This window comes from Oribacterium sp. KHPX15 (genome assembly GCF_900107835.1).
In the GTDB taxonomy this organism is placed as follows: domain Bacteria; phylum Bacillota; class Clostridia; order Lachnospirales; family Lachnospiraceae; genus Oribacterium.
Genome location: NZ_FNRG01000013.1, coordinates 57,672 through 104,177, shown reverse-complemented (window position 1 = coordinate 104,177; position 46,506 = coordinate 57,672). Strand labels below are relative to the sequence as shown.

The 46,506-nt window shown below is 41.5% G+C and carries 39 protein-coding genes, 3 tRNA genes, 1 rRNA gene, 1 other RNA gene and 1 pseudogene (1 of these 45 cut by a window edge); 42 read left to right on the top strand and 3 right to left on the bottom strand.

From position 1 onward, the window contains the following. From BLV86_RS09665 to BLV86_RS09560, 22 genes are all read left to right on the top strand, one after another. Nucleotides 1–351: ribosomal RNA gene (locus BLV86_RS09665) — 23S ribosomal RNA — on the top strand; the annotation flags it as partial. A 70-nt stretch (nt 352–421) separates the two neighbouring features. Beyond that, a tRNA-Asn gene (locus BLV86_RS09660) sits at nt 422–494 on the top strand. A 28-nt stretch (nt 495–522) separates the two neighbouring features. Continuing rightward, nucleotides 523–593: transfer RNA gene (locus BLV86_RS09655), tRNA-Cys, on the top strand. A gap of 5 nt (nt 594–598) precedes the next feature. Continuing rightward, nucleotides 599–670, top strand: a tRNA-Glu gene (locus tag BLV86_RS09650). A 667-nt stretch (nt 671–1,337) separates the two neighbouring features. Next, nucleotides 1,338–2,324 (top strand): biotin--[acetyl-CoA-carboxylase] ligase, encoded by a 987-nt coding sequence (locus BLV86_RS09645; protein ID WP_090816549.1) that lies wholly within the window; start codon nt 1,338–1,340, stop codon nt 2,322–2,324. An 81-nt stretch (nt 2,325–2,405) separates the two neighbouring features. Continuing rightward, entirely contained in the window at nt 2,406–3,113 is a 708-nt protein-coding gene (locus BLV86_RS09640; protein WP_090816547.1) for a hypothetical protein, read from the top strand. A gap of 172 nt (nt 3,114–3,285) precedes the next feature. Next, complete coding sequence (locus BLV86_RS09635) at nt 3,286–3,870, top strand: nucleoside/nucleotide kinase family protein (RefSeq protein WP_090816545.1); 585 nt, start codon at nt 3,286–3,288, stop codon at nt 3,868–3,870. Further along, nucleotides 3,833–4,753, top strand: coding sequence for a DNA polymerase III subunit delta' C-terminal domain-containing protein (locus BLV86_RS09630; protein ID WP_031551404.1), 921 nt, complete (start codon nt 3,833–3,835; stop codon nt 4,751–4,753). The genes BLV86_RS09635 and BLV86_RS09630 overlap by 38 nt, the downstream gene beginning before the upstream one ends. A gap of 128 nt (nt 4,754–4,881) precedes the next feature. Next, nucleotides 4,882–5,853: a PSP1 domain-containing protein gene (locus BLV86_RS09625; RefSeq protein WP_031551402.1), complete on the top strand. Its 972-nt coding sequence runs from the start codon at nt 4,882–4,884 to the stop codon at nt 5,851–5,853. Nucleotides 5,854–5,855: 2 nt separating this feature from the next. Further along, nucleotides 5,856–6,578 (top strand): tRNA1(Val) (adenine(37)-N6)-methyltransferase, encoded by a 723-nt coding sequence (locus BLV86_RS09620; protein WP_090816542.1) that lies wholly within the window; start codon nt 5,856–5,858, stop codon nt 6,576–6,578. A gap of 696 nt (nt 6,579–7,274) precedes the next feature. Further along, nucleotides 7,275–7,697, top strand: a complete 423-nt coding sequence (locus BLV86_RS09615; RefSeq protein ID WP_049962363.1) for a signal peptidase I — start codon at nt 7,275–7,277, stop codon at nt 7,695–7,697. A gap of 130 nt (nt 7,698–7,827) precedes the next feature. After that, on the top strand, nt 7,828–8,499 hold the full coding sequence (locus BLV86_RS09610) for a TasA family protein (protein ID WP_031551393.1): 672 nt from the start codon (nt 7,828–7,830) through the stop codon (nt 8,497–8,499). Next, complete coding sequence (locus BLV86_RS09605) at nt 8,499–9,251, top strand: hypothetical protein (protein WP_031551390.1); 753 nt, start codon at nt 8,499–8,501, stop codon at nt 9,249–9,251. The genes BLV86_RS09610 and BLV86_RS09605 overlap by 1 nt, the downstream gene beginning before the upstream one ends. Before the next feature lie 69 nt (nt 9,252–9,320). Further along, nucleotides 9,321–9,518 carry a DUF951 domain-containing protein gene (locus BLV86_RS09600; RefSeq protein ID WP_031551387.1) on the top strand — a complete coding sequence of 66 codons (198 nt, stop codon included), beginning with the start codon at nt 9,321–9,323 and terminating at the stop codon, nt 9,516–9,518. Between the two features lie 124 nt (nt 9,519–9,642). Continuing rightward, nucleotides 9,643–9,981 carry a 30S ribosomal protein S6 gene (gene rpsF, locus BLV86_RS09595; protein WP_031551383.1) on the top strand — a complete coding sequence of 113 codons (339 nt, stop codon included), beginning with the start codon at nt 9,643–9,645 and terminating at the stop codon, nt 9,979–9,981. A 24-nt stretch (nt 9,982–10,005) separates the two neighbouring features. Continuing rightward, entirely contained in the window at nt 10,006–10,491 is a 486-nt protein-coding gene (locus BLV86_RS09590) for a single-stranded DNA-binding protein (RefSeq protein ID WP_090816540.1), read from the top strand. Between the two features lie 42 nt (nt 10,492–10,533). Next, nucleotides 10,534–10,800 (top strand): 30S ribosomal protein S18, encoded by a 267-nt coding sequence (rpsR, locus tag BLV86_RS09585; RefSeq protein WP_031551376.1) that lies wholly within the window; start codon nt 10,534–10,536, stop codon nt 10,798–10,800. Between the two features lie 160 nt (nt 10,801–10,960). Continuing rightward, nucleotides 10,961–13,000: a DHH family phosphoesterase gene (locus BLV86_RS09580; protein ID WP_090816538.1), complete on the top strand. Its 2,040-nt coding sequence runs from the start codon at nt 10,961–10,963 to the stop codon at nt 12,998–13,000. Beyond that, complete coding sequence (gene rplI / locus BLV86_RS09575) at nt 13,000–13,446, top strand: 50S ribosomal protein L9 (protein WP_031551371.1); 447 nt, start codon at nt 13,000–13,002, stop codon at nt 13,444–13,446. Before BLV86_RS09580 ends, rplI begins: the two co-directional genes overlap by 1 nt. Nucleotides 13,447–13,470: 24 nt before the next feature. Beyond that, nucleotides 13,471–14,838 (top strand): replicative DNA helicase, encoded by a 1,368-nt coding sequence (gene dnaB, locus BLV86_RS09570; RefSeq protein WP_031551369.1) that lies wholly within the window; start codon nt 13,471–13,473, stop codon nt 14,836–14,838. A 141-nt stretch (nt 14,839–14,979) separates the two neighbouring features. After that, entirely contained in the window at nt 14,980–15,759 is a 780-nt protein-coding gene (locus tag BLV86_RS09565) for an adaptor protein MecA (protein WP_090816536.1), read from the top strand. A gap of 26 nt (nt 15,760–15,785) precedes the next feature. Continuing rightward, nucleotides 15,786–16,004, top strand: coding sequence for a DUF1858 domain-containing protein (locus BLV86_RS09560; protein WP_029200774.1), 219 nt, complete (start codon nt 15,786–15,788; stop codon nt 16,002–16,004). Nucleotides 16,005–16,479: 475 nt separating this feature from the next. Here the strand turns inward: BLV86_RS09560 and BLV86_RS09555 are convergent, their stop codons facing one another. Next, nucleotides 16,480–17,076 carry a TetR/AcrR family transcriptional regulator gene (locus tag BLV86_RS09555; protein ID WP_031551362.1) on the bottom strand — a complete coding sequence of 199 codons (597 nt, stop codon included), beginning with the start codon at nt 17,074–17,076 and terminating at the stop codon, nt 16,480–16,482. Nucleotides 17,077–17,351: 275 nt separating this feature from the next. Here BLV86_RS09555 and BLV86_RS09550 point away from each other — a divergent pair, with 275 nt between their 5' ends. The 6 genes from BLV86_RS09550 to BLV86_RS09525 all read left to right on the top strand — a co-directional run bounded on the left by BLV86_RS09550 (nt 17,352) and on the right by BLV86_RS09525 (nt 25,936). Beyond that, nucleotides 17,352–19,571 carry an efflux RND transporter permease subunit gene (locus BLV86_RS09550; RefSeq protein WP_090816534.1) on the top strand — a complete coding sequence of 740 codons (2,220 nt, stop codon included), beginning with the start codon at nt 17,352–17,354 and terminating at the stop codon, nt 19,569–19,571. Nucleotides 19,572–19,577: 6 nt separating this feature from the next. After that, the gene (locus BLV86_RS09545) at nt 19,578–22,052 is read left to right on the top strand and encodes a hypothetical protein (protein ID WP_090816532.1); all 2,475 of its coding nucleotides are present in this window, start codon (nt 19,578–19,580) and stop codon (nt 22,050–22,052) included. A 44-nt stretch (nt 22,053–22,096) separates the two neighbouring features. Further along, entirely contained in the window at nt 22,097–23,416 is a 1,320-nt protein-coding gene (locus BLV86_RS09540) for an N-acetylmuramoyl-L-alanine amidase family protein (RefSeq protein WP_175456495.1), read from the top strand. A 240-nt stretch (nt 23,417–23,656) separates the two neighbouring features. Then, on the top strand, nt 23,657–24,424 hold the full coding sequence (locus BLV86_RS09535) for an AzlC family ABC transporter permease (RefSeq protein ID WP_049962362.1): 768 nt from the start codon (nt 23,657–23,659) through the stop codon (nt 24,422–24,424). Next, a complete protein-coding gene (locus BLV86_RS09530) occupies nt 24,414–24,716 on the top strand; it encodes an AzlD domain-containing protein (protein ID WP_031551347.1) in 303 nt (100 codons plus the stop codon). Before BLV86_RS09535 ends, BLV86_RS09530 begins: the two co-directional genes overlap by 11 nt. A gap of 92 nt (nt 24,717–24,808) precedes the next feature. Next, complete coding sequence (locus BLV86_RS09525; RefSeq protein ID WP_090816529.1) at nt 24,809–25,936, top strand: acyltransferase family protein; 1,128 nt, start codon at nt 24,809–24,811, stop codon at nt 25,934–25,936. Between the two features lie 132 nt (nt 25,937–26,068). Here the strand turns inward: BLV86_RS09525 and rsmI are convergent, their stop codons facing one another. Then, nucleotides 26,069–26,923: a 16S rRNA (cytidine(1402)-2'-O)-methyltransferase gene (gene rsmI / locus BLV86_RS09520; protein WP_031551341.1), complete on the bottom strand. Its 855-nt coding sequence runs from the start codon at nt 26,921–26,923 to the stop codon at nt 26,069–26,071. A 251-nt stretch (nt 26,924–27,174) separates the two neighbouring features. On the opposite strand from rsmI, the gene BLV86_RS09515 reads away from it, so the two are divergent. From BLV86_RS09515 to BLV86_RS09495, 5 genes are all read left to right on the top strand, one after another. After that, a complete protein-coding gene (locus tag BLV86_RS09515) occupies nt 27,175–27,738 on the top strand; it encodes a hypothetical protein (RefSeq protein WP_031551338.1) in 564 nt (187 codons plus the stop codon). A 194-nt stretch (nt 27,739–27,932) separates the two neighbouring features. Continuing rightward, nucleotides 27,933–29,198 carry a glycoside hydrolase family 10-like protein gene (locus tag BLV86_RS09510; protein ID WP_044916609.1) on the top strand — a complete coding sequence of 422 codons (1,266 nt, stop codon included), beginning with the start codon at nt 27,933–27,935 and terminating at the stop codon, nt 29,196–29,198. A gap of 154 nt (nt 29,199–29,352) precedes the next feature. Continuing rightward, nucleotides 29,353–31,416 (top strand): methionine--tRNA ligase, encoded by a 2,064-nt coding sequence (gene metG / locus BLV86_RS09505; RefSeq protein ID WP_090816527.1) that lies wholly within the window; start codon nt 29,353–29,355, stop codon nt 31,414–31,416. Between the two features lie 18 nt (nt 31,417–31,434). After that, nucleotides 31,435–32,214 carry a TraX family protein gene (locus BLV86_RS09500; protein WP_090816525.1) on the top strand — a complete coding sequence of 260 codons (780 nt, stop codon included), beginning with the start codon at nt 31,435–31,437 and terminating at the stop codon, nt 32,212–32,214. Further along, entirely contained in the window at nt 32,211–33,104 is an 894-nt protein-coding gene (locus BLV86_RS09495) for a TatD family hydrolase (RefSeq protein WP_242873278.1), read from the top strand. The genes BLV86_RS09500 and BLV86_RS09495 overlap by 4 nt, the downstream gene beginning before the upstream one ends. A 123-nt stretch (nt 33,105–33,227) precedes the next feature. On the opposite strand, the gene ffs is transcribed toward BLV86_RS09495, so the two are convergent. Continuing rightward, nucleotides 33,228–33,326: signal recognition particle sRNA small type (ffs, locus tag BLV86_RS09490), an RNA gene on the bottom strand. Nucleotides 33,327–33,490: 164 nt separating this feature from the next. On the opposite strand from ffs, the gene BLV86_RS09485 reads away from it, so the two are divergent. From BLV86_RS09485 to BLV86_RS09445, 9 genes and pseudogenes are all read left to right on the top strand, one after another. Then, nucleotides 33,491–35,236: an MBOAT family O-acyltransferase gene (locus tag BLV86_RS09485; RefSeq protein ID WP_090816524.1), complete on the top strand. Its 1,746-nt coding sequence runs from the start codon at nt 33,491–33,493 to the stop codon at nt 35,234–35,236. Between the two features lie 77 nt (nt 35,237–35,313). Continuing rightward, nucleotides 35,314–36,744 carry a DHHW family protein gene (locus BLV86_RS09480; protein WP_090816522.1) on the top strand — a complete coding sequence of 477 codons (1,431 nt, stop codon included), beginning with the start codon at nt 35,314–35,316 and terminating at the stop codon, nt 36,742–36,744. A 110-nt stretch (nt 36,745–36,854) separates the two neighbouring features. Then, nucleotides 36,855–38,150 carry a UDP-N-acetylglucosamine 1-carboxyvinyltransferase gene (locus tag BLV86_RS09475; protein WP_029200763.1) on the top strand — a complete coding sequence of 432 codons (1,296 nt, stop codon included), beginning with the start codon at nt 36,855–36,857 and terminating at the stop codon, nt 38,148–38,150. A gap of 130 nt (nt 38,151–38,280) precedes the next feature. Continuing rightward, nucleotides 38,281–39,561, top strand: a complete 1,281-nt coding sequence (locus BLV86_RS09470) for an ArsB/NhaD family transporter (RefSeq protein WP_090816520.1) — start codon at nt 38,281–38,283, stop codon at nt 39,559–39,561. A 230-nt stretch (nt 39,562–39,791) separates the two neighbouring features. Continuing rightward, nucleotides 39,792–42,392, top strand: a pseudogene (gene adhE / locus BLV86_RS09465) (bifunctional acetaldehyde-CoA/alcohol dehydrogenase); the annotation flags it as partial. Between the two features lie 372 nt (nt 42,393–42,764). After that, nucleotides 42,765–44,099: an NADP-specific glutamate dehydrogenase gene (gene gdhA, locus BLV86_RS09460; protein WP_090816518.1), complete on the top strand. Its 1,335-nt coding sequence runs from the start codon at nt 42,765–42,767 to the stop codon at nt 44,097–44,099. 308 nt (nt 44,100–44,407) lie between these two features. Continuing rightward, nucleotides 44,408–45,334, top strand: coding sequence for a DUF3881 family protein (locus BLV86_RS09455; RefSeq protein ID WP_090816516.1), 927 nt, complete (start codon nt 44,408–44,410; stop codon nt 45,332–45,334). A gap of 292 nt (nt 45,335–45,626) precedes the next feature. Further along, on the top strand, nt 45,627–46,277 hold the full coding sequence (locus BLV86_RS09450) for an amino acid ABC transporter permease (protein WP_031551303.1): 651 nt from the start codon (nt 45,627–45,629) through the stop codon (nt 46,275–46,277). A 96-nt stretch (nt 46,278–46,373) separates the two neighbouring features. Continuing rightward, a protein-coding gene (locus tag BLV86_RS09445) for an amino acid ABC transporter ATP-binding protein (protein ID WP_031551300.1) crosses the window boundary here: on the top strand, nt 46,374–46,506 show its 5' end (the start). Its footprint extends 632 nt past the window's final position; only the first 133 of its 765 coding nucleotides appear in the window; its start codon is at nt 46,374–46,376; its stop codon lies beyond the right edge, outside the window.

Below are 46,506 nucleotides of genomic sequence, written 5' to 3'. Positions count from 1 at the left end.
GTTGGGCTGTTCGCCCATTAAAGCGGTACGCGAGCTGGGTTCAGAACGTCGTGAGACAGTTCGGTCCCTATCCGGCGCGGGCGTAGGATATTTGAGAGGAGCTGTCCTTAGTACGAGAGGACCGGGATGGACTGACCTCTGTTGGACCTGTTGGAGATCAACTCCAGTGCAGGGTAGGCATGTCGGGACTGGATAAACGCTGAAGGCATCTAAGCGTGAAGCCACCCTCAAGATGAGATATCCCATCGTTAAGAGTAAGACCCCTTGAAGACTACGAGGTAGATAGGGCTAAGCTGTAAGTGCTGTAAAGCATTCAGGTGATAGTTACTAATAGGTCGAGGGCTTGTCCAAAATGGCTGGAAAGGTTTGATGTTGATATTCAAATTAATAGATGATATTATATAGAGCAGATATTTTGTTTGCCTTCATAGCTCAGTCGGTAGAGCACGCGGCTGTTAACCGCGGTGTCGTTGGTTCGAGTCCATCTGGAGGCGCGATAGCATGAATATGCTTTCTTTATAAGGCGAAATAGCCAAGTGGTAAGGCGTGGGTCTGCAACACCCTGATCACCGGTTCGAATCCGGTTTTCGCCTTTTTTGGCGCCATGGTCAAGTGGTTAAGACACCACCCTTTCACGGTGGTATCACGAGTTCGAATCTCGTTGGCGTCATACTTAAGTCTCAAGTTTTTCTTGAGGCTTTTTTTTTACATCTGAGTAGTCTTTTATTGCATTGATGCCAATTTGATGCCAAGTACTATCATTCAAATGAATTATTGCCTGGATACAGTCTCTGAATATAGTCTGAATTTAGAGTATATGAAAATTTTGAAGTTCATAATATAATCATCTTGCGCTTGAATGAGCGATAATGAGTTAGAGCATTAGCTTTATACTTAAAACATAAAGATATTTCAATTACCGTTCAGAGTTTCTAATAATCTCTTTCAAAAGATTCCATAAATCGATTCACAATAACAAATATCTCATAATAATATGCAGGGATATGTTTATAACCTAAATCTATGTGAATTGAAATTCAGGATAAAGGAGATGAAAAATGTATCATAATATGGTGGATCTTATAATAGAAATTATGTAAAACTCAGAGAAATGTACTTTATGTGGATACAAAAATAATATAATCATCAAGTAAATATCATAAGAAAAGGATCCCGCAGCAAGGATCCTTTTTTATTGCCGTTATAACATTGGATTAAAATAATAAGAAAAACTTCTGTTATATGAAAAAAGCCTGAAAGGTGAGTCTGTTGTATATATTTTTAAATTTTGGTATTATTTACCCGTCAGAAAGGATTCTGCTTTCCGGGAGGTGGATATGACTGTAAAAAAGTCGTTGATAAGTTTATTGGAAGAAAATAAGGGTAAATATATATCCGGGGAGAATCTTGCTGAAAAATTAAAATGTTCAAGAACAGCTGTTTGGAAAGCGATAAATCAATTGAAAGAAGATGGATATCAGATAGATTGCCTTAAAAATAAAGGATACAAATTATCTGAGGATTCAGATGTATTATCTGAAGAGTGTATTTATGGTTACCTTAAAACTGATAAATATCTGGTTGAAGTTTTTCAGGAAATAAGCAGTACCAATGATGTACTAAAGAGATATGCTGTTAATGATCATGCGGAACAAGGTACTACCATAGTATCGGATTATCAGACAGGTGGTAAGGGACGACTGGGAAGAAGCTTTTTTTCGCCTAAAGGTACCGGACTTTATCTAAGTTTATTGTTAAGGCCTAAAGGAACAGTAATTGATAATCTTATCCTTACTGCACAGTCTGCAGTCGCTGTTTACAGAGCAGTAAAAAATGTAACAGGAATAGAGCTTTCAATCAAATGGGTAAATGATCTCTATTATAAGAATAAAAAAATCTGCGGTATATTATCAGAAGGACAAGCCAGTATGGAATCCGGAAGTATGGAATACATAGTGGTTGGAATAGGTGTTAATATTTATGAACCGGAAAATGGTTTTCCTGATGATATAAAGGAGAAAGCAGGTTCACTTCTTGGGAAAAAATCAGAAGGAGTCAGCATTGACAGAAATCGGTTAGCAGCTGAAATAATAAAGGAGTTTTACAATATCGCCAATGATAAAGAACTGGCCGGTGAATATATCGAGAAAAATATCGTCCCGGGTAAAGATATTCTTGTTATAGATGGTCAGAATATCAGAAAGGCGCGAGCGACAGGTATAAGAAAAGATGGAACTTTGGAAATAACTGAAGCAGATGGAAGTGTAAATACATTAGTATTTGGTGAGGTTTCGGTAAGACTGGATGAATCGGTTGTTCTATAATATGGGATGGCTCCTGCAAATACTATGGTTTACCAATATTCTGTCATTTTGTTTTCATATGAATAATAGTTGAGGAAAGAAATGAGCAGCAATAAAAGAGTTACAAAAAGAAAGAAAAAACAGGAAGCGACTTTAGTTGGAGATTTGTTTAAGATATTATTTGCAGTTTCTATGTTGATAGTCGCAATATTGATAGCATTTTTTGTATTCAAGAATGTTGATGGTTTTTCCCTTCCGGATTTAAGAGTTACTTTATCTGAAACAGAATCTAATGAACCTATCACAGTAACTGTTGCGGATACAAAATCAGAAACTGTGACTGAGACAACAAGTGTGAGAGTTAAGGTTACAGAGACTCAGGCTGTGGAAACTACTGCTGATGAGGTGGAAGAATTAATTGAGTCAGTAGAGGCTTCAATCGAGGAAATAGAATCTAAAAATAAAGAAGAAATTAAAGAAGATGGTCCTGAAAAACCAGGCACCGAGAAGGAAGAAGATAATCCTGAAAAATCCGGAAGCGAGAAGAAAGAAGATATATCTGAATCAGAAAAAAAACCGGATTCATCAAAGCCTTCGAAAAAGGAAGAAAAGACTGAGACTATTGAAGACAGAGATTATGAAGAATCTGATTATACTGATGAGGCTGAAAAACCAAGAGTTATGCCTGAAAATACCGGAAATGGTGTTATAGGAGATGGTCCGGTAGCCGGAGACAATAATATTAATGAAAGTCCAATAGCAGTTATCGGTGATAATGTAGAGATAAGCAATAACGGACCGACGGCATAACATTGTAATAGTATCATGCTTCATTTATCGTGTTTGAAAATGAAGCTGTCAGGTATCAACGTATAAAACCAGGATCATAATTATATGTTAATCTGGATATTTTTTGGAGCCATTCAGATTAACACCTGTATGTCAGAAATAAACTGCGAAAAGAATGCATTTATGAGGTAAAATGATCTACTATTTATTTGGAAAATCAGCCAGTGGCAAAGATACAATATATAAACGTCTTAAGGAATTAAATCCCTCATGGAAAGAAGTTACGCCATATACCACAAGACCTATACGTGAGGGTGAATCTGAGGGAGTAGAGTATCATTTTGTAAATGATGCCAGGATAGAAGAATTCAGAAAAGCCGGTAAGATCATAGAAAAAAGAACCTATAATACTGTGTACGGACCCTGGACCTATGGAACCATGGATGACGGTCAGATTGATCTGGGATCCGGAAATGATTATTTAATGATAGGTGTTCTTCAAAGCTACATCAGCACCCGTGATTATTTCGGAAAAGAAAATGTGATGCCTATATATATTGAGGTTCCGGATGATATAAGGCTTGAGAGGGCAAAACAACGAGAGCTTCGTGAAGATCAACCAAAACTTGATGAAATGATGAGACGTTTTAATGCTGATAATGAGGATTTTTCCGAAGAAAAACTAAAAGAGGCAGATATTACCAAAAGATACGTGAATATAGTGCTGGAAGATTGTATAGATGAAATCATTAAGGATACCGGAAAACCAAATATATAATGCTTACCTGATAGAGGGTGAAGACATGGCAATGGTGAAAGCCGATGCCATTGCTTTTGCTGAAAAACTTCTGCTGACGGACCCGGCATTAGAAGATAACAATGATTCAGTACCGATTTTTAAGGATAGAAATTTTTCTTCACGAGAGGAATGGGAGAGCAGCGTAAAAAAAAGGGTTCAGAATAACGAGCATCCGGATCTTATAAAGATAATTCCTGACAGACCTGAGGATAATCCTACAATGATATCGGTAGGAAACATAAGGAATAATGTTAACGGCACAGTTGAAATAAGACCTTATGAGGCAAGTTATAAGATATATATCATCGAACATGCTGAAGGTATGAATCAACAGGCTCAGAATGCATTACTGAAGACATTGGAGGAACCTCCTCAATATGTGGTGATAATGCTTCTGGCCACAAACTCGGATGCATTTCTTGAAACTATTCTTTCCAGAGTTATAGAGATAAAAGCCGGAGAAAAGGATATCAAAGAGACTTTCGGAGAGATGATCAAGGAAGACTGGTCAAGGGATACAGCTCATTTTCTATCTGAGATCACTTTCAAAAACGGCAAAGAGATACTTGATTTTGTTGATAAGGTATGTAAGGAGTGGAAAGTACCCATGAACACATTCCTTCACTTTATTGAAATTTTTTTAAGGGATGTGTTATGCTATAAAAGCACGTCAAAAATTGAGCTTTTGTATGGACAGGAGATATCACAGGATATTATAAGAATGTCTCTTTCTATGAGCTATGAAAAAATTGGCATGGCTACAGATTTGGTAGAAAAAGCCATAAGAGATTTATCTATTAACGTTAACAGAGAGTTACTATTGGAAGATTTCTTGCTCAGTCTCAGACAGAAAAATGCTTAGATCCAATAAGATATGTGTATGAGTGTATTAAGCTCGAGAACTTTATTTTTAGATGAGCCTCAGATGTACAGCTGAAATTGAAAATAGATTAAGAAAGTAAGGAATATTGGAATATTCCGGGAGAATATATGACAGAAGTTATAGGAGTACGATTCAGAACAGCGGGGAAGGTTTATTATTTTGCCCCCGGAACAATAAAGTTTAACAGAGGCGATCACGCCATCGTCGAAACTGCGAGAGGTGTTGAGTATGGATTTGTGGTAATGGGAAACAGTGATGCTGAAGATGAAAAGATCATTCAGCCGTTAAAACCTGTTATCAGAAAAGCCGATAAAGAAGATGATCTGCACCACGAGGAAAATCGCGAAAAAGAAAAAGAAGCTTTTAAAGTTTGTCTGGAAAAGATCAGAAAACATAACCTTGATATGAAGCTTATTGATGTGGAATATACTTTTGACAGAGGTAAGGTACTTTTCTATTTCACCTCAGATGGCAGAGTGGATTTCAGGGCTTTGGTAAAGGATCTTGCCTCTATATTCAGAACACGAATCGAGCTTAGGCAGGTAGGCGTCAGGGATGAAACAAAAATACTCGGTGGATATGGTTCCTGCGGAAGACCCTTATGCTGCCATACATTCCTTTCTGATTTCGCTCCGGTTTCCATACGTATGGCAAAGGAGCAGGGTCTCAGCCTGAATCCAACAAATATTTCCGGTGTCTGTGGAAGACTCATGTGCTGCTTGAAAAATGAAGAAGAAGTATATGAATTTTTAAATTCCAGACTCCCTTTGATGGGAGATACGGTCACTACTCCCGATGGTCTGAAGGGTGAGGTTACGTCCGTATCCGTTCTTAACCAGAAGGTTAAGGTAATAGTAAATCTTGAAAAAGAGGATGAAAAGGAATTAAGGGAATACAAGGTTTCTGAGCTTAAGTTTAAGCCACGCAGAAAAGGCGGCAACGGAAATGATAAAAAACCGGATACCAAAAACGGATCCGGTAAAGGGAACAGAAATGCCCAGAAAACAAAGGAAGATGAAGATATAGAGGCATTGGAGAAACTTGAGAAAAGTGATCCCAAATCAGGACTGGATGATTAATAATGGCTGAACGAATAGATGATCTTCAATGTAACGGTTATAAGATAATCCAGGATACCGATGGTTTTTGCTTTGGAATGGACGCTGTCCTTCTGGCAAATTATGCACTTCAATCGGTTAATGAGGACGCAAAGCTCCTTGATCTATGCAGCGGTACCGGTATAGTACCGCTTTTACTTGCAGCAAAAACAGGTTGTAAAGATATAACAGGTCTTGAACTGCAGAAGGATGTTGCGGATATGGCTGAAAGATCCGTGAAGCTGAATAAGCAGGAAGGACGCATGAAGATAATACAGGGTGATCTCAGGGAGATACGTAAGCTGGGGATGAATTCCAGTATGAATGTTGTAACCTGTAATCCTCCTTATATGAACGCAGGACTTCGGAATACCACAGACAGAAAGCTTATTTCAAGGCATGAAGTTATGTGCACGCTGGCTGATGTTTGTTCGGCAGCAGCATTGACCCTGAAGTCAAACGGCAGGTTCTACATGGTGCACAGACCTAACCGTCTGGTGGATATCTTTAATGAGCTAAGGAAAGTTCAGCTTGAACCTAAGAGGATGAGACTGGTATATCCCTATGAAAACAGTGAAGCCAATATGGTATTGCTGGAAGCTGTAAAGGGTGGAAAAACCCAATTGATTGTGGAAAAACCGCTTATCGTATATAAAGATAAAAATATTTATACAGATGAAATACTACGTATTTATGCGGTTTCCTGACAAAAATGTAGTCTGAAAAAGAACTATGGTCGTTTTTTAGACAATTTTAAAAAAACATATAATGTGATAATCTTCAAGCATGAGAAGTATCAATAAACTTTTTGTTTTATTGAGTTTCTCGTGCTTTTTTCTTACGAGGTATTTGTAAGATCTCATATCTATATTGAGAAGAATGTATTTCAATATAGTCTTAATGTCTCTGAAACAGGAAATCTGATTCCTGACGATCGAACAGAGGCGGATAATCCCTAAAACAAAACTATAACAAGGCACAGGTTTTATTTACTTGTTCATCGTAAGATGGATGTTAACTGTAAAAATGATTCTACTTTGCAGATTATAAGCGCGAGTCTGTAGAAGGAAGTGTGTTAAATAAGTGACATAAGTAAGGAAGCTTTAGCGGCCCTGGGGTGCGGAATGATTTGATGTCGACTTCTGACACTCTCGTAATAGTGATGGTTTAAGCTTTAAGGGTTAAAGCGGTAATAAAGAAAGGAGATCGCTTAAAGCAGGATTATACAGATATCAATAGTAAGAAAAATAAAATGATCGATCTTGTGATTTCCGGATCGAAATCGTTCTTAATAATATTCACGGGTGTACGAAAACAGGAGTTAATATCAGGATAAAGGTACACCTGCATACAGGATCACGATTTATGGATTCTTCAGTAATAGATAAAAGGAGTTTAATCAAATGAATTCAGGAGTATTAAAAGTAAATATTTGCAGGATATTGTCTATATTGTCATCGGGCTTTTCAGTGTTCCTGATTTTAACGGCTCTTTATGTTATTGTTTGCTCCTATCGTGAAACCGGTCAGGGTAAACCATTTTTTCTGTTCGGATGGAAACCGGTGGTCGTTTTATCAAATTCTATGGAGCCCACATTTACTTCAGGAAAGATAATATTGATCAAGGAGAAGGAAGGATCACCGGAGGTGAATGACATCGTTATGTTCAGGCAAAATAAATTCGGATTGAATGAATACGTTACTCACCGGATCGTTGGTAAAGACGAAGGTGGATATATAACAAAAGGCGATGCCAACAATTGTGAGGATCCGGGAAGGCTTCAGGAAAATGATATTTTTGGAACAGTGAAAATTATTCTGTTCTGATCCTGAAAATGCCGGTCATGAATAGTCCTTTCATTAGCTGACATAAAGCGGAAGGTTATTGATGAGGGCATAAAACAATGGATATCAGATTATAAATTTTTTTATCATTGTAAAGGAGTTAATTATTAATATGAAAAAGAAAAGAATTGCAGCAGCCGTCGGGATAATGGCAATAATCTCAGCAATAACAGGGACATATGCATATTTTACAGATTTGAAATCTGTTTCTGTTATGGCAACTGCGGCGAATTTAGGTATAACAGTTGATGCCACAAATTTTAATGAAGAACTGGTTTATAATATGCTTCCGGGGGACAGTAAAGAGTTAAGCTATACGATCAGCAATACCGGAGATGCAGATGTAATGGTATTTACGGAAATCACACTTATTTCTTCAGTGCCTATGTCAGATACGGTTGAGTGGTTCATACAGGATCCTGACGGAAGCGTAAACGAAGAAGACAGAAGGGTTGATCCGGAATTTGTCGGAAAGAACTTTGTTGATGATGTAAGCATACAGGAACTTCAGGAGAATAACATAAAGTTTGTTTCTTTGACCAAAAAGAATACGGAGGCAAAATTTGTTGTTAATAACGGTGTTCTGGAAGCAAATTCAGATAAGACAAGTACAGTTGATTTAATGCTGATGCTCGGGTTAAATGCCGGAAACAAATTTATGGACAGTACCTGCCTGGTTACAGCTGATGTATATGGAATACAGACAAAAAATATAGATGATACACTCTCATGGGAGTTTATTAAAGAAACGGCATTGGTGAACGAAGAGAGTGAAGGATTGTAATGCTGAGACAGAGTATAAAAAGTACTCTATTGATCCTTACAATATTTCTCATGATGATATGTGGTACAGGCGCTGTATATGTTGATAAAAAGCAGGAGGAGATAAAAGTAAATTCTGCCAACATTGGATTAAAGGTATCGGAACCTGTTTTTTACAGCTTTCCTGAAGAAATCAGTAATGACAGTGAAATTGATTTTTCTGTAAATGTTGAAAATACAGGATCTGTACCTGTATATCTGTCAGAGAATATAACTTATGAGATAAACCACAGATTTGATTCTGCAAATATAATAATAGAAAAGGCCGTGAGTGAAACCGGATCAGAAACATTGGATTCTGATGATATGTTAGGAAGTAAGGAAACAACGGATATATTATACAGGATAAGATTTTCAGGCGTTCAGGAAATACCGGAAGGATCAATAAGTATAAATGGAAGTATTAAATATACGGCATCCACAAGTCCCGATGGAAGTTTCGGGTTTGTTACGGAGCCTGAAACGGTAAACATTAACATCGAAGATTTAAAACTGTATTCGGATAATTCTGAAGAATATGCCATGGTGAAAGATAATACAACAGATAATGATAAAGAAATACATGAATCTTTTGATGTGACAACTGAGAGTACAGCGGATAATTATGAAAAGACAGCTGAATCCATTGATATGGCAACTGAAAGTACACTGAACAGAATATCCGGGGAATATATAAGTACTGCCAGCGAGATAGAAGAAAATGGCATGGATTAATCAGCCATATAGATTTTCATACCTGTTTCGGTTATTATAGTTGAGAATCAAATAAAAAAGGGGAAAGCAATGGATAATCTTGAGAAAGGCGATATCATAACAGTAAAAAAACAGCATCCCTGCGGATCCTCAGAATGGGAGATCATGAGGACAGGGGCTGATGTTCGTATAAAATGTATAGGATGCGGACATATTTTGATGCTGCCAAGATCCAAAGTTAACTCCATGATTAAAAAATTAATAAAAGCAGAAACTAATAAGCAGTAAAACAAAAATTTAAATAAAATGCTTGCAAACTAAGAGCTTTTTTGTTACGATACATTACCGTATCTATAAAAATCCTTGTTTCCGCGTGATGCGGAAGCCAGAGACCAAAAGGAGGTAAAAGCAGATGAACAAATATGAGTTATGTGTTGTTCTGAGTGCGAAGCTCGAAGATGAGGAGAGAACAGCTGCTCTCGAAAAGATTAAGGGATATATCACCCGTTTCGGTGGCACTGTTGGAGAGAACATCCAGGAGTGGGGCAAGAAGAGACTTGCATATGAGATTCAGCATATGAAGGAAGGCTTCTACTATTTCATTCCATTTACAGGTGATTCTACAACTCCAAATGAGCTTGAGAGCCGTCTTCGCATTATGGAACCAGTTATCAGATATCTTGTTGTTAAGCCTGAAGCTGAGACAGAGGCTGTAGCTCCAGAAGCTGCTGCAGAAGAGAAAGCTGAGTAAGCAAGCGGAAAGCGAGAACAAAAAATGAACAAAGTTATCCTAATGGGTAGATTAACCAGAGATCCGGATGTGAGATATTCACAGGGTGAAAACTCTATGGCGATTGCGAGATATACATTAGCAGTTGATCGTCGCGTACGTAGAACCGATGGAGGTGCTCAGGACCAGCAGACAGCTGATTTTATCGGTTGTGTTGCTTTTGGTAAGTCTGCAGAGTTTGCAGAGAAGTATTTTCATCAGGGGACCAAGATCTGCATCGAAGGCCGTATTCAGACCGGTTCATATACAAACAAGGATGGTCAGAAGGTCTATACTACAGATATCGTTGTAGAGAATCAGGAATTTGCAGAGAGCAAGAATGCTTCATCAGGAAATGGTGGAAGCTTTTCAGGTGGAAGGAGTTTTGGCTCCGGAAATCAGATGTCTTCACAACAGGACATGAGCTCGATCGGTGATGGTTTTATGAATATACCTGATGGGGTAGAGGACGAGGGACTCCCATTTAATTGATCGTAGGGAAACCCTTGTGGTATTATACAAGGAGGATTAACCATGGCATTTCAGAAGTCAGATAGAAGTGGCTCAAGACCCAGAAGAGCCGGCGGTTTCCGCAGCAGAAGAAAAGTATGTGTATTCTGCAGCGAGAAGTCAAAGCCTATTGATTATAAGGATGTAGCTACATTAAGAAAGTATATCTCTGAGAGAGGTAAGATTCTTCCAAGAAGAATTACCGGAACATGTGCAACACACCAGAGAGCTATCACACTTGCAGTTAAGAGAGCAAGACACGTAGCACTTCTTCCATATCAGGTTGACTAATCAGTAGTTATATACCGGTGCAGACCGGTTATACCTGATTTAAAAGAGCGATATAATAAGACCGTTGTGCAGGCATAAGCCTGCATCGCGGTCTTATTTTCATATCAAAATGTTTATGATATAATACCTCCCAAAGCGTTAGCTTTTTTGGAGATATAAAATGAAGATGAAAAACCCACAGTTTGTAATAGAAAAATATTTCTCATGGCCATTTATACTGGCAATGATCCTTGTGGTCGCCAACATTATATTGGCTTTTCTTGAACCGCATGCAGCTTTGATACTTGCGCCTTTTCTCATGATTTATATTGCTCTTGCATTGTATATATACATTACCAGCAAGACAAGGCTTCATGCTGCATTACAGGCTTACGCCATGGGTGCAAGTGCGATTCATTCAGAACTGTTTAATGAGATGCCTACTCCATATTGTATGGTTGATGAAAAGGGTTATGTCCTTTGGGGCAACAGGCGCTTTGAGGAAATAGTCGGAGATGACAAAGCTGCAGCAGGGAATATCATGCAGATGTTTCCTAATATTCATGAAGATATGTTTCTGGAAGATGATGTCACACTGGAATTACACTCGGACTATCAGGGCAGAAAGTATCTTGTGGATCTTATAAGAACCAAGGTTACTACAGAAGACGGCAGTATGCCTTCATTGTACAATCCGGAGATGAAGACTATTGCTGTATATCTCAGGGATGAGACTGAGGAAACACAGCTCAGGTTCGCTCTGGACAGAGAACATATCGTTATAGGACTTATATATATAGATAACTATGAAGAAGTCCTTGAACAGACAGAGGATGTTAAAAGGTCACTTCTTACCGCGCTTATCGACAGAAAGATAAACAGATATATTTCAACGGTTAGCGGACTCATAAGAAAGATAGAAAAGGATAAGTACTTTTTCATTATGAAAGAGCAGTTCTTATCCAAAATGCTGGATGACAGATTTTCTATTTTGGAGGAAGTTAAGCAGGTAAATATCGGAAATGAACTTGCCATAACCTTAAGTATAGGACTTGGGTATGGTGCCGAATCTTATGTTCAGAACTATGAGTTTGCCAGAACCTCAATGGATATGGCCCTTGGACGCGGAGGCGACCAGGCTGTGGTTAAGTCCAATGAAAACATTACCTATTTCGGTGGCAAGGCTCAGACACAGGAGAAAACCACCAGAGTAAAGGCCCGTGTGAAGGCCCAGGCATTCCAGGAGCTTTTGGAGTCCAGGGACAAGGTTATCATAATGGGACATGCAAACAGCGATGTTGACTGTCTGGGAGCATCTGTAGGTGTATACCGTATGGCCACTACCCTCGGTAAGAGAGCTTATATTGTGGAAAACACTATCACGTCAACAATCCTTCCTCTTAAGGAAAGATTCCTTCAAAGTGATGATTATCCTGAGGATATGTTTATCACAGGTCCCCAGGCTGTCCAGATGGTGGATAACAATACCGTTCTTGTGGTGGTCGACTGTAACAGACCATCCATTATTGATGAACCGGAGCTTCTGAAAGTATGCAAGACCATCGTAGTATTTGATCACCATCGTCAGGCCAGTGAATCTGTTCAGGGCGCAGTACTTAGTTATTGCGAACCTTATGCTTCAAGTGCCTGTGAGATGATAGCAGAGATGATGCAGTACATAGGAGGCGGTATAAAGGTTAAAGGTCCAGAAGCTGATGCTATGTATGGTGGTATAGTTATCGATACTCAGGAATTTACCAATCAGACCGGTGTACGTACCTTCGAGGCAGCAGCTTACCTTAGAAGATGCGGTGCGGATATCACAAGAATACGTAAGGTTTTCAGAGAGAACTTTACAGACTATCAGGCCAAAGCTGCAGCTATTTCAAGTGCTGAAATCTATAGAAATTCCTATGCTTTCAGCACTATAGATTCCAAGGGTCTTGAAAGTCCGACTGTAGTATGCGCTCAAACTGCCAATGAACTCCTGAATATAAGAGGTATAAAGGCGAGCATTGTGCTTACGCTGTATAATGATATAATATATGTCTCTGCACGTTCCATAGACGAAATGAACGTTCAGGTTCTCATGGAAAAGCTTGGAGGAGGCGGTCACCGCACCATCGCCGGAGTGCAGTTCAAAGAGGGCACAGTATCTGAGGCCATAGCATCGATTAAAGACGCTGTAGATCAGATGATAAAGGAAGGAGAAGTTTCATAATGAAAGTTATTTTATTAAAAGATGTAAAAGCGCTTGGTAAAAAGGGTGATATTGTTGAGGTATCTGAAGGCTACGGAAGAAACTTCATTATTCCGTCAAAAACGGGTGTAATTGCAGATAATAAAAATCTGAATACATTAAAGTTACAGAAACAGAATGAAGAGAAGATAGCTCAGGAGAAGCTTGAGGAGGCTCAGGCTCTGAAGGAGAAGATCGAACAGGTGAAGCTTACTTTAAAGGTTAAGTCCGGAAGTGACGGAAGAACCTTTGGGTCTGTTTCCACAAAGGAAGTTCAGGAGGCACTTAAGGCTCAGGCAGGAATTGAAGTTGACAAAAAGAAATTCTCTGTTGATGTTCCTATGAAGAATCTTGGTGGTTACGATGTAAATGTCAAACTTCACAAGGACGTGACAGCTGTACTTCATGTTTCGGTTATAAGCGCATAACCTAAGTCTTATAAGGAAGAAAAAATGGCAGAGAATAAAGATAATGTTCTGATGAGGGTCGTTCCTCACAGCCAGGAGGCAGAGCAGAGCGTAATAGGTGCAATGCTCAGAGATAAAGAGGCAGTTTCCACTGCTGCAGAGATTCTTATACCGGATGATTTTTATCAGAAACAGTATAGTTTGATGTTTGACGCGATGCGGGATCTGTACAATCATGATCAGCCGGTAGACATTGTAACATTATCAGAAAAATTAAAGACGAATAATGTCCCTGCTGAAGTTTATGATATTTCTGTTATAAGAGATATCGTTATGACAGTGCCCACCAGTGCCAATGTCAGATCCTACTGCAACATCGTAAAAGAGAAGTCCATCCTCAGGAGACTCATAAAGGTTAATGAAGAGATTGCCAATATGTGTTACGCCGGCGATGAAGAAGTTGATGATATTCTGGGACAGACTGAGCAGAAGATATTTAAACTTCTTGAGACCAGAAATACCGGAGACTCAGAGTCCATTGCATCGGTTGCATTGAAGGTGCTTGAAAACATACAGGCAGCAGCTAAAAATGGGGGACAGGTCACCGGCATTTCCACGGGGTTTTACGATCTTGATTATAAAACGGCCGGTCTTCAGAAGTCTGACCTCATACTTGTGGCAGCCAGACCTTCAATGGGAAAGACTGCATTCGTATTAAATATTCTGGATACGGTTGGAGTCCGTCAGCATAAACCCTGTATGATCTTTTCTCTCGAGATGTCAAGAGAGCAGTTGGTAAACCGTATGCTTTCCATGGAGTCTCTGGTGGATGCGGACAAGCTCAGAAAGGGCTCACTGACTGATGGAGACTGGGGAGAGCTTATCAATGCTGTGGATAAGGTTTCTGATGCCAACATCATAATTGATGACACACCGGGTATTACTGTAACCGAATTGCGTTCCAAGTGTCGAAAGGTAAAACTTGAGAAGGGTCTTGAACTGATAGTTATCGATTACCTTCAGCTTATGTCAGGATCAGGTAAAGGCGGTGACAGTCGTCAGCAGGAGATTTCTGAGATATCGAGATCCCTTAAAGCTATAGCGAGAGAGATGCAGTGTCCGGTTCTGGCATTGTCACAGTTATCACGTGCCTGCGAGCAAAGACCTGATCACAGACCGATGCTTTCCGATCTCAGAGAGTCCGGAGCAATAGAGCAGGATGCAGATATAGTAATGTTCCTTTACAGAGATGATTACTACAACAAGGATACAGAGCATCCAAATGAGGCGGAAGTCATCATAGCAAAGCAGAGAAACGGTCCTATAGGCACGGTAACTCTGTTATGGCAGCCTCAGTACACAAGATTTGTTAATCAGGATCATTCTGGCAGAGATAACGGTTATCAAGGATGATAAAATGCCGATATTATGAGTAGGTGGATATGTTTTCGAAAAGCAGACATTAATTAAACTTTTATAAATTCGTATCCACAGGTTTGATTTTTGATTAGCTGTAATATATTATCAGAAGATATTAAAAAAGGAGGAGCCATTATGAAGATAGAAAGAATAGATGACAACTCCATCAGGTGTACTTTAACCAGTTTAGATCTTAGTTCACGAAATATAAATCTGCGTGACATGACCTATGGTTCGGATGCTGCAAAGCGTCTGTTCACGGAAATGATGCAGAAAGCTCAGAATGAGGTGGGATTTTCGGCCGATAACGGCCCCTTGATGATAGAGGCGGTTCCTTTACAGGGCGGATCCATACAGCTTGTTATATCGAAGGTTGATGATCCGGAAGAGCTGGATACCCGTTTTTCAAAATTCTCTCAGGCAAGTTCATCTCAAAGCGGATGGATATCTCAGCTTGCAAGTGAGATTCTTGAGGGTGCTCAGGATCTTATAAAGGAAATCAAGGAAAGCGGACTTCACAGTCAGTCCGGCAGCAGAGGACAGGAACTCCTCGGTTCAGAAGAGCTTGCAACAGGGAAAACTTCCGGTGGTGAGTCTGATAAGTCTGAAGAACAGTCTTTGGATGCTGTAAAGATTTATGTTTTTAGTTCACTTGACAGAGTTATAAGGGCGGCTGAAGCCGTTTCGGATCTTTATACCGGTGAGAACACATTGTATAAAGATAACAAAGATGGCAAGTTCTATCTTGTTTTACATGCTGAAGAAAAAGAAATCGGAGCTATAAACAGGGCTTCCAATTTACTTAATGAGTTCGGCAGTAAACTTAAGGATAATGATCTTTATGAAGCATATTTCAGAGAGCATTATGATGTGATAGTCGAATCTGATGCCATTCAGAAATTAAGAAACATTTGATAAAAACGATAAGGAGATAAGTAATTATGGTAACAGTAACAAAGGATATGAAGATCGGAGAGCTTCTTCAGTTAAATGAAATGGTTGCACCATTCCTTATGCAGAATGGAATGGGCTGCATTTATTGCCCGTCATCAGCAGGTGAGTCACTCGAGGAGGCCTGCATGGTTCATGGACTGGACAGCGATATGCTCACAGCAGACCTTAATGATATTCTTCGTGAATATGAGGAAGCTCAGAAATAAAATAATCTTTTGAAGTCAGGACCGGGATTGATTCCCGGTCTTTTTTTGAGATATATCCACTATACAAGTGTTGTACCTGATAAAACACCGGTAAAAAAATTTCCCGGTTTTTTTTCGCGATAAGGCCGTCACGCGGGCGTTGTGCTTGTACAAACGCACATGTGACGGCCAAAGTGGAATCGAGTAGAAAAATTTATCTATTCGGTTCAAATTATACTTGACGGGTAGGAATTCCGATGATATATTATGTTCATCGGTTAGATGAGACTAACCGAGACGTACTCCACAGACACGTCCTCCTGACCATAAGCGTGTAACTGTGGAAATCTCCTGAAATAAATAGACTCAACAAAACTTAGTGTTCAGAGAAAAACCCCGGGCCGAAAGCCCGGGGTTTTCTCTGTTTATTTTTGATTAAACCTTCACGCGTCCGGTGACGGTTTTTATGGAATCAGGAAGTGTGTTATTTTTATTACTACATTTTAGTTTTCATTGATAAACCGCCGCTCAGTAATTCTCCGGTTATTGCAGCAAGTTCGTGAGGAGTTTCATTCATTCCGCTTGAAAACCAGTACTGAAGTAGACTTATACATCCTCCGGCAACAAACGAATAGTAACTGTCGAAATGATTAATTCCGCGGTCTTTCACTATAAATGACCAGTCGGTAAGGCATTTTTCGCGGACAAGTTCTTTTAAACGGTTTAAAAACTTGATATCACCGTTTTCTCCGATAAGTATGTGCACAAGTCCTGCATTCTCTTTGCAAAGACCATAAACTCCTTCAAAAATACAGGTTGGGTCCTTTGAAACTTCATCGGGATTAAGACGACCTATGGTTTCATGAAGTTCTGTCAATAAATCTTTTTCCGACTGTTCAAGCAGATCAAATACATCTTTATAGTGAAGATAAAAGGTGCCGCGGTTTACGTCCGCAAGTTCTGTGAGTTCTTTTACGGATATATCTTTTATGCGTTTGTCATGCATTAATTGTGAAAGAGCTGATTTTAATGCAGCCTGGGTTTTTCGTATCCGTCTGTCTACAGATACTGAATTAGTTGCCGGATTTGACATTGTATAACCTCTAAAACAATTATTAATCAACACAATATGCTGATTTGTTTAAAAACAGACTCTTATTCATAAATTGACTATTGCCAATTAGTGGACTTGTTTCTAAAATAAAATTACCACATAAATCAACACGTGTCAATAAATAGAAATGTGTCAGATATTCAATATTGTGGTATGATATAAATGAGGTCGTTTCGATAAAGAGAGTCCTTAAACATTAGACGGACAACAGTGTAAACATTAATACTTTAGATTTAATAAACAGGGCAGTTAGTATGAGCTTTTTTGAAAAGAAAAAAAACAGTTCTGATAGCAATGATCAGATAAAGCCGCAGAATATATCCAAGAGTGCAAGACTGGCGGATTTCATAGTTGACCATAATAAAAAGATCAGAAACCTTATCATGGTACTGGTTGTTGTTTTTGCCTGCTGTTATCCTTTTGTGGCCGTCAATTACGATCTTACAAAGTATCTGCCGGATGCAGTTGAATCAAAGAGTGCCATTAATAAAATGAGGGATATCTTTGGCTATCCGGGCACCGGCAGACTTATGCTGAAGGATGTAACAATCTATGAGGCCAAGCAGTATAAAAATCAGATTGAAAAAGTGGATGGGGTTGATCAGGTAGTATGGTGCGATATGACTACCCAGATATATGGATCATCTGAATTTATCGATTACGATAAGATTGATGATTATTATAAAAACGGAAATGCCGTTATGGATATAACCTTTAAGGAAGGAGATACATCAAAACTCACTCATAAGGCAATAGATGAGATAGAGAGCATCGTAGGTGACAAGGGTTACCTTGTGGGAATGTCTCCTACCAACAAGTTCACAGAAGAGAGTGTTAAGTCTGCATTAGCTGAAATAATGGTCATTGTAGTTGTACTTATCTTCCTGATCCTGCTTCTGACAACCACTTCATGGTTTGAACCGGTACTGTTCCTTACGGTCATAGGGTGTGCCATAGCCATAAATAAAGGAACCAATATCTTTTTGGGAGAAATATCCTACATAACCAATAACATCTGTGACATATTACAGCTTGCCACATCTATGGACTACTCCGTATTTCTGCTCCATGCCTATGAGCGTGAAAGAGAGAAGGGAATGGATAAGGAATCGGCACTGAAGCTTGGACTGATGAGCACCATTACCACTATCCTTGCCTCATCCCTTACCACCTTCTTTGGATTCATAGTGCTTATATTTATGAGATTCAGTATCGGATGGGACATGGGAATAGTAATGTCAAAGGGAATCATCTGTTCTCTTTTGATGGTTATCTTTCTTATGCCTTCATTGATCCTTAGCTGGTCAGATAAGATTGAAAAAATGAAGCATAAATCCTTCTTCCCTGATTTTCATAAATTCGGTGTTTTTGTAAATCGAGTAAGTCCGTTTGTTTTGATCGCTTCCCTTGCCATTGCAGGTCCCATATATTTTGCCCAGAGCATGAATGATTTCAAGTATGGTCCCGATGCAACAGGAGCGGGGCCGGGAACCTCAATGTATGAGCATTCCCAGGAAATAGACAATGAATTCGGACGTTCCAATCTTATAGTAGCTATTTTTCCCGATACAGACAGGATAAAGGAGAAGGAGCTGTGTGACGAGCTTGATGACCTTACGTATGTAAAAAAGGTAATGGGTATGGGTTCGTATCTTCCTGAAGGTACACCGGAGGATTTTCTTCCCGGTTCTGTGACTGATCTTTTTCATAAGGAGGGTTATGCAAGACTCCTTATCTATATAAAAACCAAGCCTGAATCTCACACCGGATTTAAGTGCAGTGATGAAATATCGGGCATCATTAAAAAGTATTATCCGGAAGAAGCTTATATAACAGGAAATACACCTACCACAAAGGACATGGAAAATGTACTTGTGCCGGACTACAATCTGGTCAATACGCTTGCCATGATCAGTATATTCCTGGTTGTAGCTATATCATTTAAGTCGGTGGTACTGCCTTTTGTGGCAATGGTACCTATAATGATGGCGATTTACCTGAATATGTCATTCCCGTATTTTGCCGGGGATGAGCTAATATTTATCGCCTATGCTGTTGTGTCCTGTGTACAACTCGGATCAACCATAGACTATGCAATTTCATCGACGGAGAACTATATTCAGTGCAGGGCAAAGGGCCTTGAAAAGAAGGAGGCTGCCATCAGGATGACAGAGTTAAGTTTTCCTTCGATTCTGACATCGGGTTTCATCCTTGTTGTATGTGGTTACGCCATAAGCATTATCTCTGCTATTCCGGCCATCGGACAGGTTGGACATCTGGTTGGAAGAGGAGCTATTTTTTCTGTTATCTTTGTTACAACGCTCATGCCTTTCCTTTTCAAGCTTTCCGACAGGCTTATAACAGGTACTTTTAAATCAAGACATGAAAGAAGAAAAGAAAAGATCGGGCAGTTCAGGCAGAGATTACATGAAAAAATTGCTGAAAGAAGAACTATTGACAGGGTGGAGGGGTGAAGATAAATGAGAAAACATTCCGCAAAAAAAATATTCAGGAGGGCCATAGCTCATACAGTACTTTTGAGCTGTTTGTCCACGAATATATTTTCGGCGACCATTACCGCCTTTGCAGCAGGTGCACATGCAGATGTGGATGAAACCATGTATGTGAATCTGGATTACTATGGTTCCGTAAATAAGGTTAATGTTGTAAAGGGGATAAACTTTAACGGTACGGAAAGTTATACCGACTTCGGAAAATATACAAATATCATAAATATGTCCGACGGTCAGAAGCCGGATTATAATAACGGTTCTGTCACCTGGAACAAATTCAATGCTGGAAAGTTTTACTTTGAAGGAACATTGGAACCGTCATCCGTGGAGGTGCCATGGACTTTTGATATAAGCTATAAGTTAAACGGTGTTGCAATGGATGCCGACAAGATGGGCGGGCAGTCCGGACTTGTGGAAATGGATATAGATGCATATCCAAACGATAAGGTTTCGGACTATATGAAGAACAACATGATGCTTATAGTTGCGGTGCCGGTTGATCTGCAGAAGTGTTATTCGGTGGATGCACCCGGGGCCCAGACTACTAATCTTGGACAGTACTCAGGAATAGTGTTTGCCGCCCTTCCCGGACAGGAGGGACATTTTGTCCTTCGTTTGGGAACCGAGAAATTTGAAACCGTTGGAGCCATTTTTATGATGAGCCCGGGAACCGTGGGAGATCTCTCAAAAATAAAGGATCTGAAGAAGATCAAGGATGATTTCAGGGATGACACCAACGCAATGCTTGATGATTTTGAGGACGTTCTGGACGGTGTTACCAATGTCCAGTCACAGCTTGATCTTACAAATCAAATGCTTGAAAACCTCCAGTCAGGTAAGGACAAGATACATAATAATGCTCAGGTTATATTCAATGGCAATGATGTGGCAATACAGGACCTTAGAGATCTGCAGAGCACATTGGAGCCTTTGAATGAGGATCTGAAGACCACACAGTGGATGGTCTATGACATTAACTCAAATCTTAATTACCTGGACAGTGACCTGATGGATGCAAGCTCAAAGCTTAAGACTCTTAATACAAGATTAAAGCAGCTTGGTAATTCTCTGAGTGGTACAAACCTTTCAAATCTTGACATTGATGAGCTTAAACCGAGTGCGAAGGATGCTATAGACAGCCTTGAGGATGTAGCCAGCGATATAAATAAGGCTACGAATAATGCCACAAATAAGACAAACAGAGACAAGATCAAAGCCAGCGCATCAGAGATAATAACTGATGCAGCTATTGATAATGCCCATGATTACAGGGGCTACGATGAGGATTTGGATGAGAATGAAAGGAGCCTTATTTCTGCAGTTTCCGAGGAGCTTGGGGACAAGTTAAAGAGTATTGAGACTAAGGATCTTGTGGGGATACTGGCGGTTGCCAATGCAGATATATTAAGTTCCGATTCAGATGAAGTTAAGGCGAAGTACATCGCCTTTGTGAAGGCATACGGCAGTAAGCTTCAGACTGCTGAAGCTCCGCAGATTCTTCAGGCATCAGGACTTGATCCCCAAAAGGTTCAGGCCTATGCAGCTGTTATGACCGATGCCGGTAACAAAGATAAATACGGAAAGCGGGCTTCATATTATGCGAAGCACCTTGATACCCTCCTTTCCTTAAAAAACAGTGCCAAGAAACTGGCAAATGACACCGTTGCAACGGATCAGGAGATGAGCAGTCTTGCGGACAGTCTCTATGATCTTACCGATGCAATATCAAATCTTGAGACTGAAAACGGGAATTTGTTTGATTCCGAGGGTGCTGAGGAACTCATTGATTCCATAAACACCGTAATCTCAGATCTTGATGATATCCTTGATGATGGCGGTGCTGTGGCATTCCAGACAGCGAGAACGGTAAATACCGTAAGAACCACAATCGGAGATATAGACGGACTTATAGGTATCATGAATGCCTACTACGAAGACATTCAGAAAACCTTCGAAGATTCCGAGAATGTCATAGTTGAGATGGAGAAGACATCAGCAGACGCTGCTTCCGCACTCCAGAGAGTGAATGATACTCTCCGTTCTGCAGAGCCGGATTTCAGTAATGCTGCCGACGAGGGAATTGAGATAGGAAGACAGGCTGTTGAAAACACAGAGGATATTGTGGACAGCACAAAGCATCTGAAAAATACAGGCAGGAAGTTAAGGGATACCATAAACAACAAACTTGATGAAGAAGAAGCTGATAACAATTTCCTGAATATGGATCCCGATGCTCCCAAGGTTTCACTTACAAGCACGAAGAATCAGGAGCCAACCTCCATTTCCATTGTCTGCAGATCCGAAGAGATCTCTGCGGATGACAATGAGGCAAAGGTTCTTGACAGCGAAGTAAGTGAACCTGCCACAACATTTATGCAGAGGGTTATGGCTGTATTTAAAAAGCTGTGGGATGCCATCTGTTCTATATTTGGAATTAAGTGAAAAACAGTGAAAGACCTGAATATATAGTGGAGAAAGGGGAGTAAATGAAGAAAACCAAGATTAAACTAATCAGTGCTTTGGCTGCGGCATGTCTAAGCACTTCAATGACGTCCCTGGCTATGATAAAAAATGTAGAGATAAATGCGGACCTTGATTCCATCAATGAAGTTGACGCGGGGATTTGCTTCTTTCCCGATTACGAAGTTGAGGATGATGATTTAGAGGTTAATGTAGCAGCAGATACTACAAGCATTAAAAACAACAATCCTACAATTCCGGCAACAGTTAATATAACCATAACAAGTGATGCGGGAGCATTGGACGATGACCTTAAGATTTCCGGTACCGGCATAAGGTCAACTTATGTGGATATGGTATCTGTGGATAATACAGAGGCAACGGGCAGACTTTTGGTTTATCCTCTTTATGAGCTGGTGGCTCCACAGAATCTTTATATAGACGCAGCAAATCAGCAGATCAGCTGGAGTGAGGTTCCTTACGCCGGAAAGTATGAGGTAGTAATTACCTATCTTGATAAAAACGGAAATGAAAAGACGAGCCATGCCACAACAGAAAAGACGTATCATTCCATAAGTACTGCTTTAGCCAATGCTTATCTGGGAACTTTCGGAGTTGCAGTGAGAGCCATACCTACCGATGAGCAGGGATACCAGGATGCAGCAGTGGATCAAAATGGTATGGCAAGCTGGACCGGCTTTGATACAACATTTGCAGATGAATACGAGGTGAGGGTAAGCTATACGGGTACAAACGGAAAGAAGGTAACTACTAAATTCCGTACCAGGGATACTTATCATGATGTATCGGGTTACATGAATTCCGCCCAGGCAGGAACATTTAAGGTGACTGTCCGGGCCATTCCCAAGAAAAATGATGCAAAGTACTATAATATCGCTTTTTCTGACTGGAGTTATGCCGGGAGTTATGCAGCAGACACCGGTGACTATGATATAGACGATAAATGGGAGTTCTTAAGTGATTATAAGGCTGCCGTTGAGGGGAACTTTGCAACAAATATAAAGAGCCGTGGAACATATAACAGTGCTGATCCGAAGACCATAGGTTCCGGAAGTGCCAATGCATCATGGAAGAGAACCGGTTACAAGTGGCAGTATATTACAGATGGTGTTGCTTTTAACCAGGGCTGGAAGCAGATAAACGGTCAGTGGTACTATTTTGACCCTGACAGCTACATGCATACCGGATGGCTTGAGCTGAACGGCGCAAGATACTACCTAGAATCAAAAGTCGGATCCTCTACCGGAGTAATGGTAACAGGCACACGAGATATTAACGGCAAAACCTACATTTTCGGCGATAACGGAATCTGTCTGAATTACTAGATGAGAATCAGTCATGTCAGAGCCGGAGGGCATTCAAATGGATGCCCTCCGGCTCTGGCCGTCCTATACTCGACTGAATAGTAATTATGTATTTCTGCCATAATTTATTATAATGGGAATAATGGTTAACATTCCTGATGATTAAGGATATACTATAATGACGTGAAAAATTAGCATTACCGAATGGTGGACATTTGTGTGGGATTCATATGATGGCACCGGATTAGGGAGTTTATGAGAATGAAGAACAACAGGCATTGGTTTTTAAAGGGGTTAAAGGATGGTATACCTATAGCTATAGGGTACTTTGCGGTATCCTTTGCACTGGGATTTTTTGCAAGTAACGCAGGACTTACAGTGTTTCAGGCAACCCTTTCAAGTCTTCTTTGCAATGCTTCTGCAGGAGAATATGCGGGATTTGTAGGGATAGCTTCAAAGGTTTCATATCTGACTATGGCAGCTATGATAGCTATCGTTAATATCAGGTATCTCCTTATGTCGGCGTCACTTTCCCAGAAGCTGCCTGAGGAAACAAGCCTTCCTCACAGACTTCTTGTGGGTTTCTGGATAACTGATGAGATATTTGCAGCTTCAATTTCAGTACCTGGTAAACTTAATCCATTTTACAGTTATGGCCTTGCCATAAGTTCTCTGAGCTTTTGGGCCCTGGGCACCTGTCTTGGAGCCGTTGTGGGAAATGTAGTGCCTGATAATGTGGTAAGCGCCCTGGGGGTTCTTTTATATGGTATGTTCCTGGCCATAATCATTCCTCCGGCCAGAGAAAACAAGATTTTACGTTTTCTGATCATCATAGCAATGTTTTCAAGCTTTGCTTTTTCAAAGCTTCCGGTGTTATCATCCATCAGTAATGCCATTCGCATAACTATTCTCACAATCGTGATTTCCGGTGCGGCAGCATTGATATTCCCTATAAAAGGGGATGAAGACAAGCTGGAGACCGGGGCAGATGTTTCTCATGAAGCAGGGGAGGTAAAGAATGCGCAGTAATTATATTTATATTTTTATCATGTTTGCGGTATCCTTTATCATCAGAGTGCTTCCTCTTACACTTATACGTAAACAGATAAAGAATATAACCATACGATCTTTCCTGTATTATGTGCCCTATGTGACACTTGCGGTTATGACATTTCCTGCCATTATGGAGGATGTGGAAAAACCGGTTGCGGGATTGTTTGCACTTATAGTTGGGATCATAACAGCATGGTTTGGAGGAGGACTTTTTCCCACGGCTGTTGCCTGCTCCGTTGTGGTGTTTGTTTTGGAATTATTTATTTAAACGATGAGTCATGAGTTTGCTTTGAGCCTTCTCGGCAGTTTGTGAAGATATTCACGGCAGAGACATTGGCTCATGAACTATGGAGGTAATTGATGACAGGATCTGATGGCGTTAAGAAGGTAAGGGATCCGGGGATAGATTTTATAAGAGTGATTGCCTGCCTTATAGTCATTGGCACACATGTGGACGTTATGGGAACAGGGGACTCCACAAAGCTCCTGATAAGATTATTGTTTTCGGACGGAGTAACGCTGTTTTTTGTGATCAGCGGATTTTTCTTTTTCAAAAAGGGGTTTAAGGAAACACTTAAACGCTCATTAACAAATATAGTGCTTCCCGGAATAGTGGTAATGTTTCTGACTTATCTGTTTTCACCATTCATCAGGGGGGAGAAAAGCATTATTCAATGTCTCACTTATCCGGAACTGGATCTCCCGGGATTCATTACGGATGTTTTTTCCTGGGGTGGAGGTATCCGTGAGAGCCTGGCAAGCCACCTCTGGTATATATTTACTTATCTTCAGCTGGTTCTCGCCTATCCGCTTTTAAAACCTTTATACACAAAAGATGACCGGTACCGTAAATACAGATGGTTCATAATGGTCTTTATATTTATCAATCAGATAATAATGGATCTCAATATGACAGGGCTTATCAGTCTTTTACCTGTACAGGTATCACCCTTTATGCTGTATACGACACCTGCCATGCTTCTTATGGCGGGGGCTGAGCTGTCCATGATGATGCCGGTGCTGAAAAAATCCACGAGGCTTAAGGAAGTCAGGATTGGTGCGGTTGTCGTCTTTGCTGTGACATTGGCACTGAGATTTGTTATGCAGAGGGAAGTATTCAGGCTTAACAGTACTCAGGATTTTTATATTTACTGGAACTGTGCTTTTGCCACAGTTGAAAGCATTAGTTTCATCATATTTGTTCTAAGTTTTGATTTTAGAGATAACAAGCTGATTCAGACTATGGCAAGAGTCGGAAAGTATACTTTCTATATATATCTGCTTCATTATGGAATATACCATATGTTATTTTTCAGAATGGGACCGGACTGGAGTTTGGGGCTCATAGACCTTAACAATGGCTACGATACCCTGCCTAAGGAGATATTGCATATTCTGATACGTGTACCTACAGTGTTCATCCTTTCACTTGCTGCCAGTGCAGTGATAGTCAGGACCGGGGAGTTTTTTAAAACTCCAAAAAAATAGTTTGAAAAATCCTTTTCATCACAATTTGTGCCGACTGCTGAAGACGGCACGGAGATTAGTACGAAAAAATAACCGTCCGCTTAACAAGGAGCCTCGTGCTGAGGATTTTTGTTAAGCGGGCGGTTTGGACGTTTACTGCACCTTAAGTTCATTATATATATCACGCTTTGAAACGCCGCGGTCTTTTGCCACAGCCTTCATGGCGTCTTTCTCCGAAAGCCCCTGCTTCAGGTAGTGATCCATGTGATCCTCTAAAGGCATTTCATTCCATCTGGCTTCTGATTCCGCCTGGATATCTTCGGGATTTCTTCCTTCCAGGACAAGGACATACTCACCTCTCGGTTCCTCGGCCTCATACTTCGCTATGGCTTCTGAAAGAGTGGTCCGGATTACTTCTTCATGCTTCTTTGTGAGTTCACGGCAAAGAGAGATGTGCCTGTCTCCTCCCAAAGTATCGCAAAGATCCTTAAGTGTTGCCTTAAGTTTATGAGGTGCTTCATACAGGATCATGGTTCGGGTCTCAGTCTTAAGTTCCGAAAGAATCCTGGAACGTTCTTTCTTATCGGCCTTTTCTGTAGGCAAAAATGCTTCAAACGCGAATCTTCTGGTGGGAAGCGCGGACATGGTGAGAGCGGTGATGGCAGCAGCAGGACCCGGAAGTGAAGTTATCTGAATACCGGCTTCAGCTGCCTGTCTCACAAGCTCTTCTCCGGGATCTGAAATACAGGGTGTACCTGCATCTGTAATGATGGCAATGTTTTTTCCGTTCAGCATATCCGAAACCAGAGTTTTTGCCTTATCGAATTTATTGAATTCGTGATATGCGGTCATGGGAGTATGAATGTCGAAATGATTTAAAAGCTTTATGGAATTTCTAGTGTCTTCGGCAGCTATGATGTCAACCGATTTAAGACAGTTGATGACTCTGTAGGTGATGTCATCAAGATTTCCTATGGGTGTTGCACATATATATAAGGTTCCCGGCATAATGTTATCTCCGATATGTTCTGTATTTTTTATCAGCATGACAGGAGCTTTTACTGATGTCATGACTCATACGCCCATCATAGCACATTAACTAGGATTTTTTTGCGCAAAGATTAAGATTTACGCACTATGCTTGCAATTATAGTTTAGCTCTGTTATATTACACTCTGTATTTTCGAGAGGCTCGTGAGAGTCTTTCGTTTTATATTTAAAAAAATTATAGGATAGAAGAGTTTTTGAGGAGATAGATTATGAAGAAATTTATTGCGATGCTTTTACTTGCAATAGCAGTGCTTTCAGTTGTGGGCTGTGGCAGTAAGTCAAATTCAAAACATGATGAGACTGCAAAAGAAAAGACTAAGGAAACAGCACCTGACGGAAGTATCATAGAAGAATCTACAGCAGAGGAAACAAACCCTGAAAACGGACTTCCTCTTTCAAAGCAGCCTGATCCCAATGCTCCTGTTTTAGATACAGTCGTTGTTTATGCCATGGTTAACGGAAGCATGTCACAGGTTATGGATTCAGTTGACGAACTTACAGAGCAGGCGCTTCTTGATAAGCTCATCGAGCTTGGAACTGTAGGAGCAACTACAAAGCTTGTCAGCTTCGAAACAGAGGAAACAGGAGAGACACAGCCTGCAGGTCCCGGAGCTACAGAAGGTCAGCAAACCATGACCATCAAGAAGGGTAAGCTTGTACTCAGCGATTTTGCAGCAGGCGAGAATTTCGATGAGGAAACCGCAAAGCAGGCTGTTGCAGATACATACGCACTGAACTATGAGCTTTCAGAGTGTGAAGTTACTATTCAGTAAATTATAAAAATGTGACGAGGTCTTCCTTTAGGGAGACCTCGTTTTTACTATGTGAAGTTATCCACCGGGCGTTGAGTCCGTTCAAATGATTCAGCCGTCAAAAGATTGAAAAAACCATAATACTCGATTGTGATAAGGGGTATGTGGTAAAATAGAAAGGTATTTTAAAAATTCAGGTGAGAGGAAAAGAAAAAATGAATTGTAAAAAAAGGTCAGGAATCAAAAATCATAAGCTGGTTCTAAGCTATGTTATAATACTTATCCTTTGCGTATGTATGTGCGGGGTTATAAGTTCAAAGGCTGCCGGCGTATCAGACGGAATAGGAGCATTGTCCAATGCAACTGGCGGGCTTCGGGGAGTATGGTTCTCATATATAAACTGGGATGAAATGCCATCAGATGAAGAGGCCTTTAAAAAAGAGGCAGACAAGGTGATGGAAACCATAGCGGCAAACGGCCTGAATGCCATTTTCTGCCATGTCCACAGCCATACGGATGCTTACTATAAATCGGATATATTCCCGGTTTCAAAGTTTCTCCACATAAATCCCGATAAATTTGATGCACTGGGATATATGGTGGATTCTGCACACAGGCACGGGATTCAGTTCCATGCCTGGCTTAATCCCTACAGAGTCACCGGGTCCATGAAAAAATGGGAAGAAGAGAAAGAGGATTCCATTTCCAAAAGATGGTATAACAATCCGGAAACCAACAGAAACGTTCTTTTATTTGACGGAAGCTATTACCTGAATCCTTCCAAAAAAGAGGTGCGTGACCTTATCGTTTCAGCTGTTCAGGAAGTTATGACAAAGTATGATGTGGATGGAGTTCAGTTTGATGATTATTTCTATCCGGGGCTTGGAACAGGGGCTGACACAAACTTTGATTATCAGGAGTATGTTGAATCAGGAAGTACCCTTCCTATATCGGAATGGAGAAGGGATAATGTCTCCGCCCTTATCGAAGCGGTTTACGCGAAGGTTCATGAGATAAAACCGGGTGCAGTGTTCGGTGTGAGTCCCGTAGCACAGCTTAAATACCTTAAGAGTAACAGAAGCTACTTTGTGGATATAGATGAGTGGCTTTCATCGGATAAGTACGTGGACTATATATTACCCCAGATCTACTTCGGCTTTGAGCAGAAGACCGGAAGCGGAGCGATATCTGACGCAGCCTATGAGGTATGCCTGAATGACTGGATAAATCTCATGGAAAAGAACAACAGCAAGGTAAAGCTTTATGTGGGACTTGCTCTTTATAAGTGCAATACCGACAGCTGGGACGGAAATGATATCCCCGAGTGGCTGAGATACAATGACATTCTGGCAAGAGAAGTGCTTACTGCCCTGGGAACCGGAAAAGTATCGGGCTTCGGAATTTATGCCTACCAGAATCTTATAGACGGCAAGGCTATAACAGAGGTGGAAAACTTAAGGAAAATATTCCTTGGGGCCTGAAAATGGCGGTAAACTTGCTTTTTAAGAGTTCATATCTTATATTAGTTAAGTTAAAACACAGAAAAATGTTGATTTTTCAATGTTTTTCGGGTAAATAAGCAAATATATAATAAATCAGGTTACCTTTCATTCGGGTAACCGGAAAGAGTGAAACATGGAAAAGAAACCGTACTATATCACTACAGCGATAGCTTATGCTTCAGGAAAGCCGCATATCGGCAATACTTACGAGATCGTTCTTGCGGATGCTATCGCACGTTTCAAGAGATTTCAGGGTTATGACGTAAGATTCCAGACCGGAACCGACGAGCATGGCCAGAAAATAGAGTTAAAGGCTGAGGCAGCAGGTGTAACACCAAAGCAGTATGTTGATAAGACAGCCGGAGACATTAAGACCATTTGGGATCTTATGAACACTTCTTATGATAAGTTTATCAGAACAACAGATGAGTACCATGAGAAACAGGTTCAGAAGATGTTCAAGAAAATGTATGACAAGGGTGACATCTATAAGTCTGAGTATGAAGGCTGGTACTGTACACCATGTGAGTCCTTCTGGACAGATTCACAGCTTGTGGACGGAAAGTGTCCCGATTGTGGAAGAGATGTTGAGAAGGCAAGAGAGGAAGCATACTTCTTCAAGATGAGCAAGTATGCAGACCGTCTCATGAAGCATATCGAGGAGCATCCCGAGTTTATCCAGCCGGTTTCCCGTAAGAATGAGATGGTAAACAACTTCCTTAAGCCGGGTCTTCAGGATCTTTGCGTATCCAGAACCTCCTTCAAGTGGGGAATCCCTGTGGATTTCGATCCAAAGCACGTTGTTTACGTATGGCTTGACGCCCTTACAAACTATATTACCGGTCTTGGCTATGATGTTGACGGAAACAACGAGGAACTGTTCAACAGGTTCTGGCCCTGTGACCTTCACCTTATCGGAAAGGATATCATCCGTTTCCATACACTTTACTGGCCGATCTTCCTTATGAGCCTTGATATACCTCTTCCAAAGCAGGTATTCGGACATCCATGGCTCCTTACAGCGGCAGGAAAATCACAGGAAGGCATCAAGATGTCAAAGTCCCGTGGCAATGTTATCTACGCTGACGATCTGGCAAAGCTTTTCGGTGTTGATGCCGTAAGATTTTTCGTTATCCATGAGATGCCTTTCGAGAACGATGGCGTTATCTCCTGGGAGCTTATGGTAGAGCGTTATAATTCAATGCTTGCCAATATCCTCGGAAACCTCGTTAAGAGAACCATCTCCATGAGCAATAAGTATTTTGATGGTGTGGTTGAGGATAAGGGTGTCACAGAGCCTGTTGATGAGGATCTGAAGACTACTATCCTTAATGCGGTTAAGACAGCAACAGAGAAGATGGATCAGCTTAGAGTAGCCGACGCACTCACAGCTGTTTTCGATATCTTCAGAAGATCAAACAAGTATATCGATGAGACTGAGCCATGGGTACTTTCAAAGGATCCTGAGAAGGCTGACAGACTTAAGACGGTTATGTATAACCTTATAGAGGCTATCAACATTGGAGCTTCTGTTCTCGAAAGCTTTATGCCTGAGACAGCCGAGTCCATCCTTAAGGAGATCAATGCTGAAAAGCGTGCTCTTTCCGATATGGATAAGTGGGGACTCTACAAGTCCGGTACAAAGGTAACAGCTGAGCCTGCAACACTCTTTGAGCGCAAGAAGGAAGAGGATGTTATGCAGGAGGTTGAGAAGATCGAAGCTGAGCAGATGGCTGCAGCAGGTGTTCAGGAGGAAAAGGCAGAGGAGGCTTCTACAGAGGAAGCTCAGGAAGGCGACGGAATGCCGGAGACCATCGATGAGAATGGTGACTGTGCTCCTGATACAAAGGTTTCAGATCCTGAAAAGAAGGCAGAGATAACCTACGATGACTTTGCAAAGATCGAGTTCCGCGTAGGAAAGATCCTTCATGCAGAAGAAGTAAAGAAGTCAAAGAAGCTTCTCAAATTCAAGGTTCAGGTGGGATCCGAGACACGTACCATATTAAGCGGTATCAAGAAGGCTTATAAGCCGGAGGATCTGGTTGGAAAGCGTGTTATGATCGTTGCAAACCTTGCTCCACGTATGATCGCAGGTGAGGAATCACAGGGCATGATCATTGCAGCAGAGGATGATGACGAGAATATCGCTCTTATGACACCGATGAGCAAGATGCCTTCGGGCTCTATCATTTGCTGATAGAAAAATATAAGGATTATGGCAAGACATCATAGTGTACTCAAGAGTACAAAAAAGAATATTGGTATTTCAGGTGGGACACTAAAGTTTTTGGCTGCTCTTATGATGACCGCATATTATTTTGCGGTCATCATTATCCATAACGGAAAACTTTACGGTTTTGTTGATGAGTACTATCAGATGGCCATCGCCACCGAAGAAGGAGCCTTATGGCTCAGATTATATGATTTTCTGGTAATATTCCGTCATTTCAGTTTCCCTATCTTTGCATTTCTCTTAGTAGAAGGTTTTATACATACTTCCGATTTCCGGAAATATTTCATCAGAGTTTTTATTGTTGCGCTTATCTCAGAGGTTCCTTACGATCTGTCATTTTACAACGAGACCTACAACTTTCATCAGCAGAATCCGGTGTTTACATTGGCAGCAGCTCTGCTTGTAATGTTTTTTATGAAAAAATGGTGGAAGCGGCCCCTTCTTAAATGGCTGGTGGTGGCTGTGGGATGCGGAATCGCATATCTCGGACGATTCCAGTATGGATGGTACGGGGTATTGGCAGTTTCTCTCATGTACAACTTTAACAGAGAGAAGATATTTCAGATGCTCGGCGGTGCTGCGGCTATTGCAGCGGGAAGCATATCATCCCGTTTCCTTCCGGTATTGAGCTTTATCCCCATAATGCTTTATAACGGAGAAAGAGGAAGATTTGATTTTAAATGGTTCTATTATATTTACTATCCTCTTATGCTGACAGCTTTTTATGCAATGATCTATATCGGAGCAATGGTTAATATATGATAAAAGATGTTATGATTTTTGATTCCCATGCTCATATGAATGATGAGAGCTTTGAGGAAGACAGAAGCCTTGTTATAGAGAGTCTTGGGAGTTCCGGAATCGGTTATTTCACTGAAATAGGCTTCGACATGCCATCAAGCCTTAAGGCGGTGGAACTGGCCAGAAGATATGACAATGTTTTCGCGGCAGTAGGTTTTCATCCCGACCACAGTGACAGATGCCGGGAGGAAGACATTATACAATTAAGGAAAATGGTCGAAGAAGACAGAGTAGGGGTCTCAGGAGTTAAGGGAGATTCCGGGCAGCGAAAGATAGTTGCCATTGGTGAAATAGGTCTCGACTATCATTACACCAGGGAAGGCATCGCTGAAAGGGCTTTGAAAGCAGGAAAAGAGGCTGCACCGGAGGAGCTTGAGGGTGCAGATCCTGAGCCTGAGATACAGAGGGAAACCTTTGGGAAGATGCTCAGGCTTGCAAGAGAGCTTAAAATGCCTATAAATGTACATTCAAGAGATGCTGCGAAGGACACCTACGATATGATCGTTTCCGAAGGAGGGTATGAAAACGGTGGTATAATACACTGTTTCGGTTATTCTCTTGAAATGGCGAAGCTTTATGTGAAGCTTGGTATGTGTGTGGGAATAGGCGGTGTTGTGACCTTTAAGAACTCCAGAAAGATAAAAGAGGTTGTGGAAAACATCCCGATTGAAAATATAGTTTTGGAGACGGACTGTCCTTACATGGCACCGGTGCCTTTAAGGGGAACCAGAAATGATCCGGGAAATCTTATATATGTGGCGGATAAGATCGCTGAATTAAAGAATATGACTTCGGATGAGGTTATACGGATTACCACGGAAAATGCAAAAAGGGTTTACAGGATAGGATAAAAAAATCCTCACGGATTCTTTTGGATTCCTGAGAGCCGCGTGGACAGAATAAAAAAAGAGGCAGCTTATACCGATATCGGAGATATGGCAAAAGCTGCATTATATCAAATAAAAAGCTCCGGAGTTGAGTAGGTGGATCCACGTCACATGGGAGGATCCTCTTAGTGCTGCTACGTTCCCGTCCTGACACGGTTCGAGGGACCCATTGCGTGGGGCCCAAACAACCCCGAAGCAAGTTGAAGTATACATGAAAACGATGTAATTGGCAATAGAAGTCTGAAAGTAATCTTTTTTATTAACCGGTGACTCAGGTACATGACAGGAAAAAATCTTCCCGCACCTGACACACGGAAGTATTGTTGTTTTAAAAGGAGAGGAATATAGTTATGAGCTTTACAAGCTTGTTTTTCGTAACAATATTCTTTCCGGCGTTTACCTTGATTTATTTCCTTATGCCGGGAATAAAACAAAAAAATATATGGCTTCTTCTGGCATCCCTTGTGTTTTACGCCTTTGGAGGCCTTAATTATCTTGTTCTGATCATAGCATTGGCAGCATACGCGTGTCTTACAGGCAGGATGATCCAGGGGGCTCTGGACAGAGCAAAGGCTTCAAATCCCGACTACGAAAAGGGAGATGAGGAATTTATGAGTCCTCTGGCCCAGAAATCTATCGAAAAGAATAAAAGGATCGCAAAGACCTGGCTGATCGCAGGTATAGTTGTTCTGGTTATAATCCTTGCGGTGTTTAAATACACAAGATTCATATTACAGGATGTACTTGCTTATAAACTTGATGGAAAGCTTGACGAAGAGATCCTAAGGATCGGTATGCCTCTCGGAGTGTCTTTCTACACCTTTAAGCTTATAAGTTATGTTTCCGATGTTTATAATCAGAAGACCAGAGCGGGAGATTTCTTCCATGTGCTTCTGTATACGGTAATATTTCACCAGGTTACCCAGGGACCTATCTCCAGATACGGAGAGCTTTGTACACAGTTTGATAAGAGAAAAGTTTCCTATGAAGGAATCTCAGACGGTATATGGAGATTCAGTATCGGAATGGCAAAAAAGACTCTGATAGCCGATCATTGCGGAAAGCTGTGTGATGTATTTCTGCCTTTGACTGAAAATGTATCATATTCTGTTTTCGGAGCCTATATGGGGTCGTTATTCTACATGATGCAGCTGTATCTGGATTTCTCAGCATATTCTGATATGGCTATCGGTCTCGGAGAAATCCTGGGACTGGAATATCAGGAAAACTTTAACTATCCATATATCGCTGCCTCTGTCAGGGATTTCTGGAGACGCTGGCATATATCCTTAAGCAGCTTTTTCAGGGATTATGTCTACATTCCTCTTGGAGGAAGCCGTGTGGGTTTCGGAAGACTGATGCTTAATCTTTTTGCCGTGTGGGCTCTTACAGGTTTATGGCATGGCGCCAGCTGGAATTTCATTCTGTGGGGATTGTATTATTTTATATTTATAGTTATTGAGAACCTGTATCTGAAAAAAGCAGGTAAAGAGAAGAAAACCGGAGGGCTCAGTGTGATAATGGGAGCATTGGGACATCTCTATACCCTGGCGGTAGTCTTTTTCGGATGGGTGCTTTTCAGAATAACGGACTTCCATAAGCTATGGGAAGTTATAAATGTAATGTTTGGAAGGAGCGGAAGAGCTCTTTATACAGCATCCGAAGTTCTTACCCTGAGGGGTAATGTTTACTTTGTGATTCTTGCCGTAAGCTTTTGCACCCCGTTATGGAAGAATATAGCATTGACAGTAAGGAAAAGGTTATACAGCAGCCAGCACAGAGAGGCTCTGGAAATGCAGAATCTCGAGGACGAAAGACAGCTTCATGAGCAGGAAGCAAAGGATCACGAGCTGGTTGAAAAATTCAGTTCAGAAAGTACCGGCATAATCGATGAAGTAAAGAAACAGGACATTGAAAGCCATGAACGAATGGTTACAAGACTTGAAAACCGCATCAAAAAAAGAAAAAACGAGCGTGTAATGAGGGAAACCTTGTTTTATGGCATGAGAACCATACTGATGCTTATATTTTTGTTCGTTTCGATTTTAGCTATGGTGGGGGCAAGTTATTCACCATTTCTGTATAACCAGTTTTAAATATCGTGAGGCAGGTCCAATGAGCCGATTAGATCTGCATCAGGTCTTATATTACGGCTGAAAATCAGTATTTATAAATGAGTGATAACATTAAACCAAAATCAAAAAAGAATAAGATCAGCAGGGAAATAAAGAAGAAGGTCTTTAAAAGCAACGGAGCCAGGCTTATGTCAGGTGTCGCCATGGTCGCCTTTGCAGGACTCTTTTTTGTGGGAACTGTGATTTCAAGACCGGATTACTCCGAGTCAGAAAAACGACCTCTTGCAAAAAGGCCTGCTCCGGAGATGCTTACTGTGATGAATGGAAAATTCTTCACTGATCTCAATAAGTGGTTTTCTGATACATTTCCTTACAGGGAGGAACTGCTCTCTCTGGAAGCCGGAATAGAGGACTATTACGGAGTGGGCGGAGAAGCCTATTATGGCAATAAGGCATCGGTGGTGGAAGATACCATACCTGAAACTGCAGAATCTCTCGCACCGGTGCTTCTTATGGAAAGTCCTGAGGAGACTGAAGAAGCTCCAACTGAAACAGTCATTGAATTCGATGAGCTTATAGAAACCAATGAAGACGGAACTCTTAAGGTTGACACTACTCCAAAGGAAAAGGTGGAGATCGCGGGCGAACAGGCCGGAAATATCTATGTCAACAACAATAGAGGCTATGAGATCTTTTATTACAATCAGGGCGGTTCCGTTAAGTATGCATCCGTTATAAATACGGTTAAAGCTCTGTTCCCGGATGCCAATGTCTATGACATGCTGGTACCCAACAGCTTCGGAGTGGATCTGGATCCTTCTCTTCAGGAGGAGCTTGGATCAGGAAACATGCCGGATGCCTTTAACTATATCTACAGTCTGATGGATCCTTCCATACACAGGATATCCGTGTTTGACACCATGGTAGCCCACAAGGACGAGTACATCTATTATAATACTGACCATCACTGGACTGCCCTGGGTGCTTACTATGCTTACAGAGATTTTTGCATGGAGAAAGGCATTGAGCCCCATGAACTAAGTGATTATCAGTATGTGGATTATGAAGGCTTTTACGGAACATTCTATTTTGCCACAAACAGATCCGAACAGTTAAAGACCAATCCGGATCATGTGGAAGCATGGATACCTTTAGGTACAAATGATGCTGTAATCACACTTGAGAGTGGTGAGGTGGTGAACAGCAAGGTCATAAATGATGTGACAGAAGCCAATGCGGGAAGAAAGTATAACTGCTTCATCAATGGGGATAATCCATTTACACAGATTACAAATCCACATATAACAGATGGTTCAAGCTGCGTGCTGGTGAAGGAATCCTATGGCAATGCCTTTGTTCCTTTCCTTGTGGATCATTATGAAAATGTTTATGTGGTGGATTACAGATATTATAAAGGTAACCTTTCTGACTTTATCACTGACCATGGTGTAAGTGATATAATCTTTTTAAATAATGTTCAGGCAATTACGGAAAAAGTGTCGGGAATGATTTTGAGTATTTTTTCTTAATTTTAATGTAGGTTGCAAAAAAGGAAGCTTTCATTTATAATTCTAGGGATTATGGATATAAAGGTTTAGTATACTCTTTTGCTGAATATACTACTGACTTAAGGAGATATATGGAACAGTTTATCATGAAAGGCGGAAAACCCCTTCACGGAGAAGTCGTGATAGGCGGGGCAAAGAATGCTGCATTGGGCATCATTGCCGGAGCGCTTTTAACAGATGAAGATGTTACGATAGAGAACCTGCCGGACGTAAGAGATATCAATGTTATGCTGGAGGCGCTGAAGGAAGTTGGCGCTACAGTTAAACGAATTGACCGGCATACAGCTCTTATCAATGCTTCAGAGGTACAGGATGTTTCCATAGATGATGAATACATACGTAAGATCAGAGCGTCTTACTATTTTATAGGTTCATTGCTTGGAAAATATCACAAGGCCATAGTTCCTCTTCCGGGAGGCTGTGCCATAGGTTCGAGACCTATCGATCAGCATATCAAGGGCTTCAGGGCTCTGGGAACCAATGTCGAGATCAAGAACGGATGTGTGCAGGCAGATGCACCGAATGGACTTAAGGCATCGCATATTTATCTGGATGTTGTATCTGTAGGAGCTACCATCAATATCATGCTTGCAGCGGCCCTTGCCGAAGGCAGAACTATCATTGAGAATGTAGCCAAGGAGCCACATATAGTTGATGTTGCAAACTTCCTGAATTCCATGGGAGCCAATATCAGGGGTGCGGGTACGGATACCATCCGTGTCAAGGGTGTAAAGAGACTTCATGGAACAACCTATGCGGTTATCCCCGACCAGATAGAAGCCGGTACCTTTATGTGTGCGGCAGCAGCAACCAGAGGCGATGTACTTATCAAGAATGTTATTCCCAAGCATCTGGAATCAATTTCGGCAAAGCTTATTGAAATGGGAAATACTGTTTATGAGTACGATGAGGCAGTACGTGTCATCGGTGCAGAGGTACAGCATCCGACAGATGTAAAGACCCTGCCGTATCCCGGTTTCCCTACAGATATGCAGCCTCAGATGTCGGTTACTCTTGCACTTGCAGAGGGCACTTCTGTGGTGACAGAATCTATTTTTGAAAACAGATTCAAGTATGTTGACGAGCTTGCCCGCATGGGTTCAAACATAAAAGTAGAGGGTAATGTTTCTGTTATAGACGGAGTTAAGAAATTCACCGGTGCCAGCGTCAATGCCCTTGACCTTAGAGCGGGAGCAGCCCTTGTTATTGCGGGACTTTGTGCCGAAGGTATAACAACGGTTAATGAGATCGGTTATATCCAGAGAGGATATGAGCATTTCGAGAAGAAGCTTCAGACCTTAGGCGCAGAGATATCTCTTGTTAATTCAGACAGAGCCGCGCAGAAGTTCAGGCTGAAGATCGGATGATACAGGGAAGATAGTGGTCTCATAGATTCCTGAAGACATGTATGCCATGAATAAAATATTATAATGCAGAAGGAGACTGGTGAGAGGATCAACAGTCTCCTTCTTTGTATTTTTTTGAAGGGGGTTAATTTTGGAAATAAAATATGTTGCTTTAGCATTATTTATCCTGATGTATGTGGTTATGATCGTGAAATCCGAATGGAAGTTATTTACGATCTGGGCGGTTGCAGCAGCCTTTGTGGTTCTTGGAATAATGCGGAGAGATTTTATGTACATTCTTTCCGTTGTTAACTGGAACGTTCTCATGATGATAGGCGGAACCATGTTAGTGGTTTTCTTCTTTATCGAATCGAAGATGCCTAACCTGATGGCTGACATCATTCTGGATAAATGTCCTAATGTGATGTGGGTAATCATACTCATGTCGCTCTTCTCGGGAGCTGTTTCGGCATTTATAGATAATGTTGCCACAGTTCTCATGATAGCGCCGGTGGGCCTTGCAATATGTAAGAAGCTGGACATCTCACCGGTATCCATGATTCTTTCGGTGGCTGTTTCCTCCAATCTTCAGGGAGCTGCAACACTGGTAGGTGATACAACGTCTATCATGCTTGGTGATTACGCAAACATGAACTTCATGGAATTCTTCTGGATGAAGGGACGTCCCGGAATTTTCTGGGCTGTTGAGCTTGGAGCGATCATGACAGTACCTGTAATGATGTTTCTTTTTCATAAGCTCACCCAGCCGGTTGAGGCAAATGAAAAAACCGTTGTGGAGGATAAGTTTCCCACTATCGCACTTTGCGGAATAGTTGTATGTCTCATTATCGCATCTTTCATTCCGGATACTCCGTCAATAACAAACGGTGCCATATGTATGGTCATCGCGGTTATATGTCTGATTTACGATTACGTTACCAGGAGAAGCATTACAAATCTCAGACGTGCCATGGCGTCGGTTGATTTTGAAACATTATTTGTTCTTTGCGGTCTTTTCGTGGTTATCCGCGGAATAACCGATGTGGGACTTATAGATGATGCGGCAAAACTCATAGTAGATGCAGGCGGAGATAATCTGTTTTTACTGTACACCATCATAGTATGGGGTTCTGTATTGTTTTCTGCCTTTATCGACAATATTCCGTATGTTGCTACCATGCTTCCTATACTGACGGGTATTACCTCTCTTCTGGGTATCGAGCCTTATGTGCTTTACTTCGGACTTCTTACAGGTGCTACCCTGGGAGGAAACATTACACCGATAGGGGCAAGTGCCAATATCACGGCAGTAGGTATGCTGAAGAAAGGTGGTCATGAAGTGTCTTTTGGAGATTTTATGAAGATAGGGCTTCCTTTCACATTGGTTGCAGCTACAACAGGCTACCTTTTTATATGGGTTTTCTGGCATTGAAACAGCCGGTCAATATTTCACCATTTCATATGATTTTGATGTATTGTGGATATATGAAAGCTCTGTAAATTATTAAAAGAATGTTAAAAAAATGTCAATTTGTATTGACAAGGAGAGATTTAGGAAATATACTATGTCCATAGATTGATAAAAAAATAACAAACGAATCAGAACAGATTCGTGAAATTATTTTTCAGAAACTATTGTTGCCACAGAAAAGAGGAAATCACATGAGTAAAGTAAAAAATCCGGAAGTTGTAAATGACATGGATTCATTGCTTCAGAAGATCCAGGTAGTTCGTGAGGCTCAGGAGAAGTTCGCGACTTACAGTCAGGAACAGGTTGACAAGATCTTCAATGCAGCAGCTACAGCAGCAAACCAGATGCGTATAGAGCTTGCGCAGATGGCTGTAGAAGAAACAGGAATGGGCGTAGTTGAGGATAAGGTTATCAAGAACAACTATGCAGCTGAGTACATCTATAATAAATACAAGAATGTACAGACCTGCGGAGTTATCGATGAGGATCCTGCGTTCGGAACAAAGACAGTTGCCGAGCCTTTGGGACTTATCGCTGCCGTTATCCCTACAACAAACCCTACATCAACAGCTATTTTCAAGACATTGCTTTGCCTTAAGACAAGAAACGGTATCATCATCAGCCCGCACCCAAGAGCTAAGAAGTGTACAAGCCTTGCAGCAAAGATCGTACTTGACGCAGCAGTTGCAGCAGGTGCACCTGAGAACATCATCGGATGGATCGATGAGCCGTCACTGGAGATGACATCAGAGATCATGCATGATGCTGACTGCATCCTTGCTACCGGCGGACCGGGAATGGTTAACGCAGCTTATTCATCAGGAACACCGGCTCTCGGAGTTGGTGCAGGAAACAACCCATGTATCATCGATTCTACAGCCGATATCGAGATGGCAGTTTCCTCTATCCTTCATTCAAAGACATTTGATAACGGTATGATTTGTGCATCAGAGCAGTCAATAACCGTTGTTGCAGACGTTTACGATAAGGTAAAGAAAGAGCTGGAGTACAGAGGCGCATACTTCCTTAACAAGGAGGAGCGTGAGAAGGTTGGAAAGACCATCATTATCAACGGCTCACTCAATGCCAAGATCGTTGGACAGCCTGCATGGAAGATCGCTGAGCTTGCCGGCGTAAAGATCCCTCACGATAAGAAGGTTATCATAGGAGAGGTTTCAGATAACACAAAGGCAGAGCCATTTGCACACGAGAAGCTTTCACCTGTTCTCGGAATGTACAAGGCAAAGGATTTCGATGCTGCTATTAAGAATGCAGAGCTCCTTCTCATGGACGGAGGCCCCGGACACACAGCATCTATCTTCATTGATCCCAGAGAGACTGAGAAGATTCATAAGCACGCAGTTGCAATGCATGCCTGCAGAATACTTCTCAACATGCCGTCTTCACATGGTGGAATCGGTGATCTCTATAACTTTAAGGTTGCTCCTTCTCTTACACTGGGATGCGGTTCTTACGGCGGAAACTCCGTATCGGAGAACGTTGGTATCAAGCATCTTTTAAACTACAAGACAGTTGCAGAGAGGAGAGAGAATATGCTCTGGTTCAGAACACCTGAGAAGGTTTATTTCAAGAAGGGCTGTATGCCTGTAGCCCTCAGTGAGCTTAAGGACGTTTACGATAAGAAGAAGGTGTTCCTGGTAACAGACTCCTTCCTTGATCAGGCAGGATACATCAAGCCTATAACAGATAAGCTTCATGAGATGGGAATCGACTACAGAGTATTCTCTCATGTTCAGCCTGATCCTACACTTGCAAATGCAACTGAAGGTGCTGAGCAGATGGCACGTTACAATCCTGACACCATCATCGCATTCGGCGGCGGTTCAGCAATGGACGCAGCAAAGATCATGTGGGTTCTTTACGAGCATCCTGAAGTAAAGTTCGCTGACATGGCTATGCGTTACATCGATATCCGTAAGAAGGTTTACCAGTTCCCTAAGATGGGCGAGAAGGCTCTGTTTATAGCTATCCCTACATCTTCTGGAACAGGTTCAGAGGTTACACCGTTCGCGGTTATCACAGATGAGGAGACAGGAACAAAGTATCCTATCACTGACTACGAGCTTCTTCCTAACATTGCCATCGTTGACACAGACAACATGATGACACAGCCAAGAGGACTTACAGCTGCATCCGGAATCGACGTACTTGTACACGCTCTTGAGGCATACGCAAGTATGATGGCTTCACCATATACAGACGGTCTCGCACTTCAGGCTATGAAGAGAGTATTTGATTACCTTCCTACAGCCTACAACGAGCCTACAAACATCAAGGCACGTGATGAGATGGCCAATGCTTCCTGCATGGCAGGTATGGCTTTCGCCAATGCATTCCTTGGAATCTGTCACTCCATGGCTCACAAGCTTGGCGCATTCCACCACATCCCTCACGGACTTGCAAACGCACTGCTTCTTAATGCTGTAATCAGATATAACGCATCAGAGCAGCCGCCAAAGATGGGAACATTCCCTCAGTATGAGTATCCTCACACACTTAAGAGATATGCTGAGTGTGCACGTTTCGTAGGCATTAACGAGAAGGACGATGCAAAGGCTGTTGAGAAGCTCTGCGAGAAGATCACAGAACTCAAGAAGACAGTAGGCGTTAAGGAAAGAATACAGGACTACAACGTAACAGAAGAAGATTTCTTAAAGACCCTCGATGAAATGAGTGTCAAGGCCTTCGACGACCAGTGTACCGGCGCTAATCCCCGCTACCCGCTGATCTCAGACCTCAAGGAAATCTACATGCTTGCCTTCTACGGAAAGAAGTACAAGAAGAACGACAAAACCCCTGTAGAGATACTTGGTTGCGTAAAGGAGTATACAGAGTAATACTTAGCTATGCGCTATCTTACTTTGATATTCATAAAATGATGAACCTTGTGGCAACAAGTTCATAAAGTGAAGCTGTGTGAGATCTATATCTCACACAGCTTCTTTTATATACATAAACCAATCATACCATTTAGTTATGTCTGTTATTTTTTGTTTACTCTAAAGTTATAACGTGCTATATTGATTCATGTAAAGCAAACGATTCGGAGCCAATGGGGGCGCCTTTCAGGAAGAGGGGGCGTGGTCTGTCCTGGCACCGGATTTTTTTAAATTAAGAAGTATTTCCTGAAGGAGGAAAATCTTATGTCTTATGTTACAGAAGTTTACGAAAATTTAAAGGCTAAACATTCAAATGAGCCGGAGTTTCTTGAGGCTGCAAAGAGAATTCTTGATTCTCTGGATCCTATCGTAGAGAAGAACGAGGATGTATACAGAAAGAATGCTCTCCTTGAGAGATTTGTAGAGCCGGAAAGAATCATTACATTCAGAGTACCTTGGACAGATGACAAGGGTGTAAACCATGTAAATCTTGGCTATAGAGTGCAGTTTAACTCTGCTATCGGACCATACAAGGGCGGTCTTCGTTTCCATCCTTCAGTTACACAGTCAATTCTCAAATTCCTTGGCTTCGAGCAGATCTTAAAGAATTCTCTTACAGGTCTTCCTATCGGCGGCGGCAAGGGTGGTTCTGATTTTGATCCTCACGGAAAGTCAGAGTCAGAGGTTATGCGTTTCTGCCAGAGCTTCATGACAGAGCTTTTCAAGTATATCGGTAAAGACACAGACGTTCCTGCAGGAGACATCGGTGTAGGCGGACGTGAGGTTGGATACCTTTTCGGACAGTACAAGAGACTCACAAACCTCTACGAGGGTGTTCTCACAGGTAAGGGACTCAGCTTCGGTGGATCACTTGCAAGACCTGAGGCTACAGGATACGGACTTGTTTATATCACAGACGAGATGGTAAGGGCAGCAGGTAAGTCTCTTAACGGAGCAACAGTAGTTGTTTCAGGTTCAGGAAACGTTGCACAGTATGCTATCCAGAAGGCAACCGCACTTGGAGCAAAGGTTGTTACATGTTCTGATTCTAACGGATACGTTTATGATCCTAACGGAATCAACTTTGACGTTCTCTGCCAGATCAAGCAGGTAGAGAGAGCAAGAATCAGCGAGTATGCAAAGAGAGTTCCCGGTTCAGAGTACCATGAGGGTGAGAGACCTTGGGGCGTTAAGTGCGATATCGCTCTTCCTTGCGCAACACAGAATGAAATCAACGGTGAGGATGCCAAGAAGCTTCTTGCCAACGGATGCTGGGCAGTTGCAGAGGGTGCTAACATGCCATCTGATTCAGATGCCATCGATGCTTACCTTGCAGCAAAGATCCTCTTCATGCCTGCTAAGGCAGCTAATGCCGGCGGTGTTGCAGTTTCAGCTCTTGAGATGTCTCAGAACTCTGAGAGACTCAGCTGGACCTTCGAAGAGGTTGACGGAAAGCTTAAGGATATCATGACAAATATCTACAAGAACGTTGCAGCTGCAGCTGAGAAGTATGGCTATGAGGGCAACTTCGTAGTTGGTGCCAACATTGCAGGTTTTGAGAAGGTTGCTGATGCAATGCTCGCTCAGGGACTGGTATAATATTACTTTTTGCTGATGGATTTGTGTAATGCCGCCGATCCCGTAAACGGAGTATCAGCAGGTATTATGATAGACTGATGCAGGGATTCTGAGATTGCTTGCAATTAAGAAACTGATATAGTAATATACGAAAGTCAGGTGTATTTAACACCTGGCTTTCATTGGTTATTCCCGTAAATGTAATTATCTTACATTTCTAAATGAAATCAATTGAGTTTCAGATTGGTAGACGTTCATTCTGTTGAAAAGCATTTGATTTTTACGGGAAAATATAAGATTATTCAGATTGCAGTCTAAAGGGGTTATAGATGCATAATTTTCTGAAAACGATCGGATTTTCAAAAATACAAACGGACATGCAGCTTGAGCCGCTTTTGGAGCGTGCTGTTAATGACAAGTACCGGACTCTTATCATCAATGGTAACGAGGGTTCAGTCATTGAGCAGTATCAGCTTCCGGTGGCACCTTCCATGGGTATTGCGGTTGTGGGAGAGAGAACTCCCGACGGTGTTTTTCACAGGAAATATTATTTTCCGTATATGAGATCCTATGATGGAACATTGACAGAAGCAGGATCTGTGGAGAGACATCTGGAAAAGGAAACTTATGCAGGAGTACTTGAAGACTTTAAGTCAGGTATCACACTGATTTTTTATGTGACCAACTCAGTACAGCTCAGAGAACTCCAAAAAATGGATATGCATGTAAAAGCAAGACAGGCATTTCTTACAGGACTTGCCAGCGACGGAAAGATCCTTTTACCGATAGAGAAGAAGGATGAAGATCCTGAAGCTGTAAAAAGACAAAGCAATGAGCGCAGAAGACTGTTTGAAGCCGCAAGGCAGGGAGACCAGGAAGCAATTGATACTCTTACCGAAACGGATATCAATATGTTTAACGAGCTCCATCAGCGCATAGTTACAGAAGATTTATACAGCATAGTAGAAACGACATTCATGCCGACGGGTGTGGAGTGTGATATATATTCCATCCTTGGAGAGATAGTTTCTCTCAGAGTAAAGGAGAATGTTTACACCCATGAAAATGTGGTGGATATGAAGATCAGCTGCAACGACTGTATCTTCCATGTTGCCATCAATGAGTCGGATCTCGTGGGCATCCCGGCTGTGGGAAGAAGATTTAAAGGAAAAATATGGATGCAGGGCAATCTTGAATTCATTGAGAATGATTCGGATGGTCAGGCTGATGACGATAACGCAGATGCTGTGGGATAACACCACAGCATCTTTTTGTATGTCGGGCATGTCGTCAAATGTTTGTTAAAAGTCCACAAGGGACGTAGTTGCCAGCGAATCCCGAACCGAATCCAAAGGTTTACATCGCGAGATGTAGGCTGGAAGAAGGAATAGCGAAATCGTAAATCCATTGGGATGGTTCTCGCCGGCGAGAACTGTCCCTTCCGGCTTTCAGTGATACACTTGATTTAGCGATTTATCATTGCATTGAACTAAAGCGTTATGTATAATCAGACAGAAACACGTTAAAGGAAATAAGTTGGAGGAAAACATGGTTCTTTCACAGATAATAATAGAATTACTGGAAGGTCTTGCCGTATCGGTAAGGATTTTTTTGATAACACTTCTTTTCAGTCTTCCGCTGGGACTTGTTATAGCCTTTGGAAGGATGTCAAAGAATAACATTATCAGCAGCATAACAAAGATATATATATCCATAATGAGGGGAACACCTCTTATGCTTCAGCTTTTTGTTGTATATTACGGACCTTACTATCTCTTTAATATAAAGCTTAGTCCCACATACAGACATTCTGCTGTTTATATAGGCTTCATAATCAATTACGCTGCCTACTTCGCTGAGATCTACAGATCAGGAATACAGTCAATGCCTGTAGGACAGTACGAGGCTGCCACACTTCTCGGATACAGCAAATTCCAGACCTTTGTGAGGATCATCCTTCCGCAGGTTATCAAACGAATCCTTCCGTCTGTTACCAATGAAGTTATAACACTTGTCAAGGATACCTCCCTGGCCTTCTCAATCTCAGTAATGGAAATGTTCACAAAGGCAAAGGCATTATCCTCAAGTCAGACCTCCATGACACCGCTTATTGTTGCGGGATTGTTTTATTATGTGTTCAATTTCGTAGTGGCGTTTCTCATGGATAAGGCAGAAAAGAAACTTGACTACTATAAATAAAAATTCGGATTTTTTGTGAAAATTTGATATGCATCCTCGGCCCTTAAGTAGACAAAAATTTTATGGGGCGATGAATTCAATAACGGAGATAATAAAATGAATCTTTTGGAAATGGAGCATGTGAAAAAAAGCTTCGATAATCTGCAAGTATTAAGAGATATTAGTCTTGAAGTAAAAGACGGTGAGATAGTATCCATAATCGGACCCTCCGGTTCGGGAAAGTCTACAC

What these genes read in the sequence shown, in the direction of transcription:
- BLV86_RS09495 (WP_242873278.1), top strand. Translation starts at nt 32,211, where the DNA reads ATGATAAAAGATGTTATGATTTTTGATTCCCATGCTCATATGAATGAT.
- BLV86_RS09530 (WP_031551347.1), top strand. Translation starts at nt 24,414, where the DNA reads ATGCGCAGTAATTATATTTATATTTTTATCATGTTTGCGGTATCCTTT.
- BLV86_RS09610 (WP_031551393.1), top strand. Translation starts at nt 7,828, where the DNA reads ATGAAAAAGAAAAGAATTGCAGCAGCCGTCGGGATAATGGCAATAATC.
- BLV86_RS09515 (WP_031551338.1), top strand. Translation starts at nt 27,175, where the DNA reads ATGAAGAAATTTATTGCGATGCTTTTACTTGCAATAGCAGTGCTTTCA.
- BLV86_RS09630 (WP_031551404.1), top strand. Translation starts at nt 3,833, where the DNA reads ATGAAATCATTAAGGATACCGGAAAACCAAATATATAATGCTTACCTG.
- BLV86_RS09550 (WP_090816534.1), top strand. Translation starts at nt 17,352, where the DNA reads ATGAGCTTTTTTGAAAAGAAAAAAAACAGTTCTGATAGCAATGATCAG.
- BLV86_RS09560 (WP_029200774.1), top strand. Translation starts at nt 15,786, where the DNA reads ATGGTAACAGTAACAAAGGATATGAAGATCGGAGAGCTTCTTCAGTTA.
- BLV86_RS09450 (WP_031551303.1), top strand. Translation starts at nt 45,627, where the DNA reads ATGGTTCTTTCACAGATAATAATAGAATTACTGGAAGGTCTTGCCGTA.
- gdhA (WP_090816518.1), top strand. Translation starts at nt 42,765, where the DNA reads ATGTCTTATGTTACAGAAGTTTACGAAAATTTAAAGGCTAAACATTCA.
- BLV86_RS09525 (WP_090816529.1), top strand. Translation starts at nt 24,809, where the DNA reads ATGACAGGATCTGATGGCGTTAAGAAGGTAAGGGATCCGGGGATAGAT.
- BLV86_RS09605 (WP_031551390.1), top strand. Translation starts at nt 8,499, where the DNA reads ATGCTGAGACAGAGTATAAAAAGTACTCTATTGATCCTTACAATATTT.
- rpsR (WP_031551376.1), top strand. Translation starts at nt 10,534, where the DNA reads ATGGCATTTCAGAAGTCAGATAGAAGTGGCTCAAGACCCAGAAGAGCC.
- BLV86_RS09625 (WP_031551402.1), top strand. Translation starts at nt 4,882, where the DNA reads ATGACAGAAGTTATAGGAGTACGATTCAGAACAGCGGGGAAGGTTTAT.
- BLV86_RS09565 (WP_090816536.1), top strand. Translation starts at nt 14,980, where the DNA reads ATGAAGATAGAAAGAATAGATGACAACTCCATCAGGTGTACTTTAACC.
- BLV86_RS09485 (WP_090816524.1), top strand. Translation starts at nt 33,491, where the DNA reads ATGAGCTTTACAAGCTTGTTTTTCGTAACAATATTCTTTCCGGCGTTT.
- BLV86_RS09535 (WP_049962362.1), top strand. Translation starts at nt 23,657, where the DNA reads ATGAAGAACAACAGGCATTGGTTTTTAAAGGGGTTAAAGGATGGTATA.
- BLV86_RS09645 (WP_090816549.1), top strand. Translation starts at nt 1,338, where the DNA reads ATGACTGTAAAAAAGTCGTTGATAAGTTTATTGGAAGAAAATAAGGGT.
- BLV86_RS09455 (WP_090816516.1), top strand. Translation starts at nt 44,408, where the DNA reads ATGCATAATTTTCTGAAAACGATCGGATTTTCAAAAATACAAACGGAC.
- metG (WP_090816527.1), top strand. Translation starts at nt 29,353, where the DNA reads ATGGAAAAGAAACCGTACTATATCACTACAGCGATAGCTTATGCTTCA.
- BLV86_RS09500 (WP_090816525.1), top strand. Translation starts at nt 31,435, where the DNA reads ATGGCAAGACATCATAGTGTACTCAAGAGTACAAAAAAGAATATTGGT.
- BLV86_RS09580 (WP_090816538.1), top strand. Translation starts at nt 10,961, where the DNA reads ATGAAGATGAAAAACCCACAGTTTGTAATAGAAAAATATTTCTCATGG.
- BLV86_RS09545 (WP_090816532.1), top strand. Translation starts at nt 19,578, where the DNA reads ATGAGAAAACATTCCGCAAAAAAAATATTCAGGAGGGCCATAGCTCAT.
- rpsF (WP_031551383.1), top strand. Translation starts at nt 9,643, where the DNA reads ATGAACAAATATGAGTTATGTGTTGTTCTGAGTGCGAAGCTCGAAGAT.
- BLV86_RS09620 (WP_090816542.1), top strand. Translation starts at nt 5,856, where the DNA reads ATGGCTGAACGAATAGATGATCTTCAATGTAACGGTTATAAGATAATC.
- BLV86_RS09615 (WP_049962363.1), top strand. Translation starts at nt 7,275, where the DNA reads ATGAATTCAGGAGTATTAAAAGTAAATATTTGCAGGATATTGTCTATA.
- dnaB (WP_031551369.1), top strand. Translation starts at nt 13,471, where the DNA reads ATGGCAGAGAATAAAGATAATGTTCTGATGAGGGTCGTTCCTCACAGC.
- BLV86_RS09510 (WP_044916609.1), top strand. Translation starts at nt 27,933, where the DNA reads ATGAATTGTAAAAAAAGGTCAGGAATCAAAAATCATAAGCTGGTTCTA.
- BLV86_RS09475 (WP_029200763.1), top strand. Translation starts at nt 36,855, where the DNA reads ATGGAACAGTTTATCATGAAAGGCGGAAAACCCCTTCACGGAGAAGTC.
- BLV86_RS09555 (WP_031551362.1), bottom strand. Translation starts at nt 17,076, where the DNA reads ATGTCAAATCCGGCAACTAATTCAGTATCTGTAGACAGACGGATACGA.
- rplI (WP_031551371.1), top strand. Translation starts at nt 13,000, where the DNA reads ATGAAAGTTATTTTATTAAAAGATGTAAAAGCGCTTGGTAAAAAGGGT.
- BLV86_RS09635 (WP_090816545.1), top strand. Translation starts at nt 3,286, where the DNA reads ATGATCTACTATTTATTTGGAAAATCAGCCAGTGGCAAAGATACAATA.
- BLV86_RS09640 (WP_090816547.1), top strand. Translation starts at nt 2,406, where the DNA reads ATGAGCAGCAATAAAAGAGTTACAAAAAGAAAGAAAAAACAGGAAGCG.
- BLV86_RS09480 (WP_090816522.1), top strand. Translation starts at nt 35,314, where the DNA reads ATGAGTGATAACATTAAACCAAAATCAAAAAAGAATAAGATCAGCAGG.
- BLV86_RS09600 (WP_031551387.1), top strand. Translation starts at nt 9,321, where the DNA reads ATGGATAATCTTGAGAAAGGCGATATCATAACAGTAAAAAAACAGCAT.
- BLV86_RS09540 (WP_175456495.1), top strand. Translation starts at nt 22,097, where the DNA reads ATGAAGAAAACCAAGATTAAACTAATCAGTGCTTTGGCTGCGGCATGT.
- rsmI (WP_031551341.1), bottom strand. Translation starts at nt 26,923, where the DNA reads ATGCCGGGAACCTTATATATATGTGCAACACCCATAGGAAATCTTGAT.
- BLV86_RS09590 (WP_090816540.1), top strand. Translation starts at nt 10,006, where the DNA reads ATGAACAAAGTTATCCTAATGGGTAGATTAACCAGAGATCCGGATGTG.